Origin of the sequence: Curtobacterium sp. VKM Ac-2861, assembly GCF_013204965.1 — a bacterium.
Classification (GTDB): domain Bacteria; phylum Actinomycetota; class Actinomycetes; order Actinomycetales; family Microbacteriaceae; genus Curtobacterium.
In genome coordinates, this window is the sequence record NZ_JABMLA010000002.1 from 565,113 (window position 1) to 622,783 (window position 57,671).

The following is a 57,671-nucleotide window of genomic DNA, read 5'->3' on the forward strand; positions in this document are numbered from 1 at the left end:
AACGAGACACGCGATGGGCTCCGTGACCTGATCGAGTCGTTCGCCGGTGACAGCGCCGAGAAGTTGCGTGGAATGGGATTCCCGGAGGGGTGGGAAGCCGAACGAGTGTGGCAGCCCGACTACGCGAGAGACCGCGTCCTCCTCGAGCGGGCAGAAGCTCTGCGAGGGATCGACTTGCTGTACCCAGTCGATGCGGCAGCTCGGCTCTGGCACAAGGAGTCTCAATCGAAGCAGCGGAGCCGGCTCGGCTACTACCGGAAGCAGGGTGCCGTACTCGCAGTGCCGGGCGCGCAGGCGCACCGGTACCCCGCATTCCAGTTCAACGACGAGACTGGTGACCTCTTCCCCGTCGTCATCAACGCCAACCGCCGCCTGTTGCAGGGTGGCGACGGGACAGAGCAGCAGCGGTGGGATGCCCTGCAGTGGTGGAACGTGCAGCAGGCTGTGCTCGGCTCCGACTCCCCACGCCGTGCGCTGGAAGCCGGGTCGTTGACGAACGCGCTGCTCGACTCGTTGCTGCCCCCGCTGCCGGAGACTGACCTCCTCGGCTGACAGATCAGCCCCTGACGGGCGTCGCGAGCACGAGCGGGTCGACCTCGGAGCCGAGCAACCGCCCGGCCGCCCGCAGTCCGGACAGCAGCGCGCCGTGCACGGTCGCCGGGTCGTCGCCCCACGTGGCCTCGCCGGCCAGCTGCACCCGGCCGGACGGCGCCCCGAGCAGGTCGTGGTCGTCCGGTGATGCCCCGACGTGCAGGTACGAGTACGAGCCGCGTGCGAACGGGTCGTCGGCCCACCGGGTGATCCGGAACGCCTCGGGTTCGGGGACCGACGGGCCGAACATCCGCCGCAGGCCGCCGATGCCCTCTTCCACGATCATCGCGTCCGGCAGGGTCTCGAGGCGCCGGGCCCCGGTCCCACCGACCAGGGCGGCCAGCACGGGCACTCCGGTCACGCGGGACATGTCGTACCAGGAGTGCCAGTCGACACCGGCCGACCCCTGCTGGCGGATCACCCACGACTCGCCCCAGAACCGCTCCGGGAACCGCAGGAACACCTTGTCGTAGACGCCCATCCCGAGCCGGCGCATCGCACCGGTGACCGTCTCGGCGAGCGGCGGGTCGAACGTCACGTCGCCGGCCTGCAGCACCCCGAGCGGGACGGTCACGACGACGTCGTTCGCCGTCACCGACGAACCGTCCGCGAGTCCGACCACGACACCCGTCGCGGACTGCGTCACCGACCGCACGACCGCGGACAGCCGGACGTCGAGCCCCTCGGCCAGGGCGGTTGCGTACTGCGCGTAGCCGCCGGGGAACACCACCTCGTCGCCGGGGACGTGTTCCTCTTCGAGGCCGCGGGCGTCGAGGACGGTCACGGGTGCGCCGCAGAGGTCCTCGGAGCGGTGCGCCATGTACTCGCGGACCCGCGCGGCCCGGTCGCCCTGCCACTGCAGGGACCGCAGCACGGTGTCGACGGCGGCCGCGTACGTCGAGGGCGGTGGAGCGTGTGCGACGACGGTGTCCAGGGCGGCGTCGACGGTGTGCAGGTCCGCGACGAACGCCGAGGCCGAGGCCTCGGACAGCGGTGCGCCGGAGGGGCCGTGCCACGCGATCGGCCGGCCGTCGAACTGGAAGCTCCCGACGGTGAACTCGACGGTCTCGATGCCGAAGCGGGGAGCCAGGGCCCAGAGCGGGTTGCCGTCGACACCGTGGATCCACGAGGCGCCGAGGTCGACGGGCACGCCGAGCGCGGTGTCGGTCCAGGTGCGGCCGCCGATCCGGTCGCGGGCCTCGAGCACGACCACCCGCTGGCCGTCGAGTGCGAGCGCCCGGGCAGCGGCGAGCCCGGCGACCCCGGCCCCCACCACGGCGACGTCGGCATCGAGTGCAGCCATCAGTGGCCTCCGGTCAGGGGTGCCATCAGCCGCGCCGCCAGGCTCGGCCGTCCGGTCAGGGCTTCTTCGCGGTCGGCCAGGTCGGTCGCCACGAGTCCGGCGTTCGCCCCGAGGAACCGGAGCGGCTCGGGCTCCCAGTCGGGCGAGCGGTGGTTCACCCACGGCAGCGCGGTGAGCGGCGACGCGACCCCGCGCACGAGGTCGGCGAGCGTCCGCCCGGCCAGGTTCGTCGTGGAGAGTCCGTCACCGACGTAGCCGCTGGCGGTGCCGACGTGCCCGTCCCAGGTGACGGACGCGCACCAGTCGCGCGGCACCCCGAGCGGGCCGCCCCACGTGTGGGTGATCGGGGCGTCGGTGACGGCTGGGAACAACTCCACCAGGGACTTCCGCAGGTGCTCGAAGACGCGTGGCACCCGGTCGTAGCCGGGGGTGATCGCGGACCCCCAGTGGTAGCGGGCTCCGCGTCCGCCGAACGCCAGTCGGTCGTCCGCCGTGCGCTGCCCGTACACGAGCAGGTGCCGGTAGTCGGAGAACGTCTGCCCGTGCTCCAGGCCGATGCGGTCCCACACCGCCGCGGGCAGCGGAGCGGTCGCGATCATGAGCGAGTAGAGCGGCAGGATCCGCCGCTTCGTCTGTTCGAGCTGTGCGCCGTACCCCTCGACCGCGATGACGACCGCGCCGGCCGTGACGGTCCCACGCGACGTGACCACACGCCCGTGGTCCCACGACGAGGCGGGCGTGTGCTCCGCGATCCGGACGCCCCGGGCCTCCAGGGCGGCCGCCAGGCCACGCACCAGTGCGGCGGGCTGCACGCGCGCACAGTCCGGGGTCCACGCGACCCCCGCCGATCCGGCGGCGTCGCCGGGCCGGGCCGCGCGCCAGGTCATGGCGTCGCCCCACTCGGCCGACGAGGCGACCTCGTCGTGCGCCGCGCGTTCCTGCACGGCGGACCGTGCGTAGAGGACGGTGCCGCCCTTCACGTAGTCGCAGTCGACCCCGGCTTCGGCCGCTGCGCGGCCGACCTCGTCAACGGTGTCGCGCATCGCTGCGCGCAGTGCGAGGGCGGCGTCGCGGCCGTGCTCGCGCGCGACGGACTCAGCGGATCGCGGGAACAGCGCCGAGCACCAGCCCCCGTTGCGACCGGAGGCGCCGAACCCGGCGATCTCGCGTTCCAGGACGACGATCTGGAGGCCCGGGTCGGCCTGGTGCAGGTACCAGGCGGTCCAGAGACCCGTCAGTCCACCGCCGACGATCGCGACGTCCGCGGTCGTGTCGCCGTCGAGCGGCGGCCGGGGCGCCAGGTCGTCGCGTCCGGTGGACGCGAGCTGGTCGAGCCAGAACGAGACGCCCCGGTAGCCGCTCACGATCAGATCTTCGACGAGGCCTCGGACAGGACGCTCCGCAGGATCGAGGTGATCTCGCGGAACTCCGGCTGCCCGATGGTCAGCGGCGGGGCGAGCTGCACGACCGGGTCGCCACGGTCGTCGGCCCGGCAGTACAGGCCGGCGTCGAACAGCGCCTTCGACAGGAACCCGCGCAGCAGCCGCTCGGACTCGTCGTCGTCGAAGGTCGTCTTGGTGGCCTTGTCCTTGACGAGCTCGATGCCGTAGAAGTAGCCGTCACCGCGGACGTCCCCGACGATCGGCAGGTCCTTCAGGGTGTCGAGCTCGGCCTTGAACAGCGGGGCGTTCTGCCGCACGTTCGCGAGCAGGCCCTCTTCCTCGAAGATGTCGAGGTTCTCCATCGCGACGGCGGCCGACACCGGGTGCCCGCCGAACGTGTACCCGTGGTAGAAGGTCGTGTCGCCCTTGGAGAACGGCTCGAAGAGCTTGTCGCTGATGATGGTCGCGCCGATGGGGGAGTAGCCCGAGGTCATCGCCTTCGCGCACGTGATCATGTCCGGCACGAAGTCGTAGGTGTCGCAGGCGAACATGGTGCCGATCCGGCCGAAGGCGCAGATCACCTCGTCGGAGACGAGCAGGACGTCGTACTCGTCGCAGATCTCGCGCACCCGCTGGAAGTACCCGGGCGGCGGGGTGAAGCAGCCGCCGGAGTTCTGCACCGGTTCGAGGAACACCGCCGCGACGGTGTCGGGGCCCTCGAACTCGATCATCTCGCGGATGCGCTCGGCCGCCCAGAAGCCGAACTGCTCCTCGGTGCCGCCCGGGAAGCCCATCTCCTCGGCGCGGTAGTAGTTCGTGTTCGGCACCCGGAAGCCACCGGGCGTCAGGGGCTCGAACATCTGCTTCATCGCCGGGATGCCGGTGATCGCCAGGGCACCCTGCGGGGTGCCGTGGTAGGCCACCGCGCGCGAGATGACCTTGTGCTTCATGGGCTTGCCCTGGAGCTTCCAGTAGTACTTCGCGAGCTTGAAGGCGGTCTCCACCGCTTCGCCGCCACCGGTCGAGTAGAAGACCTTGTTGAGGTCACCGGGTGCGTGCTCGGCCAGGCGGTCGGCGAGCTCGATGGCCGCCGGGTGCGCGTAGGACCAGATCGGGAAGAAGCTCAGCGTCTCCGCCTGCTTCGCGGCCATCTCGGCCAGGCGCTTCCGACCGTGGCCGGCGGCGACGACGAACAGGCCGGAGAGCCCGTCGATGTAGCCCTTGCCGTGGCTGTCGTAGACGTGGTGGCCCTCGCCGCGCACCATGATCGGCACGTCGGCACCGGCCTGGTTCGCACCGTGCCGGGCGAAGTGCATCCACAGGTGGTCCCGGGACTTCCGCTGCAGGTCGGCGTCGTCGACCGGGGCGAACGGGTCGTAGGACCCGAGGCGGGTGGACCGGCCGGTGGCCTGGCCGCTGGTCGTTTCGGAGATGGTCATCGCGTTCCCCAGTCGTAGAGCTGTTTGCGGAGTTGCAGGTAGACGAAGGTCTCGGTGCCGGCGACGCCCGGGATGGCCCGGATCGTGCCGTTGAGCAGTTCGATCAGGTCGTCGTCGTCCTCGCAGACGACCTCGACCATCAGGTCGAAGCTGCCGGCGGTCATGACGAGGTAGTCGACCGCCGGCAGCTGTTCGAGGGCATCGGCGACGGTTCGGGTGTCGCCGCTGACCCGGATGCCGATCATCGCCTGCCGGTGGAAGCCGAGCTGCATCGGGTCGGTGACCGCGACGATCTGCATGACGCCGGTCTCGGTGAGCTTCTGGACTCGTTGCCGGACCGCCGCCTCGCTGAGACCGACGGCCTTGCCGATCTCGCCGTACGGACGGCGGCCGTCCGCCTGGAGTTGTTCGATGATCCGCTTCGAGGTGTCGTCGATCGGTCCCGGACGTCGTGGTGCTGCCGCCATGCCGGACAGCATGGCAGCGAGGCCCGGGTCGCGCAAGGGATTCCGTTGTGAACACCGTGTTTCGCGACGATTTCCGTTGTTACGGTTCTCCACAACCTCCGAATCCGTCTTCCGCGCCGCCGGAATCCGTGTCAGGATCACCGCCATGCTGGACACGACGGAAACGGTGACCACGACGCACGAGGTGCGCAACTTCGTCGGTGGGTCGTTCGTCGAGTCGGGCGCGGACACCCGGTTCGACCTGGTCGACCCCACCACCGAGCAGGTCTACGGCACGTCCCCCGTGTCCACGGCTGCCGACGTCGACGCCGCGTTCACGAGCGCGAGCACCGCCTTCGCGACCTGGCGCCGCACGACCCCCGGCGAACGACAGCTCGCGCTGTTCCGGATCGCGGACGCCATGGAGCAGCGGGCATCGGAGTTCGCCGACCTCGAGTCCCTCGACACCGGCAAGCCACGGGCCACCCTGGTCGAGGACGAGATCCTGCTGTCCGTCGACCAGATCCGCTTCTTCGCCGGAGCCGCCCGCAACCTCGAGGGCCGCAGCGCCGGCGAGTACATGGCCGACCACACCTCGTTCGTCCGGCGCGAGCCCATCGGCGTCGTCGCCCAGGTCACCCCGTGGAACTACCCGCTCAACATGGCGGTGTGGAAGTTCGCCCCGGCGCTCGCCGCGGGGAACACCACCGTGCTCAAGCCGAGCGACACCACCCCGCTCTCCACCCTGCTGCTCGCCGAGGTCGCCGCCGAGTTCCTGCCGCCCGGCGTGCTCAACGTCGTCGTCGGCGACCGCACCACCGGCGCCGCGATGATCGACCACCCCACCCCGCAGCTCGTGTCCATCACCGGGTCCGTCCGCGCCGGCATAGAGGTCGCCCGCGCCGCCGCTGGCGACCTGAAGCGCACCCACCTCGAGCTCGGCGGCAAGGCCCCGGTGATCGTGTTCGACGACGCCGACATCCCGTCCGCCGTCGCCGGCATCGTCGCCGCGGGGTTCTTCAACGCCGGGCAGGACTGCACCGCCGCCACCCGGGTGCTCGTGCAGGACGGCATCCACGACGAGTTCGTGGCGGCGCTCGCCGAGGAAGCACGTGCGACCGCGACCACCGGCGCCGACACGGCCACCCCGTACTTCGGCCCGGTGAACAACGCGAACCAGCTCGCCCAGGTCCGGTCCTTCGTCGACACCCTCCCCGACCACGCCACGATCGAGCTCGGCGGCGGGCGGCAGGGCGACGTCGGCTACTTCCACCAGGCCACGATCGTGTCCGGCCTCCGCCAGACCGACCGCATCGTGCAGCAGGAGGTCTTCGGCCCCGTGCAGACCGTGCAGCGCTTCACGACCGAGGACGACGCACTGCGCGCCGCGAACGACGTCGAGTACGGGCTCGCGAGCTCGGTGTGGACGACCGACCACTCGCGGGCGATGCGCTTCGCCCGTGACCTGGACTTCGGGTGCGTGTGGATCAACACCCACATCCCGATCGTCGCCGAGATGCCGCACGGCGGCTTCAAGCACTCCGGCTACGGCAAGGACCTGTCCCAGTACGGGTTCGACGACTACACCCGCATCAAGCACGTCATGTCCTACATCGGCTGACCCCGATCCTTCCGAAGCAGCAGGAGGCACCATGGCAATGACCGGCACGTTCGCCGAATCCGGAGCTGATCTCCGACTCGAGCAGATCACCAAGTCGTTCCCCGGCCACACCGCGGTCGACGCGCTGGACCTGACGGTGCCGGCCGGCTCGTTCTTCGCCCTGCTCGGCCCCTCGGGCTGCGGCAAGACCACGACGTTGCGGCTCGTCGCCGGGCTCGAGGAGCCCACGAGCGGCACCATCACGATCGGCGGCGAGGACGTCACCGACACGAAGCCCTACCAGCGGCCCGTCAACACGGTGTTCCAGAACTACGCGCTGTTCCCGCACATGAGCGTGCTCGACAACGTCGCGTTCGGCCTGAAGCGGCGACGGATCCCGGACCCGATGACGAAGGCGCGCGAGGCCCTGCACCTGGTCGAGCTCGACGCCTCGGCCGACAAGCGCCCCGCTTCCCTGTCCGGCGGCATGCAGCAACGCGTCGCCCTGGCCCGCGCGATCGTCAACCGGCCGGCCCTGCTCCTGCTCGACGAGCCCCTCGGCGCGCTGGACCTGAAGCTCCGGCACCAGATGCAGCTCGAACTCAAGACGATCCAGGCCGAGGTCGGGCTCACCTTCCTGCACGTCACCCACGACCAGGAAGAAGCGATGACGATGGCCGACACGGTCGCCGTCATGAACGGCGGCCGGATCGAGCAGATGGGCAGCCCCCAGGACCTGTACGAGCTGCCCCGCACCGCGTTCGTCGCGAACTTCCTCGGCCAGTCGAACCTGCTCGAGGGCGAGGTCCGCGGCACCGACGGCCCGCTGCTCGTGGTCGCGACCCCGGCGGGCACCATCGCCGTCCCGGCCGACCGCGCCGTCCGGACCTCGGGCAGCGTCGTCGTGGGGGTCCGCCCCGAGAAGCTCAAGATCCGCACCTCGGAGCCCACCCCCGAAACCGGCCGCAACATCCTCGGCCCCGGCCGGGTGGTCGACGTCTCGTTCTCCGGCGTCAGCACGCAGTACCTGGTGGACGTCCCCGGAGCCGGACGCGTCTCCGTCTTCGCGCAGAACTCGAAGGGCGGACCGCGGATCGCCACCGGCACCGAGGTCTGGCTCACGTGGGGCGTCGACCACGGTTTCGGCCTGGAGGCGCACCCCGCGTCCGACGCGGCCGTCACCACCCACGCCGCCACGGGCCTCCATTCCGCACCCGCCACGGCAGGATCGCTCGCGTGACCGGCGGGGGATCCGGCCCGGACCTGCTGCGCGGACTGACGTCCGCACGCGTCAGCCGACGCGGCCTGCTCGCCGGCGGAGGAGCCGCCGCGCTCGCGGCGCTGCTCACCGGGTGCAGCATCAAGGGCTCAGCCGCCTCCGGCGCCGAGAACGCCGTCGACTGGACCGCGTTCTGGAAGGACGCCAAGGCGACGAAGCAGCTGAACTTCGCGAACTGGCCGCTCTACATCGACTCCGACCACGGCAAGTCCGAGTCGCTCGCGCTGTTCCAGAAGGCCACCGGCATCAGCGTCGACTACCAGGCAGTGATCCAGGACAACGCGACGTTCTACGCGACCGTCTCGCCGATCCTGCGGGCGCAGGGTGCCACCGGCTACGACCTGGTCGTGATGACCAACGGGTTCGAGCTGACCCAGATGATCAAGAACGGCTTCGTGTGCGAGCTCGACCACTCGCGGCTGCCGAACTTCGCGGCGAACGCGGGTGACTCGGTGAAGGACCCGACGTACGACCCCGGCAACAAGCACTCCGTCGTCTGGCAGACCGGCTTCACCGGGATCGCCTACAACCCGAAGTACATCGACCGCGAGATCACGTCGTTCCAGGACCTGCTCGACCCGGCGTTCGCGGGCCGCGTCGGGCTGATGAGCGACAACACCGAGCTCGGTTCCCTCGGACTGCTCGCGAACGGCATCGCCCCGGAGACGTCGACCCCGGCGGACTGGCGGAAAGCGCAGGCGTGGTTGCGGAAACTGCGCCCGAGCGTGACCGGCTTCTACGACCAGAGCTACATCAACAAGCTCGAGAACGGCGACACCTGGATCACCCAGGCCTGGTCCGGCGACGTCTTCCAGGCGCAGCAGTCCGGGTTCGAGGACCTGAAGTTCGTCACGCCGGAGGAGGGCCAGATGATGTGGCACGACAACCTCATGATCCCCCGGCAGGCAGCGAACCCGGTGGCCGCCCTCGAGTGGATGGACTTCTACTACACGCCGAAGATCGCGGGCATCGTCGAGGACTGGGTCAACTACGTCTGCCCGGTCCCCAGCGCCGAGGCCTACGTCCGTGACGAGCTCGACGACGCGACGGTGGCGGACAGCCCGCTGGTGTTCCCGGACTCCGACGTGCTGGACCGGTCGCACGAGTTCCGGGTGTTCGAGAACTACGACGAGTACTCGGAGTGGAACGGCATCTTCAACGCGGTGGTGCAGTCGTGACCGCCGTCGGGGTCGCCGGCCCGGGGGCCGCACCGACACCGGGTGCTGGTCCGGCGCCGGTCCGTCGGGGACGCCGTCGCAGCACGCCCTTCCTGCTCGCGCTGGTCGGGACCGCGTACCTCTGCGTGTTCTTCGTCATCCCGCTCGTGTCGGGGCTCATCGTCTCGCTCATGTCGGGCAACCCGGACGACGGGTACACCTTCACGTGGAACTGGGGGATCTACGGCTCCCTGTTCATCGACCCGCAGGTGCCCTACCTGACGTTCCTGCTCCGGTCCCTCTGGTACGGCGCCGCCGCCACGGTCGTGACCATCATCGTCGGCTACCCGGTGGCGTACTTCATCGCGTTCCGGGTCTCGCCGCGGTGGAAGAACCCACTGCTCATGCTCGTGTTCGTGAGCTTCCTGGTGTCGTTCATCATCCGCACCGACATGTGGGCGTTCGTGCTCGCGTCGCAGGGTCCGGTCGTCACCTTCCTGCAGGCGATCGGCCTGGCCGGCAAGGACTTCCACATCCTCGGCACCGGCGGTGCGGTGATCTTCGGCGACGCCTACAACGACCTGGCGTTCATGGTGCTGCCGATCTACGCCGCACTCGAACGCATCGACCCGCGACTCGGCGAGGCCGCCAACGACCTGTACGCCGGCAAGTTCCGGGCGTTCTGGCACACCACGCTGCCACTGTCCCGCTCGGGCATCTTCGCCGGCGTCCTGCTCGTGTTCATCGACAGCGTCGGCGACCCGGTGAACTCGGCGCTGCTCGGCGGCACGAACACCTACACGATCGGCCAGGCGATCCAGGACGCCTACTCCGGCAACCAGCAGTACAACGTCGCCGCGGCACTGTCGACCGTGCTCATGGTCGTGCTCGGCATCATCCTGTTCATCTACGCCCGCGTCTCCGGCACCGACGACCTCGAGGACCTCGTATGACCGCCGTCGCACCGTCTCGTCCGTCCACCGCGACCACCTCGTCGCCCGTCGTCCACCGCCACGGCGTGAACCGTCGCGGGCCCTGGCTCGCGATCGTCTACTGGGTCACCATCGCGATCACGCTCGTCCCGATCGTCTACATGATCGTGTACTCGTTCAACGACGCCCCGACGAACCGGCTGTCGTTCGCGTGGAACGGTTTCACGACGTACTGGTACGCGAACCTGGTCAACGTGTCCGGGCTCGGAGCCGCGTTCGTCACCTCGGTCGTCGTCGCGTTCCTGGCCGCGATCATCTCGGTCGCGATCGGGCTGCCGCTGGCCCTGGCACTCGAGCGGTACCGGTTCCCCGGCCGCGGCGCCGTGAACGCCGTCGTGTTCGCGGACATCGCGGCGCCCTCGATCGTGGTCGGCTCGGCGTCGCTGTCGTTCTTCTTGTCGGTGGGCCTCGGCACCGGGTTCCTGACCGTGCTCATCACCCACGTGGCGTTCGACGTCGCGTACGTCGTGGTGGTGCTCCGCGCTCGGATCTCCGGCACGTCGCGGGTGCTCGAAGAGGCCGCGAGCGACCTCGGTGCGACGCCGTTCCAAGCCTTCCGGCTCGTGACGCTGCCGTTGCTCGCGCCGGGCATGCTCGCGGCCGGGCTGCTCGCGCTCGCGATGTCGATCGACGACTACGTCATCACCTCGTTCGTCGCCGGGCCCGCGGTCACGTTCCCCTTGTTCGTCTACGGCGCCGCGAAGGCCGGGATGCCGCCGCAGGTGCTGTGCTTCGGGACGCTCGTGTTCGCGGTGGGGCTGCTCGTGGCGCTGCTGAACGGTGCGCTGAACCGGCGCCTGGCCCGCACGCGCGGGTAGGCGCCGGCCCGCACGGCCCGCACGGCCCGCACGGTGCGCGGTGCGTCGGCTGGTGCGAGGTTCCGTACTCCGTGCGAGCCCGCGCGCCTCGCACCGAGCACGGAACCTCGCACGGGGTGACGACGTGCGCACGGTGCGGACGGGAGGCGCCTGGCGGGCTGGCGTGGTGCCTCCCGTCCGGCGGGTGGTGTGCGTCCACAGCACGGTGCGGCTTCCGCGGACTGGTGCGGGGTTGACCGCTTGGTGCGCGCTTGTAACCGGGCACGGTGCGTGGAACCTCGCACGGAGTGAAGAGGTGCGGACGGGAGGCGCGAGGCGGGCTGGCGCCGTGCCTCCCGTCCGGCGGGTGGTGTGCGTCCACAGCACGGTGCGGCTTTCGCGGGCTGGTGCGAGGTTGACCACTTGGTGCGTGCTTGTAGCGGCGCACGGAGTGTGCAACCTCGCACGAGGCGACGAGGTGCGCACGGTGCGGACGCGTCAGAACGCCCCGCACCGGTCGGAACCGATGCGGGGCGTCCTTGTCTCAGTCCTTCCGGACCAGGTCGACCAGGAGTCTGGTGAGGTTCACGAGCAAGCCGCGACCCCCAGCCAGAACACCTGACGCCTGGGCTTGGGATCGGTGTCGTTGGACATCGAGACCACCTCCGGTGTCAGCGCCGGCGGACACGAGGAGCGGTAGACCGGGACGGGCGTGCGGTCGGGCCGGAGCTCGATTACACTGGACCCGAGCGATCAGACTCGGGAACGGCTCTTGCCCGTCCCGGCTTTCCACTCGGAGAGCAACTCGAAGCCCATCACCGTTGCAGCGGTGGTGGGCTTCGACTTTGCCCGGGCCAACACCCGGCGGTGTGCGACCCGCTCCCACCCTATGTGGTATTTCAGTCGCGGGAAGTGGCTCAGACCGCCGTGTCCACGAGCTGCGGGCCGAGCGCTCGACGCCGTGCCTGCAGCACTGGCGAGACCGTCGCGACGACCATGATGACGAGCCCGATCGCGACCACGAACGGCAGTGGCCGGAGCGGGTCCGTCCAGGTCGTCAGTGCGGCGGGCCCACTCGCCAACGCCAACGGAAGCGCGATGAGGACAGCCGTGATCACGACAGCGACGGCTTCGAGGACCGCCGCGACGAGCGCCGTCCGGAACGTGCCGCCGGTGACGACGAGCAGGGCCACGTCGCGTCGTCGGCTGAGCGTGGTCATCACGACGGTGGCAGCGCCGGTGAAGAGGACGATGAGCACCGGCCCGCCGAAGATCGCGAGGCCGCCGAGGTAGTACGCGGGGGAGTCCCACACGCCTGCCAAGCCGGTGAGCGACCCGAGCAGCATCGCCACGGCGAGCAGGGCGATCGCGGAGTGACTGCGCGTGAGGTGGTACCGCAGTGACTCGCGCGCGAGGAACCACGCGGCGGGTGACCCTGGCAGTGCCGCGGTCCACCCGGAGACCAGCATTCGGCAGAGCCACGGTGCCACGGCGATCACGCAGACCATGACCGGCACGAGGAAGACCATCGAGATCCCGCGCTCGCCCATGAGGTTGAGGGCGTACAGCGCGACGGCGACCCCGCCGGACACCCACACGATCACCTTGCGGCCGACGCTCGGTCGCGGTGGTTCGAGCTCGGGCTCACGGACGGCGAACAGCGCCGGAGTGCTCGAGGCGGCCCGCGCGGCACCGATCGCACTCAGCAGCACGGTGAGCTCGAAGGCTGCGAAGGCGATGAGCCCCTCGGGCACGCCGAGTCGGGGTTCCAGGGCCGGGCTGCCCGTGCTCCGCATCGGGGCGGAGAGGAAGGCCATCAGGGACTGCAGCGTGAGGGGCATCACGGCGAGGGCCACGGCGAACGCGGCGAGCGAGACCGTCGAGGCCTGCGCGAAGACCACGCGTCGGATCAGCGTCGGGCCGATGCCACCGAACTGCCAGAGCGCGTGGTTCCGGCGCTGGATCCGGATCGAGAACGTCACGAGGACGTTGAGCGCCCCGATGACGACGATGGCGTTCATCGCGCCGAACACCAGCGCGTGGTTGCGGAGGGCGTCGGCGTCCGCCCGGTCGGCGATCCCCGCAGCGGTCGAGACGTCGCCCGCGCAGACGAGCGCGACGACGGCTGCGAGGACCATGACGACGAACGTCCAGGTCCAGAGTCGCCAGGCCCGGAGGACCTCGGCCAGGACGAGTCGCGTGATCACCGGGACACCGCCGCGAGGACGTCGGTCACGGACGGCGCCACGAGCTCGCGGTGCAGTCGACCATCGCGCAGCACGAGCACTCGGTCGCCGAGCGCCGCGGCCTCGAGGTCGTGCGTGACCATCACCACGGAGCGTCGCCCGGAGGCAGCTGCCCGCAGGAGTTCCAGCACGCGGGCCCCGGACTCGGTGTCGAGCGCGCCGGTCGGTTCGTCGGCGAACACCACGTCGGGTGCCGTGACGATGGTGCGGGCGATCGCGACGCGCTGCTGCTGTCCACCGGAGAGCTGTCCGGGACGGTGCCGCGCGACCGCCGTCAGTCCCACCGCGTCGAGGGCGTTCCGGACGACGGCGCGATCGACGGATCCGGTCGACAGCCGGAGAGGCAGCGCCACGTTCTCGAACGCCGTCAGCGCCGGGATGAGGTTGTACGACTGGAACACGAACCCGAGGTGGTCTCGGCGGAACGCCGCGAGGGCATCGCCGCGAAGGGTGGCGAGGTCGGTGCCGTCGATGCGCACGGTGCCGGCGGTCGGGGCGTCCAGTCCGGACAGGCACTGGAGGAGCGTCGACTTGCCGGAGCCGCTGGGCCCGACGATCGTGACGAGTTCGCCGCGGCCGATGGTCAAGGTGACGTCGTCGAGGACGGTCACGTCACGGCCTGCGGAACTGGGGAACCGACGCGTCAGCGCCGTGGACTCGATGAGTGCAGTCATCGATCCAATATATGACATATGTTACGAGCATGCGTCGGGCGGTGTGCCGCGGCGCGCACCACAGCCACCGCGCGTAGGTTCCAGCCATGAGTGCAGAGCTGACGCTCGGCGCCGAGGAAGAGCTGCACCTCATCGACCTCGAGTCCGGCCGACTTTCCGCGAAGGCCCCGCGCCTTCTGCCCAAGCTGCCCGCCGACCGCTTCGGCGCGGAACTGCAGCGCACGACCATCGAGACGAACACCCCCGTGGTGCGCACCCTCGACGACCTGCGGCGGGTGATCGTCGACCTGCGCCGTGAGCTCAGCGCCGCGATCGCACCGGCCGGGGTGACCATCGCCTCGGTGGGTACGGCGCCGCGGTCCGAGTACGCCGACTTCGAGCTGACCAGCGGCGGGCGCTACGGCCGCATGCAGGAGCAGTACCGGATGCTCGTCGACGAGCAGCTCATCTGCGGCCTCCAGGTGCACGTCGGTGTGAGCGACCGCGACCTGGCGGTGCAGATCGCGCAGCGGGTCGCCCCGGTCCTGCCGGTGCTGCTGGCCCTGAGCGCGTCGAGTCCGTTCTGGAACGGGCAGGACACCGGGTACTCGTCGTTCCGCAGCATCATCTGGCAGCGGTGGCCGTCGGCCGGCAGCTTCGGGCGGGTGTCGAACGCGGCGGAGTACGACAAGGTGCTCGACGACCTGATCGCGTCGGGGGTGATCGCCGACAAGAAGATGGCGTACTTCGACGTGCGGCCGTCGTCGCACGCTCCGACGCTCGAACTCCGGGTCTGCGACGCCACCCCGATCGTCGACGACGCGGTGCTCATCGCCGGCCTGTTCCGGGCCGCGGTGCGGAAGGCCGAGGTCGCCGTCGAGTCCGGCGCCGAGTGGCATCCCCGCAGCGAGCCCCTGCACCGTGCAGCGATGTGGCAGGCGGCGCGCACGGGGCTGAGCGGCGAACTGCTCGGCCTCGGGCAGCACCCGGACCGCCTGCCCGCCGAGGTCGCCGTCCGGCAACTGGTGTCCCGCCTGCGCCCGGAACTCGAGGAGCTCGGCGACTGGGGCACCGTCACGGACCTGCTCGAGGACACCCTGGCCCGCGGCAACTCCACCGATCGACAGCGCACCGCGTACGCCGAGCGCGGGGAGCTCGACGACGTCGTCGCCCTGGTGGTCGAGGACACCGCCGGCACGCCGTCCGGACGTGATGAGGACCCGGCGGTCGCGGTCCCCGGGTACCGCGTGCGCGCCGGCGACGAAGCGGTCGGCCCCGGTGCCCGCCCCCGTCCGGCGTTCCGCGACCTGGCGACGTACTTCACCGCCTGGGACGCCGACACCACGAACGAGCACTGTGCCGCGCGCGACGCCTGGACGCGCGAGCACGAGGTCGGCTTCGTCGTGGACGGCGGCGTGCAGGCGTTCGGGTGCGACCTGGTGCCGCGGACGATCAGCGCGTACGAGTGGTCGCAGCTGGAGCGTGGCCTCGGGCAGCGCGCACGGGCGATCGAGCTGTTCCTGCGCGACGTGTACGGCGAGCGGCGGATCGTGGCCGACGGGGTCATGGACGAGCACCAGTTCGTCGGGGCGAACGGCTGGGACCCCGACGCTGCGCGCCTGCCCGGTCACGCGGTGCGGGCACCCGTGCTCGGCTTCGACCTGGTGCGGAACGAGTTCGGCGGTTGGCGGGTGCTCGAGGACAACGTGCGTTCGCCCTCCGGGGTCGCGTACGGCATCGCGCTCCGCGAGCTCATGGACGACGTCGTGCCGGACGCTCCACGTCCGGCGCTGTTGCGCGACCCGCACGGCGTGACCGACTGCCTGCGCGAGACCCTGCGCACGAACGCGACCGCGGTGACCGGCAACCCGGACCCGGTGCTCGCACTCGTCAGCGACGGCCCCGCCGCCGGCGCGTGGTTCGAGCACCGCAGGCTGGCCGACGGAGCCGGGCTGCGCCTCCTGGCCGGGTCCGACCTGGACGTCCGTGACGGACGTGTGGTCGACGCGACGACCGGCGACGTGCTCGACGGGCTGTACCTGCGGATCGACCGCGACGTGCGGGCCCTGACCGCGGACCACGCGCCGGAGCTGGGCGCCCGCATCCTCGACGTGGCCGAGGCCGGACACGTCCACCTGTCGAACGCCCCGGGCAACGCCCTGGTCGACGACAAGGCGATGTACGTCAACGTGCCGGACCTGATCTGGTACTACCTGGACGAGAAGCCGCTGCTCGAGTCGGTGCCGACGTACCGCACGAGCATCGAGGGCGAACGCCTGTCGGTGCTCGACCGGGTCGGCGAACTCGTGACGAAGCCGGTCGACGGCGAAGGCGGACGCGGGGTCCTGATCGGGCCGAGCGCGAGTGCCCCGGAGGTCGCCGAACGACGGCGCGAGATCGCTGCCGACCCAGCAGGTTGGGTCGGACAGGAAGTGGTGCAGCTGTCGTCGCACCCGACAATCGGACCGGCGGGCCTCGACCCACGGCACGTCGACCTGCGCGCGTTCGTCTACCTGACCGGGACCGGAGAGGACGACGCGCACCTGGCCGACGTCGCGCTGACCCGGGTGGCGCCCGAGGGCAGCATGGTCGTGAACTCGTCGCGCGGCGGCGGCGCCAAGGACACCTGGATCGTGGGATCCGCCGCGAAGGCGGCGGCCGAGGGAGAGCGCTGATGTGTGGACTCGCGGGCGAGATCCGGTTCGACGGCACGGCCCCGGACGTCGGAGCAGTGGCGCGGATGACCGGGTGCATGGTGCACCGCGGCCCCGACGGTGACGGGCTCTGGGCGCGCGGTCCGGTCGCGCTCGGACACCGACGGCTGTCGATCGTCGACCTGTCCACCGCCGGTGCGCAGCCGATGGTGCTGCCCCGGGCCGGACTGACGATCGCCTACAACGGCATGGTCTACAACTACGAGCAGCTTCGTGACGAGCTGCGCGGCAAGGGGCACGAGTTCTTCTCGACGTCGGACACCGAGGTCATCGCCGTCGCCTACGCCGAGTGGGGCACGGCCTTCGTCGAGCACCTGATCGGCATGTTCGCCATCGCGATCTGGGAGCACGCCAGCGGCCGACTCGTGCTCGCGCGGGACCGGCTCGGCATCAAGCCGTTGTACGTGGCACAGGTACCCGGCGGGCTCCGCTTCGCGTCGTCCCTGCCTGCGGTGCTGGCCGGCGGCGGCATCGACACGTCCATCGACCCCGTCGCCTTCGCGTCCTACATGAGCTTCCACTCGATCGTGCCGGCACCCCGCACGATCCTGTCCGGCGTCGGCAAGCTCCCGCCCGCCACCGTCCGGGTGATCGAGCGCGACGGCACGTCCCGCGACACCGTCTACTGGGAGCCCAGGTTCGAGCGCGACCCCGCCAGGGCCGACTGGACCGACCAGGACTGGGAGCAGGCGTTCATCGGGTCGCTCCGCACCGCGGTCGAGCGCCGCATGGTCGCCGACGTCCCCGTCGGCGTGTTGCTGTCCGGCGGCATCGACTCGTCCCTGGTCGTCGGACTGCTCGCCGAGGCCGGGCAGCAGGACCTCGCCACGTTCAGCATCGGCTTCGAGGCCGCGGGCGGTGAATCCGGCGACGAGTTCGAGTACTCGGACCAGGTCGCGAAGCACTTCGGCACCGACCACCACCGCATCCACATCCCCTCGACGCGGCTGCTCGACGGTATCGACGGTGCGGTCGCCGCCATGAGCGAGCCGATGGTCAGCCACGACTGCGTCGCGTTCTACCTGCTGTCGCAGGAGGTCTCGCAGCACGTCAAGGTCGTGCAGTCCGGCCAGGGTGCCGACGAGGTGCTCGCCGGTTACGACTGGTACCCGCCGCTCGCCGACGTCCCCCGCGACCAGGCGGCCGAGGCCTACCGCTCCGTGTTCATGGACCGCCGGTGGCCGGCGCTGCAGGGGCTGCTCGGGGAGCGCTGGAAGAGCGACGACGACACCCCGTCGGCGTTCGTGGACGCTGCGTTCGCGGTTCCGGGCGCGGAGACGAGCGTCGACGCTGCGCTCCGCAGCGACACGATGACGATGCTCGTCGACGACCCCGTGAAGCGCGTCGACAACATGACGATGGCGTGGGGCCTCGAGGCGCGCGTGCCGTTCCTGGACCACGAGTTCGTCGAGCTGGCCGGCGCGATCCCGCCCGCGCTCAAGCTGTCGGACGGCGGCAAGGGCGTCATGAAGCGAGCGTCGCGCGGCATCGTCCCCGACAGCGTCATCGACCGCAGCAAGGGGTCGTTCCCGGTACCCGCGATCCGGCAGCTCGAGGGCCCGTACCTGGAGCGGGTGCGCGCGGCACTGCACGCGCCGGAGGCACGTGAGCGCGGCCTGTTCGACCCGGGTACGGTCGAGCGGATGCTCCAGGAGCCGAACAGCACGCGGACCGAGATCGGCGCGAACGCGCTCTGGCAGCTCGGCCTGATCGAGATGTGGCTGCAGCAGCAGGGGGTGCGGTGAACGTGGGTTCCCTCCGGACTGGAGGCGCGGCGAGCGTCGCGTCGTCGGCCGACGTCCGTCCCTCGGTCACGACCAGGGCTGCGGCCGACCTGGGTGAGCGGCTCGCCGCCGCCTGGGGGTCATGGGGCCCCACCATGACCCGGAACGCCCTGCGCGTGGCGTTCGTGAGCGACCGGCACGGCACCCCCGAGGTGTTCGTGCAGGACGTCGTCGTCGACGGCGAACTGCCCGAACCGGTCCGGATCGCGCTGTCCGACGACCCGGTCATCCGGGTGTCGTGGTCGTCCGACGGGGAGTGGCTCGCCGTGGCCATCGCGACCGACGGCGGCGTGAAGCAGCAGGTCTGGGTGGTGCGGCCGGACGGCACCGACGCCGCGCAGATCGCCGGTTCGCGCTACCAGCACGCCGAACTCGGCCCGTGGAGCCGCAGTGGTCACCGGGTCGTCATCACGCTGCCCTCGACCGAGGCCGAGCAGCCGGCCCGTTCGTACCTGGTCGACCCGGTGTCCGGCGACCGCGACGACCTGGCCGTCGGCGAACTCATCCACATCCTCGACCTGTCGGTGGAGGAACGCCTCGTCGTGCTCAGTGACGGGCAGCGCGGCCAGGAGTTCGTCGTCGTGGTCGACCGCCTGACCGACGAGAGCCACGCCCTGTTCGCCGACGACCCCGACGGGTCCGCTGACATCGCGTTCCTGCGGCCCTCGCCCGCGAGCGAGACCAGCCCGCTCGTCGCCTACGTCGCCACCGAGGCCGGCCTGCCCCGCCGCGGACTCGTCGCCCAGCCCGTCGGACCGCACGGGTGGCGCGGCACACCCCGCCGGATCGCCGAACGGCCCGACGCCGAGCTCGAGTACCTCGACGCCGACGACGCCGGCCGCACGCTGCTGCTCGTCTGGAACGTCGACGGGCGCAGCGAACTCGACCTCATCAACACCCACGACGCCTCGCGCACCCCGGTGCCGGACCTGCCCGGGTACGTGGTCACCGACCCGGTGCTCAGCCGCGACGGCCGGAGCGTGCTGCTCGCCGTCGAGGGGCCCACCCGACCGCGGGAACTCTGGCGGCTCGACACGAACGCACTCACCTGGAACCGGGTCACCGACGTTCCCGCACTGCCGGACGTGCAGCTGGTCGAGCCGACGCTCGAGCGGTTCGCCGCGCGTGACGGACTGGAGCTGACCGGCTGGCTGTACCGGGCGGTGGAGCCGGCCGCGTCGTCGGCCGTCGGCGCTCGTGCTGCTGCTGCCGTGCCTCCCGGCCCGCGCGCAGCGCTCGTCCACCTGCACGGCGGACCGGAGTCGCAGGAACGACCCACGTTCTCGCCCCAGCACCAGGCGCTCGCCGCAGCGGGCGTGACCGTCCTCGCCCCGAACATCCGCGGATCGTCCGGGTACGGACACGAGTTCGTGCACGCCGACGACCTGGCCCTGCGCTGGAACGCACTCGCCGACGTCGTCGACTGCGCACGGTTCCTGGTGTCGAACGGGTACGCCGACCGCTCCCGGGTCGCCGTCGAGGGCCGCTCCTACGGCGGGTACGCGACCCTCGCATCCCTGGCGTTCACGCCCGACGTGTTCGCGGCAGGTGTCGCCGTGTGCGGGATGAGCGACTTCGCCACGTTCTACCGGGACACCGAACCGTGGATCGCCTCTGCCGCTGCGACGAAGTACGGGCACCCCGTCGACGACGAAGCGCTGCTCGCGGCCCTGTCGCCGATGCGTGCCGTCGACGACGTCACGGCGCCGTTGCTCGTCGTGCACGGTGAGCTCGACACGAACGTCCCCATCGGCGAGGCGCACCAGGTGGTGGCGGCGCTGCGGGAGCGGGCGCACGACGTCGAGTACCTCGAGCTCGCGGGTGAAGGGCACGAGTACCGACGGGCGTCGTCGCGGGCGCTGCTGGTGCGCCGGATGGTGGAGTTCGTGGCGTCGCGGCTGGGGTGAGGCGGGGCGCTCGGTCTGGTGCGAGGTTCCGTACTCCGTGCGGTGCACGTGCGCTCGCACCGAGCACGGAACCTCGCACGGGGCCGTGAGCCCTCTCGCACCGTGCGAGCCGCACCACGGTGTCACCGGGTGCAACGATGCGCCGGCGGCGCTCGCCGCGGGCAGAGAATGGTGGGATGACGACGACTGCGCCGACCTCGACCGCGCTGCCCCGACCGGGAGAGGTCCTCGTGACCTCGGCAGCGGACGTCGAGCAGGTCGTCCAACGCGCCACGAACCACTACGCCTCCGGGGTCGTCGCGGACACCGCCGGATGGGCGGACGGCGACCGTCGGCGGATCGAGGACCTCGGGTTCCGTGCTGGTGATGCCCGCGGCGAAGCGCTCCGGACCCTCGACCTGACGATCGCCGACGACGGCACCCCGACGCGGATGCTCGACGCGCCCGCCATGGCCGCGCTGAACAGCCACCACGCACGGTTCGCCGAGCGGCGTGGCGAGATCGTCCGGTACCAGACCGACGTGTCGGTGTGGACAGGGATCCCCGCGCAACCCACTGCGCAGGACTGGGAGGACGTCCGGGCACTGCTCGGATCGGGCGGGATGCTCGGCGTCGGTGCGGCTGCCGTCCTGCCGTCGGGGTGGGAGCTCGTCGAGGGTGCCGGCGGCGTGCAGCTCACCGGCGAGGCGATCGAGGGGGCGCCCGACGACGAAGCCGTCGTGCTGACACCCGACGACGTGCCGGAGATGACCGCCCTGGTGGAGCGGACGAAGCCGGGGCCGTTCCTGCCGCGCACCATCGAGCTCGGCACGTACCTGGGCATCCGGCGGGACGGGCGGCTCGTCGCCATGGCGGGGGAGCGCCTGCACCCGCCGGGGTGGACCGAGATCAGCGCGGTGTGCACGGACGAGGGGTACCGGGGGCAGGGGTTCGGGCGGCGGTTGGTGCTCGCCGTCGCACACGGGATCCGGGAGCGTGGGGAGACGCCCCTGATGCACGCTGCCGCCGGGAACACCGGGGCGATCGGGCTGTACCAGCACCTCGGGTTCCGGTTGCGGGACCGCGGGGCACCGCGGTTCGTGCGGGTGCCGTGAGCTGCGTTCCGGTCTGACGGGTCAGAACGCGGCGAGGGCGCGGCGGAGCATGTCGTGGCCCTGTGCCTCGAAGCCCTCGTCACCGACCGCGTAGGCCCAGGTTGCCGTCCCCACTGCTTCGCGGAGTTGCAGCCAGCGCCAGGCTCCCGGCTCGCGCGGGTCGTCGCCGTACCCGTCGAAGAACGCCGCTTCGAGGGTCGGATCGTGCTGCCAGTGCAGCACCGCGAGCCGGGTGAGGTCGAACGATGCCGGGCGCCAGCCGAAGCGGCCGAAGTCGATGACGCGGAGCCGTCCGTGGCGGTCGTCTTCGTCGTCGACGATCCAGTTGCGCGGGTGGAAGTCGCCGTGGGTCGGGACCAGGGGCTCGTCCGGGTGGTCGGCGGGGAGCATCTCGAGTGCCGCGCGGGTCCGGGCGACGACGTCGGGCGAGATCCGGTGCGGGGCATCGAGCGCGCGGAGGGCCTTCGCCTGCTCGTGCAGCAGGAAGGTCGGGTCGTGCCGGGTGCCGTGGTCGTGCAGACGCCGGAGGACTGCACCGGCCTGCCGGTGGACCTCGGCGGCGTGCTCGTCCGCAGTACCGAGCGCGAGGTGACCGGGGACGCGTTCGAGGACGAGGACGCGGTGCTGTTCGTCCGCGGCCACGAGGGCACCGGTGTCCCCGGCAGTGCGCAGGGCGTCGGTCACGGTCCGGTGGGCCTCGAGTTCCCGGGGGAAGTGGGTGTTGTCCGGGCCCGACGCCTTCACGGTGTAGCCGAGGTCGCCGTTGACGACGTGCAGGACCCTCGTGTCGAGGAGCCCCCACGAGTCGTCCGCCACGAGGACGGCATCGGGGAGCGTGCGGAGCACGAACGCGATCTGGTGGCCGTCGAGTCCGGTGTCGCCCCACTGCATGGCGGCACGCTACCCGGTCCGCTCTGCGCACCGCGGCCGTTCTGGGGGCTTGTCGGCCCTCCCGCGCCCCCGGACACTGATGCAGCCGTCCGCCACCGTGGTTCGGGTGCGGTGTGATCAAGGAGGGCGCAGTGCGCACGTCATCGAAGACCGCCGCCGCGGTCGCACTCGGGTTCGTCCTGACGGCGGTCATCGCCGCACCGGGGCTCGCCGAGGCGGCGAGCTGCCGAGGCGACAGCATCTCGGTCCACGATCTCGATTCCGGGTGCCGCGTCGACTCCGGCGTGGTGGCGCTCGAGGACGGCCGGACCTTCGCAGTGCCCGCAGCCGGTGTCACGCTCACTGCCGCGCCCGTCGCCGAAGGGGACACCGACCCCGGTGACGTCGTGATCGCGAACCGTGGTACCGCCGGCATCGCCGTGCAGGTCGACGAGGTGTGGGCCGGATCGCCCACCGCCGTCCGGCAGGAACGCGCAGCCCAGCAACGGCGAACCCTCGGGCCGACGATCCGCGGGACTGCCTCGCACGGCGGCGCCACGACGTCCGCGAGCTGCGGGAGCAGGGCGTACGTGCTGACCGGCGCGCACTGGGAGTCGCCGATCCGGTGGCGGTACAACCCGACCGGGGCGAAGGTGTCGAAGGTCGCAGCGATCCAGCGCGGTGCCGAGGCCTGGACCGGCACGATCTCGGCGTGCGGTCAGACGGTCCAGTCGACGGCGGCGCAGGAGTACCTCGGCACCGCGACGCAGAAGCCCGCGGTCACCGCCGATGGTGGCTGCGGGACCTCGAACCGGACGAGCGTCGTCGGGTGGGGCAAGCTGCCGTCGAAGACCCTCGCGCTCACGTGTATCTGGTCCTTCACGGATGGGGTCGCCTTCGAGACCGACCAGCGCTACTCCACAAGCCACCGGTGGGGATCGACCAGCACCTGCTCGGGCAACCGGTTCGACCTGCGCGGCATCGCGACGCACGAGTGGGGGCACTCGTACGGGCTCGGGCACACGGCGCAGAAGTCGGGGCTCGTGATGAAGCCGTCGTCCACGGTGTGCGACACAGCGCAGCGGACGCTCGGGCTGGGGGATGTGCGGGGGATCGCGGCGCTGTACTGAGCGGTGCTGGTCCACCCCGCTTGTATCGGTGCGACGCTCGTCGTTTCGACCCCCACATGTGGGGGTGCGGTGGTGAGTGATGCTCCGTAACGTGCTGTGAAGTTGCACAGTGCAGCCATGGGAGCTGTGCGCTGGTGCGACGTGCTGAGGGGTTCTTTTCGCGTGTTCGCTGCGTCGTTGTCTGGTCGTGTTCGTGGAGTTCTGCTGGCGGTGGTGACATTGGTCGCGCTGCTGGGTTCGTTGCTGGTGGTGGTGTCGCAGCCGGCACCGGCGCAGGCGGCGGTGACGGGGTCGGGCGGTCAGTACGTGCCGACGCCGTCCAACGCACGTGTGCTGGGTGGCGCGACCGAGAAGGGCGTGTTCCGCACCGTCAAGGTCGCCGGCGTCGCCGGACTCCCGTCGTCGGGGATCGGCGCGGTGACGATGATGGTCACGATCGCTGACCCGTCGGGGTCTGGGCAGTTGCAGGCGCGCGCGGACGATTCGGACGCGGCGACGCTGATGATGATCTACAACTCTGGTGTCGGCGGGAACACGTCGAACACGGGCCTGCTCGCGGTCGCCGATGACGGCACGATCGAGGTGATGACCCAGACGGCGCAGTCGAAGGTGATCATCGACATCACCGGCTACTACACCTCGACGAAGAACGGCGTCTCGGCGGGTGGGTTCGTGGCGATGTCGCCGGCGCGCGTGCTGGATTCCCGGGACGGTACTGGTGCCGCAGCTGGGCAGATTCCTGCTGGGTCGCAGCGCACCATCCAGGCGACCGGCTCGAACGGCATTCCGGCTGGCGCTGCGGCGGTTGCGGTGAACATCGTCGTGATCAACCGGGAGGCCAAGGCGGGCTACGTCCGTCCCACGCCGACGGATGGGGTCCGCAGCACGGGCGTACTGAACTACAACTCCACCGCGGGTCTGACGACGGCGATGAACGCGCAGGTCGCGTTGAGCTCCGCTGGGAAGTTCAGCCTCAGCACCGCCGAGGGCGGCGGGAAGATCGACCTCGTCGTCGACATCCAGGGCTACTTCCTCCAGTCGAACCCGGGTGGCGGTTTCACACCCCAGGCCGGCCGGCTCGTTGACACCCGCACAACGGCCAGCATCGCCGCGGGTGCGTCGTTCGCGGTGCAGGTTGGCGGCCGCGCTGGCGCCCCGACGGTCGAGGGTGGACTGTCGGCTGCTGCGGTGACGTTCACCGCAGTGAACAACAGCGGTGCGGACTCGTACGCGAAGATGTGGGCTGACGGGGCAGCGGAGCCGGACTCCTCAGCGATCAGCAGCGACACGACGTCGATCGTGTCGAACACCGTGGTCACACCGGTGGGCGCGAACGGGAACATCCGGATCAAGAACATGGGCACGGCGGCGATGAACTACGTGGTCGACCTGCAGGGCACCTACAACTCGCTTCCCGGCGGCCCGTCTGACACGAACCGCACCGGTCAGCGGACGTCGGCGACGACGCTGCCGTTCCCGATCACAGACCAGACCAACGCGTCCGTCGACGTCGGGACCGGCAACCTGCTGGTCACCACGACGGCGATGAGCCTGCCGGGCGTGACGCAGAACACCACGATCGGCGCCGCGTACAACTCGCGCAGCACCACCGTCGGTGACGCGAACACGATGGATGCGAACCGGTGGCAGTTCGCCCTCGCCGGCGCCGGCGATCTCACCGCGAACGCACAGGGCGTCATCTACACCGACGCTGTCGGTACGGCGTGGCAGTTCCGTCCGTCGGGGGCGCAGGGCGCGTTCATCAGCCCGGCCGGTTTGCAGCAAACCCTCACCCGCGTGACGCCGTCGGGGCAGGACACGCAGTACCAGCTGAAGGGCTGGACGACGAACCAGACGACGGTGTTCAACCTTGCGGGGCAGCCCACCAAGGTGACGGACCGCAACGGCAACATCATCGACTTCACCTTCGCGACGTCCGACCGGTACAAGCTGACCAGCCTCGTCTCGACCGCTGGTGTGACGGGGGCGCGGACGGCGAACTCGTCGTACGCGAGCGGTGTGCAGACGTTCTCGCAGACCTCCGGCTCGAGCTCGCGTTCGGTGTCGTGGACCAAGAACAGCACCGGCGACATCACCACGTACACGGACGCGCTCGGCAAGAAGACCACGTTCGGTTACACCAGCGGTGACCTCACCACGATCACCGCGCCCGAGGGCGGCGTTACGGCGTTCACGTACGACTCCTCCGACCGGATCACCAAGGTCGAGCAGCGCAACACCACCGCGGGCTCCCCGGGCACCGCTGTGACGCGGTTCTCGTTCAAGGACGACACCACGACACTGGTCGCAGACCCGCGGTCCGACCAGTCGGTTGCGGTGGCGGATGCCAAGCGCACCACGTACACGCTCGACGGCAACGACCTGGTGACGAAGGCCGTTGATCCGGCGGATCGGGAGCGGGGCCGTGAGTACAACCCGGCGAACAACGGTGTCACGACGGCGACGACCGGTACCGGTGACACCACGTCCAAGTCGACGAACGACTACGGCAAGAACGAGAGCCAGTCGCTGACGAAGAGCACGAGCAGCTCCGGATCGTCGTCGTCTGCGACCTATGACGCGCCGGGGGCTGCGAACAAGTATCTGCCGTCCTCAACCACTGACTCCGCGGGTGACAGCACGTCGTATGAGTACAGCGGTGTCGGCAACCCGACCTCCACCAGCACCGGAGGTACCGCGGACGCGGCGAAGGCGGAGCTCGACTACAACTCCGACGGCACCGTCAAGACCGCGACCGCACCCGGCAACGGCGGGAACCCGACGAAGTACGAGTACGAGAACAAGCAGCTCAAGAAGGTCACCGCCCCGAACAACCCCTCGAGCAATACCGACATCGTCGGCGCGAAGGAGTACACGTACGACGGATTCGGGCGGATGCGGACCGAGACCGACGGGCGAGGCAACACGACGACCTACGGGTACGACAACGACGACCGGACCACCTCGATCGCCTTCAGTGACGGCACCGCGACGGTGACCAGGTCGTAAGACGGCAACGGCAACCTCCTCACCGAGACTTCCGCCACCGGCACCATCACCAACACGTACGACCAGCGGAACCGCCTCACCTCCACGGTGAACACCGCCGGTGGCGGAACGGTCTCCTACGGTTACGACCTCGCCGGGAACACCGTCACGGTGACCGATGCGCAGGGGCAGGTGACGCACGAGTACGACCCGTCGAACGTGCTCACTGCGACGACGTACCCGACCAATACGGGCACGGCGAAGCAGGTGTACCTGACCGACGACCACGGCCGCCGCACCGACACGTGGCTCGGCGCGCCCAGCAACGCGACTCCCGGTGCGGAGCCGGCGTCGTGGACGGGGCATCAGCAGGTCGAGTACGACGCCTCCGGCAAGATCACCCACATCAAGGCGTGGACCGGGAAGGACGCCGCGCTCGAGGTGAACACGAAGTACTGCTACCAGTTCGAGGCGCCCTCTGACGGCACCTGCGACGACAGCGACAAGTCCAAGGACCGCAGCAAGCTGCAGTGGACCCGCGACGGCTCTGGTCAGGCGACGAAGTACGGGTACACCTCCGGTCGACTGACGAAGATCACCCAGTCCGGTGGGGACACTCCCACCAACTGGGCGTTCACCTACGACAAGGCCGGCAATCGCACCCGCGCCACCGCAACCAACGCCACCATCGAAGCGACGGTCAGCGATCAGCAGCTGAGCTACAACGCGCTTGGCCAGATCACCACCACCGGGTACGCGTACGACAAGACCGGCAACATGACCGCATCGCCGGGTGCGACGTACACGTACAACGGTGCGCAGCAGATGACGTCTTCCACGAAGGATGGCAAGACGACCACGTACGAGTACGCGGGCGCGGACATGAACAAGCTGCTCTACCAGGCAACCGACGGGGGAGCGGAGTATGGCTACACCTATGGCACATCCGACTCGAATGGTGTCCCCGTGATCGCCAGCCGTGAGCTCGTTGGTACGGGCACGGCCGCGGTGATCAGCGACCCCACCACTGGTCAGCTGCTGGATCTGCGGACTACGGACGGCACGACGAGCATGTACGTCCTCGACGGGATCGGGAACCCGGTTGCATCCCTCAAGGACACGGGCGCTGTTGCCTACAAGGTGACGTACGACGCGTACGGCAAGGAGCAGGTCAACGCCGACGGTGGCAGCAGTGCGCAGTGGCAGCAGAACCCGTACGGGTACAAGGCCGGCATCCGCGCCAGCAACACTGACACCGGACTCACGAAATTCGGCTACCGCTGGCAGTCCGCCGCCACCGGCAGCTGGATCGAACGCGACACACTCGACGCGCCTCTCAGTCCTAGTAACGCGAACCGATATGCCTACGCGGGTGCTGACCCAATCAACAAGTCTGACCCCCGTGGGCGAGACGTTTTCGACTCAGCCACTGACGCTTTCGGGAAAGCCGGTTTGGTTGGCAACCTCGCCAATATTGGCTACTACGCTGCTACAGGGAATAGTAAGGCGGCAGCGACAGAGACTGTCGGCTTGATCACCGGCACTCTTGCCGGAGCCGCCTGCGAACTCGGCATAGCAGCCGCTACTGGCGGTGTCGGGGTTATTGCAACAGCTGGCTGCTACGCGGTCGGTACTGCCGTGTCAAACGTAACGACTGGGAAGGTGTTTTAAGTGTTCAGAATGAAGGGCAACCTGCTACTTCCCACCATCATCGGCATATTTGCCATAGCTCTCGGTGTCGTCGCGCTACTTTCGCCTAATCGCGCCGACGCGGGCATTGGAATCTGGGGTGCAATCGCGGGCTTGTTCGGCATTTACGTGATCTGTGGGGTCATCGTTTCGGGGTGGGGAAGACGCAGATAACGGGGAAGGCTGAAATCCGCAATCCTCACACATGTCCCGGCTAGTTGAATGAGTGATCAGCGTGAGTATCAGCTCGTTCGATGTTGAAAAGATCGATCACCGGCCACTCGTCCGCTGGGTAGCTGGAGTGATAGGTGCATTCACTGGAATCCTCGCCATCATTGGATGGCCGCTCCCCATTGTTTCGGGGCGATACGTACAGAACGACGCATGGGAACGCACCTTGTCGTTGATTAACGCATGGTTGAACCATGCCGGTTGGAGAATGTCCGGGTCCTCGTGGTTTTGGAGCGGCATTTCAATTGCTGCGATCACTGGCGTGATCTTGACAATAAATCAACGTGATCTTGCCTGGCCCAAAAAATGGCTCGTGATCCTGATCCCGGGCGGACTTGTTGGTACTCTGGGCCCTCTATTCCAGATGCTCTTGGGTGTTCGGTGGTCGAATTACGCATCCGAGGACAATAGTCCCGTGGCTCTCGTGTATTTGATCAGCATGGTCGTCGTCATCGGTCTTCTCCTTCTGCGTGGTTGGGTGATGCGCATCCGGGATCAACCCGATGACGCCAATGCTACAAAGCGCTGATGAAAAGCTGATTCACCGCTCATTTCTCGGCCGAAACGCAGGGCCCCATCATGAGCGGATTGAGCACGCACTTCGTCGGCGCTGCTACACGGACGCCGCTTACCGGCACCTGACCGTACTGGGGTCAGCGACCCGCTTTGTTGAACTGCGGGACATGTGCCCAAAGGCACACAGCTGATGGGCCATACCTGGCAGTACGTCAACGTCCGGGGCGGCCCGACCGACGCTTTAAGAACAATCCCGCTCTTCCCGTCGTGCAATATGGCCAGCTCGATATCAGCACAGCGCAAGGCCTGTTCTGAAGCGCGCAATCCTCACGTGCCACCGCCCTCGACGAAGCTGGCTCACTCCTCGAAAAGGCACCACGCCGCCGCGATCACCGGCGGCATCGCAACTAGTTACGCGCCTGGGGAGGGGCGGTCGAGCAAGCCCATCGGCGGCAGAGCGCAAGGTGAAGGCGACGTCAATTAGGCGACACCTCGTGACGGCGCGGCCTGGCTCGGGGCCTCCGCACCGAGCCCGAGTCGTGGATTCTCTAGGATCGACCCATGTCCACGACCATGCCCGGCTTCGGGACGGAGCGCATCACGCAGCTCGGCCTGCGTGACCGCGTCTACGACCGGGTGCTCGAGGTCCTGATGGGCCACGACGTCGAACCCGGCGTGCGACTGTCGATCGACGGGCTCGCCCGAACCCTCGGCGTCTCCCCGACCCCGGTGCGCGAAGCCCTCGTGCAGCTCGAACGCACCGGCCTCGTCACCCGCGAAGCGAACAAGGGCTACCGGGTCTCCCCGCCCCTGGCCGGCGATCAGCTCGAGGCCCTCTTCGACGCCCGGCTCATCGTGGAGAGCGGCGCCGTCGAGCTCGCTGCGCGCGGTGACGTCGACGCCCTGCGGGAGCGGCTCAGCACGGCGCTCGACGAGCAGGCTGCGGTGGCCGCCGAGGTCGCGTCCGTCGGTGCTGTGCACGCCCCGGAAGAGCTGATGGCCCGCTTCTTCCGCAGCGACTGGCAGTTCCACCAGCTGATCTTCGACGCGACGCGCAACCCGTTCCTCGAGGAGATGTCCGAGATCATCACGACCCGCGTGCACCGGATGCGGCAGATCGTCGAGGGCGGCGGGGACGACACCGACCGCGCCGTCCACGAGCACCGAGCGGTGGTCGATGCCCTCGCGGTCGGGCCGGCCGAAGCGGTCGCGGCGATGCGGCACCACATCGACGCCGTCCGGCTCCGGTCGCGCGAGGACGCTTCGCACGCGAGCTGATCCCGCAGGGGTTGCGCTCTGTCGAGGTGCGAGTATCTTTCCTATAGGAAAGAGGTTCACCGCCGAACCCCGACATGCGAAGGAGCATTCCGTGAGCACACCGCAGGACTGGGTCGACCAGGATTGGGACCCCACCACCTGGACGTCGGACACCTGGCCGATCGCCGCCTGTCTGCACGGCTTCGCCCAGGTCACGCGCGACGGCACTGCGTTCCACGATGCCCCGGCCGAGGTCTGGGACGACGTGTTCGCACAGATCGCAGCCGCAGGGTTCTCGCTCGCTGAACTCGCCGACAGCCACATCCGCCCCGCGGACCTCGAGCGCTCCCGCCGCGACGAGCTGTTCGCCGTCGCGAAGTCCCACGGCATCGGGATCCCCTCGGTGCACCTGCAGCGCAAGAGCGTCATCCAGCCCGGGCACGAGGAGGACAACCTCGCCTACGCCCACCGCACCATCGACGCGGCGGCCGAGTGGGGCATGCAGGTGTTCTCGACGGGCCTGCACCAGCCGTTCACCGAGGCCCAGAAGCGCGCGCTGTGGTTCTGGACCGCGCAGGGCCCGAAGGACCCGGACGACCCCGAGGTCTGGAACGCGGCGGTCAAGCGCCTGCGGGAGCTCGGTGAGCACGCCGCGAGCGTCGGGCTGCCGATGGCCCTTGAGCTGTACGAGGACACGTACCTCGGCACCGCCGACAGCGCCGTGCGACTGGTCGAGGACATCGGGCTCGACAACGTCGGCCTGAACGCGGACGTCGCGAACCTCATCCGCCTGCACCGGCCGATCGAGGACTGGCGGGAGCTCTTCGCGAAGACCATGCCGCACACGAACTACCTGCACGTGAAGAACTACACGCGTGACGAGGCCGGCGACGGCAGCTGGGCGACGAGCGCTCCGAGCACCATGGAGACGGGCCTCATCAACTACCGCCAGGTCCTGCGCGATGCCGTCGCCGACGGGTTCCGCGGGATCGTCATGACCGAGCAGTACGGCGGGGACAGCCTCGGCGTCTGCGCCACGAACCAGCAGTACATCCGATCCGTCCTCGCGACGACGAAGCTCGACGCGACGGCGACGGCGACGGCGACCCCGACTGCAGCAACCAGCACCGAAGGAGCAACCCGATGAGCACCCTCGACATCGCCGTCGTCGGATCCGGCTACATGGGCGGCGGGATCGCCCAGGTCCTCGCCCTCGCCGGCCACACCGTCCGGATCGCCGACGTCTCGGCCGAGATCGCCGCGTCCAACCGCGCCCGGCTCATCGCAGAGACCGAGCAGTTCGTCGCGGACGGCCTGTTCCCCGCGGACGCCGTGGCGCGCGTCGACGCCCACCTCAGCGCAGCCGCCTCCATCGAGGAAGCGGTCGCCGAGGCCGACTTCATCGAGGAGGCCGTCCCCGAGAAGATCGAGATCAAGCACGCGACCCTCCGCCGCATCAGCGAAGCCGCCCGCCCCGACGCGATCATCGGCTCGAACACCTCGACGATCCTGATCGAGTCGCTGGCCGAGGCGGTCGTCGGCCCGGAACGGTTCCTCGGCGTGCACTTCTCGAACCCGGCGCCGTTCATCCCCGGCGTCGAGCTCATCCCGCACCCGACCACGGACGAGCACGCGATCGCGGTCGGCGAGACCGTCGTCGCCGCGACCGGCAAGCAGTCGGCGCGGGTGAAGGACTCGACCGGGTTCGTGCTGAACCGCCTGCAGTACGCGCTGTTCGAGGAGGCCACGAAGATCGCCGACGAGGGCATCGCCACCCCCGACGACATCGACACCATCGTGCGGACCACGTTCGGATTCCGCCTGCCGTTCTTCGGCCCGTTCGCGATCGCCGACATGGCCGGTCTCGACGTCTACGCGTTCTGCTTCGAGTCGCTGCAGACCCGCTGGCCCGAGCGCTTCGCCACCCCGCCGTCGCTGCAGCAGCACGTCGACGCGGGCGAGCTCGGCACGAAGTCCGGCGCCGGGTACCTCGAGGTGCCGGCCGACCGGACGCCGGAACTCGTCGCCTACCGCAACAAGGCCTACGTCGCGATGCAGAAGCTGCTCGACGACCTCGGCCCGGCGCCGATCCACTGAGGGGGACGAGCATGAACACGAACACGAACACGCAGAACCAGCCCCGCACCGCCGTCCTGACCGGAGCGGCATCACCGCGGGGCATCGGTCGTGCCACCGCCCACCACCTGGCCGAGGCCGGCTGGGACATCGGCATCATCGACCTCGACCAGACGGCCAGCGAACATGTCGCCACCGAGATCCGCGAGCGGCACGGCGTCCGTGCGGTCGGCGTCGGCGCGAACGTCGCCGACGAGACCGCGGTCCGGGCAGCGTTCGACACGATCGAGGCCGAACTCGATCCCGTCGTCGCCCTCGTCAACCTGGCCGGCGTCTCGTCCGCGCACGCCTACCTCGACCTGCCCGAGGGGGAGTGGCACCGCGTGCTGTCGATCAACCTCGACGGCGTGCACTTCGCCAGCCTGCGGGCAGCGGAGTCGATGGTGCAGCACGGCTACGGCCGCATCGTGAACCTGTCGTCGGTCTCGGCCCAGCGCGGTGGCGGCACCTTCAGCAAGACCCCGTACACGGTGGCGAAGGCCGGCGTGATCGGCCTGACCCGTGGCCTGGCCCGCGAGCTCGGCCCGCGCGGCGTCACCGTCAACGCGATCGCTCCCGGCCCGATCGACACCGACATCATGGGCGGCACCCTGACCGAGGAGCGCAAGACCGAGATGGCAGCGGACGGCGTGCTGCCGCGCATCGGCACACCGCGGGACGTCGCCGCGGCGATCGCGTACCTGATCAGCGAGGACGCCGGGTTCGTCACCGGCCAGACGCTGAACGTCGACGGCGGCCTGTACATGCACTAGAGCCGACCGGCCACGGATCGCGCGCCGTCCGCGCGACGCGATCCGTGCCTCCCGTCCGACAGGCCGAACGGCCAGACGGCCAGACGGCCGAACGGCCAAACGGCCACCAGGCCCGACCGCCGGACGCCCCGAAACCGCAACGTGCTCGCAAAGGAGCGAACCCGTGTCACTTCCCCCTGCCCCCGCGCTCGGGTCGACGAACGACCCCGGCCTCAAGTCCGCCATCGGCAAGGCGACGAAGCACCTCATGCCGATGCTCGTCATCCTGTACTTCGTCGCGTTCCTCGACCGCACCAACGTCGGGTTCGCCGAAGAGGCCCTGAGCGTCGACCGCGGCATCTCCGACGCGGCCTTCGCGCTCGGCGCCGGCATCTTCTTCATCGGCTACGCGATCTTCGAGATCCCGTCGAACCTGCTGCTCAAGCGCTTCGGTGCCCGGTTCTGGCTCGCCCGCATCGCGGTCACGTGGGGCATCGTCGCCGCGCTGTTCGCCTTCACGACGAACGACACGATGTTCATCGTCCTCCGCTTCATCCTCGGTGTGACCGAGGCGGGGCTGTTCCCGGGCGTGATCATGTACCTGTCGGAGTGGTTCCCGAACAAGGTGCGCGTGCGGATGTTCGCGATCTTCTACCTGGCGCAGCCGTTCTCGCAGATGATCGGCGCCCCGTTGTCCGGCGGACTGCTGAGCTTCGGCGACCAGGCGACCCCGTTCCACGGCTGGCAGGTCATGTTCTTCGGCGAGGGGATCCTCGCGGTGCTCGCCGGCATCGCGGCCCTGGTGTTCCTGACGAACAGTCCGCAGCAGGCGAAGTGGCTCGAACCGGGCGAGAAGCAGTCGCTCACCGCGGCGATGGCGCGCGAGGACACCGCCCGCAGCGCGGACGGCCCGACCGGCATCTGGAAGGCCATGGCGAGCGGCCGGGTCTGGTACTTCACGATCATCTACTTCTGCCTGCAGGTCGCCGTGTACGGCACGACGTTCTACCTGCCGCAGCAGGTCTCCTCGCTGCTCGGGCAGGACGTCGGGTGGCAGGTCGGGCTCGTGACCGCGATCCCGTGGCTCGTCGGACTCGTCGCCTGCTACCTGGTCGGCTCGAAGGCGGACTCCGTCGGTCGCCGCCGTCGCTGGGGCACCATGTTCTACATCACGACCGGACTGTCGATCCTCGGGTCGGCGTGGGCCGGTGCGAACGGGCAACCGATCCTGGGCATCGTGTTCATCACGCTGGCGGTCGCGAGCTTCCTGGCCGTCGGCCCGATCACCTGGGCGTACCCGACGGCGTTCCTCACCGGGGCAGCCGCCGCGGCGGGCATCGGCCTGATCAACTCGCTCGGCAACCTGGGCGGGTTCGTCGCCCCGATCATGCGCACGGCGATCAACGAGGTGGTGCCGACCGACAGCGGTGCGTTCGGGATCGTCTCGCTCGGGGTCCTGGCGTTCGTCGCGGCCGTGATGATCTTCTGCACGAAGTTCTTCCGGGGGTCGAAGGCGGATGATCTCCTCGACACCTCGCATGTCCGCACCACGACGTCGAAGGAGACGAACGCGTGACCAGACTGTTCAACGACCCGGCGGACTTCGCCGACGAGGCGACCGACGGCTTCGTCGCCGCGAACGAGCGATGGGTGCGGAAGGTGCACGGCGGCGTCGCCCGCGCCACCACCAGCCCCGACGGCACGGTCGCCGTCGTGATCGGTGGCGGCTCGGGCCACTACCCCGCGTTCGGCGGGCTGGTCGGGCCGGGCCTGGCAGCCGGTGCCGCGATGGGCAACCTGTTCGCCAGTCCCAGCGCCCAGCAGGTCGCCGGTGTCGCGCGGGCGTCCGAGCACGGCGGCGGGGTGCTGCTGAGCTACGGCAACTACGCCGGTGACGTCCTGAACTTCGACGCCGCGGCCCGCACGCTCGAGGCCGACGGCATCCCGGTCCGGACGGTCCGGGTCACCGACGACGTGGTGAGTGCGCCCGCGGACCGCGCACAGGAACGGCGTGGCATCGCGGGCGACCTCTGCGTCTTCAAGGTCGCCGGCGCCGCCGCCGAGCAGGGCCGCAGCCTCGACGAGGTCACGGCCGTCGCCGAGCGCGCCAACGACCGCACGCGGTCGTTCGGCGTCGCGTTCTCCGGCTGCTCCCTGCCCGGTGCCGACGAACCCCTGTTCACGGTGCCCGAGGGGCGGATGGCCATCGGCATGGGCATCCACGGCGAGCGTGGGATCGACGAGACGGACGTGCCCACCGCGGACGGCCTGGCCGAGCTGCTGGTGTCCCGTCTGCTCGACGAACTGCCCGACGGGGTGACGCTCGACGGAGAGAACGGCGCGCGCGTGGTGCCGATCCTCAACGGCCTGGGCAGCGTCAAGTACGAGGAGCTCTTCGTCGTCTACCGCTCGGTGCAGCAGCGGCTGGCCGACGCGGGGGTCGTCATCGTTGAGCCCGAGGTCGGCGAGCTCGTCACGAGCTTCGACATGGCCGGTGTCTCCCTCACCCTGTTCTGGCTCGACGACGAACTCGAGGAACTCTGGGCAGCGCCCGCCGACACCCCCGCGTACCGCAAGGGCGGCGCCGTCCCGCAGGAACGCGTCGACCCCTCCACCGTCGAAGCGGATGCCGAAGGAGTCGCCATCGGCGCGGCGAGCGACGGCTCGCGCGCGGTCGGCGAGCAGGCTGCGGCCGGCTTCGCCGCCGTCCGCGCGCTCCTCGACGAGCACGCCGACGAGCTCGGACGCATCGACGCCGTCGCGGGTGACGGCGACCACGGCATCGGCATGCAGCGCGGCGCGCACGCCGCAGACGCCGCAGCCACGGGAGCCGTAACCGCCGGCGCAGGTGTCGGTTCCGTCCTGCGGATCGCCGCAGACGCCTGGTCCGACAAGGCCGGCGGCACGTCCGGTGCGATCTGGGGAGCCGCCCTGGAGGCACTGGGTCGCGTCCTCGGGGACGACGAGCGTCCGTCGGCCGCCACGGTCCAGAGCGCGGTGCACGCCGCCGCCGAGGCCGTCCTCGCGTTCGGTGCGACCGTCGGCGACAAGACCATGGTCGACGCGCTCGTGCCGTTCGACGAGGTGCTCCGCGCCCGGATCGACGCGGGAGCGTCGCTCGCGGACGCCTGGGCCGACGCCGTCAGCGCCGCCCGCGAGGCCGCCGACGCCACCGCGTCGCTCGTGCCGAAGATGGGCCGCGCACGCACCCACGCCGAGCAGGCCGTCGGCACACCGGATCCCGGAGCGGTGTCGTTCGCGCTCATCGTGGAGACCCTCGCACCGTGATCACCATCGGGGTGTCGCTGAAGACGTACTTCTCGCACGCCCGGACCCTGGAGTGGTCGGGGGTCGTCGCGGAGATCGCGCGGCGGCACCCAGCGACCCGATCGGGGGCGGCCACGCTGTTCGTGGCGCCGACGTTCCCGGCGCTCGTGCCCGTGCGTGACGTGCTGGCCGGGTCGGGGGTGCTCCTCACCGCGCAGGACCTGTCGTGGGCCGACGAAGGAGCGTTCACCGGCGAGGTCTCCGGCGCCGAACTGCGGGAGATCGGGGTCGACCTGGTCGAGATCGGGCACGCCGAACGACGTTCCCTGTTCCACGAGGACGACGCGACCGTCACCGCGAAGGTGCACGCGGCCTTCCGCAACCACCTGCGTCCGCTCCTCTGTGTCGGGGAGACGACCCGGGCCTCCCATCCGGGTGCAGCGGAAGCGGTGGCGGAGGTGACCGCGCAGCTCGACCGTGGTGTCTCGACGGCCATCGCGGACGGTCTGGCCGGGGCGATGACCGTCGCCTACGAGCCGGTGTGGGCGATCGGTGCGCCCGCGCCGGCGCCGGACGACCACATCGTGGCGGTGCTCGCGGGGATCGAGCAGCACCTCGCCACGCGACCCGAGCTGCGCGGGAGCAAGGTCCTGTACGGGGGCAGCGCCGGGCCCGGCCTGCTCACCCGTGGGCAGGGGCGGATCGGCGGGTTGTTCCTCGGTCGGTTCGCGCACGACCCGGCTGCGGTCGAGGCGATCCTCGACGAGGTCGCAGCAGCCTAGGACCCGTCGCGGGTACCCGCCAGCCCGTGGTCGTGCGCGTAGACCACGAGCTGCACGCGGTCACGGAGCGAGAGCTTGCCGAGGATGCTCGAGATCTGCGTCTTCACGGTCGACTCGGTGACGTACTCCTTCGTCGCGATCTCGGCGTTCGAGAGCCCGCGGGACGCCCAGCCGAACACCACCCGCTCCCGCTCGGTCAGCGCCTGGAACTCGGGCGGCTGCGGAGCCGGTGCCCTCGCGACGTCGGTGCCGAACAGCTGCGCGAGGTCGTTCGGGGCGATGACGGAGCTGCCCTCGTGCACTGCCCGGACCGCCGCGAACAGGAACGTCGGGGTGGCGTCCTTGAGCAGGAACCCGCTCGCACCGAGCCGGATCGCGGTCGCGGCGGCGGGGTCGAGGCCGAACGTGGTGAGCACGACGACCCGGGGGAGCGGGCCCTCGACGGCGCCGGAGAACAGCTGCCGGACGGTCTCGACGCCGTCCATGCCCGCCATCCGCATGTCGAGCAGCATCACGTCGGGTCGGAGTTCCTGGATGCGGGCGAGGGCCTCGGCACCGTCCGCGGCCTCGCCCACCACCTGCATGTCGTCCTGCGCGTCGAGCACCACGCGCAGACCGGCGCGGAACAGCGCCTGGTCGTCGGTGAGCAAGATCTTGATGGGTTCGGTCATCGGACGGGTCCCCCTTGGACGTCGAACGGGATCCGGGCGCGTGCGGCGAACACGTCGTCCAGCGCGGCGGCGTCGAACGACCCGCCGAGTGCGGTGAGGCGGGTGTGCATGCCGTCGATCCCCCGGCCGGAGCCCCCGGTGGTGCCGTCACCGACGACGTTCTCGACCTCGAGCACGACGTCGGCGCTCCGCCAGGTCTCGCGGACCACGACAGGCAGCCCCGGAGCGCCGTGCCGGAGCGCGTTGGTGAGCATCTCCTGCAGCACGCGCCGTGCTGCCGTGCCGGTGTCCGGTCGGAGCGGGACGGGGACACCGCGCACCGTGCGGTCGACGTCGACTCCGGCGTCGCGGATGCCCTGCACGATCTCCTCGAGCGAGCCAGGATCGGTCGTCTCCCCGGAGCCGTCGATGTGCCCGAGGACCTGCCGGACCTCGAGCAGCGAGCTGCGGGCGGTGCTGGCGATGGTGGCACTGACTTCGCGGATGCGGGCCTCGTCGGCCAGGAACGGCACCGAGTCGGCCTGCGCGATGATCACCGCGAGCGAGTGGCCGACGACGTCGTGCACGTCACGGGCGATGTCCGCGCGGATGCGCTCCGACTCCGCGACGTCGATGGCACGGGTGGCGGTCGCCTCGGCTTCGCTGGCGACGGCCTCGGCGCGCGACGCGGCAGCCTCGGCATCGGCTCGACGGACGGATTCGCGGTCGCGCGACCGGAAGGCCCGGACGGCGACCCCGCCCGCCCACACCCCGAGGAGGGCGGCGACCGGTGCGGCCATCGCGAGGAACGCCTGGTCGCGGGGGCCGTTGAGCAGCACCAGGTACCGGAAGCCGGTGACGGCGAGGTAGAACGTCGCGCCGACACCCGCGACGAGCGCGAGCACCCCGGAGAGGATGACCTCGGTCCGGGTCCCGACGACCGCCGCGGTGCCGATGACGACGAAGATGGCGAGGTCGACGAGTGACGGGCGCTCGCCGCCGCCGACCTGGATGATCCCGAGGACGACCACCATGAGCATCGCCGCCGACGGGGAGACCCGACGGAGGGCGATCGCGCCGGCGGCGGCGAGCACGGCGAAGAAGCTCGCGTGCTCGAGCTCGACCTCGAGCGGCAGCAGGAAGACCAACGCCGCCAGGACCGCCCACGCCACGTCGACGACGATCGAACGGGTGGCGAGCGGCCGGATGAACGTGCGCCGGTCCGTCACGGCTCGATCATCGCATGCCGCCCACGCCGGGCAGCGCGGACCGACGTCACGCGCCCGGGGTCATGGCGGCGAGGGCGATGACGGTGGTGGCGACGATCGCGGCGCAGAGCAGCAGCGTGGCGATCGTGTGTTTCGTCGAGGACTCCATGTCACCAGACTCGCGGTCCGGAGTCGCCGGGGCATCGTGCGCAGGGGCGAAGCGCTTCGTCCCTGCGGGTGAAGCGAGGGGCGAGCACCCGGTACTCGGGCTCAGACGACGACGGATCCCCGCTGGCGGTGCGCGATCGAGACGGACTCGCCGGACACCGCGTTGAGCGGCGACGACAGGAACGCGATGAGGTTCGCGATCTGCTGCGGGGTCGAGTCGCCGGGGCCCCCTGGACGGACCTCGGCGGACGGGGTGTCCGTCACGGTCCCGGGGTTGACGACGTTCACCGTGACCCCGGTGCCCGCCACGTCGTCGGCCAGGTTCTTCGCGATGACGCTCACCGCCGTGTTCCGGAGCGACGCCGTGATGTTGCCGGAGAAGTAGGCGTTCTGCCCGCTCACGACGACCACGCGGCCGAACCCGGCCTCGCGCTGGGCGGGGAGCACGGCATTCGCGACGCGGAGGAACCCGAGCGCCTTGCCGTCGATCGCGTCGAGGACCTGCTCCGGGTCGGACTTCCGGGCCGGGTCGAGGGTGCTCGCGCTCGGGGCAGCGGTCACGACGAGCACGTCGATGCGCCCGTGCCGCTCGAGGACAGTGGCGATGCCCGCGTCCACGGAGTCCTGCGAGGCGGTGTCGATCGACACGCTGTCGTCGGAGTCGTCGGCGCTGCGGGACGCGACGACGACGGTCGCCCCCTCGACCCGGAGGCGGTCGGCGACGGCGGCACCGATGTACCCCTTGCCTCCGACGACGAGTGCGACACGGTTCTTGAGTTCGAGGTCCACGCGCCCACGCTATGCCGATCACCGGGCCGAGGTCATGGGGCGCAGTGCGCGTGTTCTCGAATTCGAGACGACTCACCGCAACTGTCTCATCCTTGATACGATCAGGGGGTGCACATCGACCAGGTCATCCCCGAACTCCGCGGCACCGCTGGCTTCGGTGCGACCCGGATCGCTGCCCGTTCCGGAGTGAGCCGGCCGACGGTCTACCGCATGCTCGGTGGCGCGTCGCCGCGGGTCGACGACCTCCGCGAGCTCGCCATCGCGGCGGGCTTCGACCTCGACGTCACCCTCTCCGTCCTCAGCGATCCCCTCGCAGCGGTGGCGGCGCGGTCACGGCTCGGCGATGACCGCCTGGCCGACTGGGCCGACCCCGCGTCCGAGTGGGTCGCACGTCTCGAGCGGTTCGTCGGGACTGCGGAGCACGCGGACGCTGCTGCCGTGATCGCGGAGGCCGGAGTTGCGGCCGGTCCGCTCAACCGGGACGGAATCGTCCTGCTCACCGCCGACACGTGGGACATCGATCGCCTCGTGTCCGCCGGGCGCGCGTCGAACGCGCCGTGGGCGCTGTCCGGCTGGGCGGCGCTCGACGCACTCGGCATCGGTGACGGCATCGTCGCGCCGACGATCGTCTGGACCGAGGATCCCCGCGCGTTCGCCCAGCTCCTCGGTGACACGTTCCGCCGCGGACGAGGTGAGGCCGTGGACGTCGCCGTCGTGCCCGCGCACCCGTCCGTGTTCATCGGCGCGACCGAGATCGAGGCGGTCCACCTCGTCGACCCACTCCAGGGCCTCATCGACGCCGCCGGCCTCGGGGAGTCCGCCCGGAGCGCAGTGGCGCAGTACGCGGGGGGCGGCCGATGAGTCCGCAGCAGCCGTGGGACCTCGGCCCTGGCTCGTACGTCAAGCGGCCGGCGCGGCCGACGCCCGTCCCACCCGAGGAGCGCGCCGGATCGGTCCGGACGGCACCGGACGAGGCCCTCGCCGCGACCGGGGTGTCGTGGGACGCAGCCCGGATCGACCTCGGTCGCATCGGACGGTCGTCGTCCTCGCGTGCGCGCCACCGCTTCAGCGCCGTGCTCCCCGATCTCGTGTGGAACGCCGCAGCGCTCGAGGGGAACACCTTCACCCTGCCCGAGGTCCGGACGCTCCTGGACGGTGTCACCGTCGGCGGGCACCCCATCGAGGACGAGCGCCAGGTGTTCGCGCTCGTCGACGGCTACACGCATCTCGATGCGCTCGTCGCGTCACAGGGATTCGTGCTGTCGAAGGTCGTCTCGGACGACCTGCACGGCCGCGTCGCGGTGCACGAGGCCATCGAGTCCGGGGCCTTCCGCGGGGAGGGCGACGTCGGTGGCGGTGGAGCCGTCCGGTTGGCGTCAGGCGGCGTGGTCGACGGTGTGCCGCAGGACGAGCTCGAAGAGCGGTTCGCATCGATCTGTGCGTTCGTCGGAGCGCTGGAGGACCCCCGGGAACGTGCGCTGGCCTACTTCGCAGCGGCGACGCGATCGCAGTTCTACTTCGACGGCAACAAGCGCACGGCTCGCCTGATGATGACGGGTCTGCTCATGTCGGAGGGGTACGACGCGGTGAGCATCCCCTTCGTGCGCCAGTTCGAGTTCAACCAGGCGTTGGACGTCCTCTTCACGCGGGACGATGCGACTCCGCTGATGGCGTTCGTCGCCGACTGCGCTGCGTCCTGAGCGAGGTCCTTCCTCACCCGAGCAGCGGCTCGAGCCGCGTCACCGCCCGGCGCAGGTGCACCAGTGCGTCCCCCGGCGACGACACCCGGGCCGCCGGCGCCGACAGGGTCAGCCCCGCCACGAGTTCTCCGCGCTCGCCGCGGACCGGGAGCGCCAGGCACCCGAACCCCGCCGTGAACGCGCCGACCTGGTGCACCGGGCCGAGGCCCCCTTCGGCGTGCAACCGCCCCATCGCACTCGACCCGGGCGTCGCCCGCAGCGCGGCTTCGTCGAGCAGCGGGAAGTCCGGGTCGACGTCGATGTCGCGCACACCGGCGGCGTCGTAGCGCGCCAGGTGCACGCCCGCCCGGACGGCGGAGCGGACGTCGGCGAGCACCGACCGCACGGCCCGGGGCAGCGGTGCGAGTGCCGGTGCCGGCGACACCCCGGCCAGGTCGGCGACCTTGTGGCCGAGGGCGAAGCCGCGCAGGTCCGGCAACCGGACGAGGTACTCGTCCTCGACGAGCAGCGTGATGAGCCGGTACGTGGTGGCCCGCGGCATCCCGAGGGCCTCCGAGATCTGCTGGGCGGTGACGCCCGGTCCCGCGTGCGCGGCGGCCTCCAGCACCGCGAGGGCGTTCTGGATCGCCTTCGGCTGCCGCGCGCGGAGTCCGGGTTCGCTCACCGCACCTCCGCCTGGTGGCCGGTTCCGGCGAACGGACGGGAGGCCCCCAGCAGGTCCGCCTCGACCGGCACGTCGTACACGGCGTGGCTCCGACCCCGCCGCCAGGGTCGCCGACGCGTGGCCACCAGGAACGCGACCACCACCGCGGCGACCGTCCCGACGGCGAGGGCGACGGCCGGCCAACGGGACGACGCGGCCTCGACCACGAGGTAGGTGAGCAGGACGGCGGTCAGCAGGACCCCGGTCGTGACGGCGACCACCGCCACCCCCGCCGTCAGCTCGCCGATGCGCCGCAGGAACACCGGGGCCGCGAAGCACGTCAGGGCGTACGCGGCGATGTACCCGAGGGCGGCGACGACGAGCTCGGTCTCCATCAGCGTCCACGTCGGGATCCCGCTCGCCAGGCCCAGGACCGGCAGCACCGTGAGCACGCCGCACGCGACCGCGCCGGCCACGAACGGGGTCCGGAAGCGCGGCGACGCCCGACCGAGCACCCGGGGCAGGACCCCCTCGCGGCCCATCGCGAACAGGACCCGCACGAGCGCCGTGGTCGAGGCGATCGCGCACGCCGCGAACGACGCCGCGATCCCGAGGTCGAGTGCCCACCCGATCCACTGCATGCCGAAGGCGTTCGCCAGCTCGTTCACGGGCGAGGCGCTCGACGCGAGGTCGGCGCCCACGGCGGCGAACCCCATCTGCTGAGCCGCAGCGCTGACCACGTAGAGGACGCCGGCGACCAGGACGGTCCACGAGATCGCGCGGGGGATCGCCTGGAACGGGCGCCGGGCCTCCACACCGAGCACCGACGCGCTCTCGAACCCGACGAACGCGGTCACGGCGAGGGCGGTACCGACCGCGAACGACGCCGGCTGCGTCGGCCCGAGGGCGACGGCGGAGGCGTCGGCCGGGTGCAGGCGCGCGACCAGCGCGACGATCAGGACCACGATGACCGCCACTGACAACGACTCGACGAGCAACGTCAGCCGGGTCGACAACCGGACCCCGAGCGCGATCACCGCGAAGACGGCCGCGCCCATCACCAGCACCACGACGATCGTGACCAGGGCGTCGTCGCCGGCGGCCGGCACGAAGCGGGACAGCAGGTAGTCGAGGTAGTAGCCGCTGCCGGTGAGCGAGAACATCGCGATGAAGCCGTACCCGAGCAGCAGGGCGGCGCCCGCGACGACCCCGGCGACCGGGCCGAGCCCGAGCGAGACGTAGGTGTAGAGCGACCCGGTGCCGGCGACGCGTCGGACGAACTGGTTCACCGTCCGCCCGACCAGGAACGACAGCGCCATCGCGGCCAGCAACGACCACGTGGCACCCTGGCCGGCGACCGTCGCGACGAGGACCGGGATCGTGGTCGCGGCAGCGGACGGTGCCACGGCGGACACCGACTGCGCGAGCACGTCGACCGGGCCGATGCTCCGCCGCGACAACCCGTCGACGGGGGAGCGCGTGCCGACGCCGGGCACCCGTGGCGGGTCGGCGATGGCTCGGTCGAGCGCGGTCATGCGGCAACCGTAGGGCTGCGCCGTTGCGCCCGTGTCTCGGTGGTGTTTCGGCCGCGTCTCACGCAAATGAGACGCCTCCGACGAGCACGTCCCATTCGACGGCGACAGGGCTTCACGCCGGTGGAACGGCACCGCAACGGCGGCACGGGACCGTGGTCACACCAAGCACCACCACCTGCGATCCCCACCCACTCCGTTCCACCCACCTCGTTCCACCCACCCGGAAGGCCACGATGTCCAGCATCACGAAGGACCCCGCGTCACTCGGAGCCGCACCCGCGCCGCAGCGGACCATGCGCGGCTCGCTCGGCGTCACCGCGATCGTGTTCATGGTCGTCGCGGCCGCCGCCCCGCTCACCGTCGTCGGCGGAGCCGCCCCGCTCGGCATGCTGCTCGGCAACGGCGTCGGGTTCCCGTCGCTGTACGCCGCGTCGGCCGTCGTGCTGCTGCTCTTCTCGGTGGGCCTGGCGGCGATGACCCGGCACGTGCCGCGGCCCGGCGCGTTCTTCACGTTCGTCGGGCACGGGCTCGGTCGTCCGGCCGGCGCGGGAGCCGCCACGCTGGCGCTCCTGACGTACACGACCATCCAGGTCAGCGTGCACGGGTACATCGGGTACCTGCTCGGGGTCACCGTCACGGGCCTCGGCGGGCCGGACATCCCCTGGTACGTCTGGTCGCTCGTCGTCGTGGCCCTGGTCGGGATGCTCGGCTACCGGCACATCGACCTGTCGAGCAAGGTGCTCGGCGTGATGCTCGTCGGCGAGGTCGGCATCGTGCTCGTCCTGGTCGCAGCGATCGTGTTCCGCGGCGGGGCCGACGGCCTGTCCCTCGCACCGTTCGAGCCGACGCAGATCATGTCCGGGTCGCCCGGCGTCGGGCTGATGTTCGCCATCGCCGCGTTCATCGGGTTCGAGGCCACCGCGATCTTCCGCGACGAGGCGAAGGACCCGGAGCGGACCATCCCGCGTGCGACCTACACGGCCGTGATCGGCATCGGCGTCTTCTACACACTCGCGTCGTGGGGGCTCGTGATGGCGTGGGGCCCGGACGGCATCCTCGCCGAGGTCGCGAAGGACCCCGGATCGCTCATCCTCACCACCGCCGCGCAGTACATCGGCAGCGCCGGGGAAGCCGTGCTCAACGTGCTGCTGCTGACGAGCATGTTCGCCTGCGTCCTGTCGTTCCACAACGTCATCACCCGGTACCAGCACTCGATGGCGAACGCGTCGCTGCTGCCCGGCCGGCTCGGCGACGTGCACCGGAAGCACGCGTCGCCGCACACCTCGAGCCTGGTGCAGACCGTCACCGCCGCCGTGCTGATGGTGCTGTTCGCGGTGCTCGGCCTGGACCCGGTGCTGCAGGTGTTCAGCTGGTTCGCCGGCGTCGCCACCCTGGGCGTCGCGATCCTGATGGCCGCGACGAGCCTCGCCGTCATCGTGTACTTCCGCCGCAACCCCGGTGACCGGCGGGTCTGGAACACCATCGTGGCCCCCGTCCTCGGGTTCCTCGGGCTCGTCGCCGCTGCCGTCCTGATCTGGGTGAACTTCCCGACGCTCGTCGGCGACGTCGACGCCTCGGGCGCGAGCGTCTTCGGCGTCGTGAGCATCGTGCTCACCGGCCTGGTCGTGGTCGTCCCCGTCATCGGCGTGGTGCAGGCGGTGGTGCTGCGACGCCGCAGTCGGAGCCGCTACGAGCTGATGCTCGACCGTCTCGCCACCGAGAGCTGACCCGCCGGGCGCACCACGCGCCTCCCGGCCGAACCGACCTGACCCCACGCACGACGCAACGCGCAAGGAGCACCACGCACATGACGATCACCGACCCGACCACCGTGACCACCGACGCAACCACCACCGCGCACCCGCTCGGCAGCCTGACGCCCGACGAGTTCACCGCCGTCCGCGACCTCGTCACGGCGCAGCCGGACTGGACCGACACCACCCGCTTCGCCTACGTCGGCCTCGAGGAGCCGCACAAGCAGGAGGTCCTGGCGTGGCAGGCCGGCGACGGCCCCCTGCCGGACCGCACGGCCCGGGTGATGCTGCTCGACATGGCGACCGGTCGCTCCACCGACCGCGTCGTGTCGATCACCACCGGCGCGGTGTTGCGGACCGACGTGCTGGACGGGTCCCGTGGCCAGCTGCCCGTCCTGATCGAGGAGTTCGACGCCGTCGGCGAGATCGCGAACGCGGACGAGCGCTGGGTCGCCGCCCTGGCGAAGCGCGGACTGTCCGCCGACGAGGTCAAGTGCGTGCCGCTGTCCGCCGGGTACTACGACTACCCGGAAGAGGTCGGTCGGCGCATCCTGCGCGTGCTCGCGTTCAAGCAGGACCACCCGGCCGACCACGTGTGGGCGCACCCCGTCGACGGCCTGTCGGCGTACGTCGACGCGGCGAACCGGGCCGTCACGCGGATCGTGGACGTGGCGGACATGCCCGTGCCGACCACTTCGGGGAACTTCGACGACCCGGCGATGCAGGGCGAACCGCTCGACCTCAAGCCGATCGTCATCACCCAGCCCGAGGGGCCGTCGTTCCGCGTCGACGGCGAGTTCGTCGAGTGGGCGAACTGGCGGTTCCAGGTCGGCTTCGACGCCCGCGAGGGACTCGTGCTCCGCCAGCTCTCGTGGCAGGACGGCGAGCGGCTGCGCCCGATCGTGTACCGGGCGTCGATCGACGAGATGCTCGTGCCGTACGGCGACCCGTCTCCGGTGCGGTTCTGGCAGAACTACTTCGACACCGGCGAGTACCTGTTCGGTCGCTTCACGAACTCGCTCGAACTCGGCTGCGACTGCGTCGGCGAGATCCAGTACTTCGACGCCGTCCTGGCCGACGAGCTCGGCAACCCGCAGACCATCCGCAACGGCATCTGCATGCACGAGGAGGACTTCGGCACGCTCTGGAAGCACGGCGACATCTACACCGGGTCGCAGGAGGTCCGTCGGTCCCGCCGCCTGGTGATCTCGTTCTTCACCACCGTCGGCAACTACGACTACGGCTTCTACTGGTACCTCTACCTGGACGGCACGATCGAGTGCGAGGCGAAGCTCACCGGCGTGCTCTTCACGTCCTCGTACCCGGGGCTCTCGGAGTCCGGCGACGACTACCCCTACGCCTCCGAGGTCGCCCCCGGCCTCGGTGCCCCGTACCACCAGCACCTGTTCTCGGCGCGACTCGACATGATGGTCGACGGACTGTCGAACGCCGTGGACGAGGTCGACGCGGTCCGGGTGCCGGTCGGACCGGGCAACGAGCACGGCAACGCGTTCACGAAGTCGGTGACCCGCATCGCATCGGAGTCGACGTCCGGGCGTCTCGCCGATGCCTCGAAGGCCCGCACGTGGTTCGTCTCGAACACCGAGGAGCGCAACCACCTCGACCGCCCCACCGGCTACGTGCTGTACCCGCAGGACGCCCCGGTGCTGCTCGCCGACGACTCATCCTCGGTCGCGGCCCGTGCCGAGTTCGCCCGCAAGCACCTGTACGTCACGCAGTACGACCCGGCGGAGCGCTTCGCGGCCGGTGACTTCGTGCACCAGAACCCCGGCGGCGACGGGGTGGCCCGGTACGTCGAGGGGGACCGGTCGCTCGACGGCGAGGACATCGTGCTCTGGCACACCTTCGGCCCGACGCACTTCCCGCGGCCCGAGGACTGGCCCGTCATGCCGGTCGACTACGCCAAGTTCACGCTGAAGCCGTACGGGTTCTTCCCGCGGAACCCGGCGCTGAACGTGCCGGCGGCCATCGGGGCGTCCGCCGGGTCGCACTGCTCGCACCACGTCTCCGGCGCCGTCGGGGCCGCACACGACGCAGCCGAGCACCAGCACGACCACGGGCACGGACACTGACGTGACCGACCTGCTCGGGCTCGCCGCGATCGTGCCGGCGTCCGCCGGGGCCTGCTGCACGGTCGGGGCATGGCGCCCCGGCCGTGCGGTCGACGTGGTGGCGGCAGTGGTGATGGTGGCCGCGATGGTGGACGGGGCCTTCGGGCCGCGCGTGCTGCCCGGGGTGCTCTGGTTCGTGGTGCTCGCGCTGCTGGCCGTCGTGGTCGCCGCGGTGCACCGGGTACAGAGTGCGTCCGGCGCGTCTGGTGCGTCCGGTTCGGTCGGGAGGCCCGGGTCGGCTCCGGCGGTCCGGGTCGCGTCGGCGCACGCCCGGTTCGGGCGACTGCACGCGGCGCTCGGTCTGCTGGTGATGGGCGCGCTGGGCGTCGGCATGGCGCACGACCCCGGCATGTCCGGCATGGCGGGTGTCGGCGTGCACGGACACGGCGGCGCAGTCGCAATGACGTGGCAGGTCGTCCTCGGCGGCCTGACCGTCGGCTACCTGCTGCTCACCGCCCACATGGTGCGGGACGGCATCCGGCGTCGGACCCGCGCGCTCCCCGTCGTCGAGACGCTCGCCATGGGGATCGCGGTGGCGGTGATGGCCGCAGCGATGGTCTGAACCGGTTCGGCGCGCGAAACGTACAGTTTGCGAATCGTTCGTTGCGGAAAACGTTCACGTCGTGAAAGAGTTCGAGCGTCCGCAGGGGACGAACGGCCGCAGAAGGGCGGGATCAGACATGCACAGCACGTACTCCGGGATGCCTCGGGCGGCACGGATCGGCGGCAGCCACACCCGCATCGGTCTGACCGACCCGGCCGTCATCGACGCCTACGTCGAGCGCCGCATCGAGGACCCGTCGCTCCTCGCCGGTCGCGCCGAGCCGGCGTACGCCGACTTCTTCACCGTCCCCGCCGCGTAGCAAGGAGCGCATGATCACATGCCGTTGACCGTCGTCCGTCGAGAGCACGTCCACCTCTACGCCCACGAGCCCCGATCCGAGGCCGCGAAGACCGCCGTCGACGCCCTGCTGCGCCTCCAGCACGCCGAAGAGCAGCAGATCGAGTCCGCACGCATCGAGAGCGGTCTGAGCAAGAACGAGTCCCTGGCGATCCGGTACATGCTCCAGGCCCACCGCGACGGCCGCACCATGGGCCCCAAGGACCTCGCCGTCATGCTCACCGTGTCGAACGCCTCGGTCACGAAGCTCGTGGACGCGCTCGTCGACAAGGAACTCCTCGTCCGCACCGCGCACCCCACCGACCGTCGTGCGCAGGTCCTCGAACCCACCGACCTCGCCGCCGAGAAGATCGATGCCTCGTACGCCCGCTTCCACGAGGCCGTGGTCGGGGTCCTCGACCACCTGTCCGACGCCGACAACGCCGTCCTCGCGGAGTCGCTGACCAGGATCGTCGACGCGCTCGCCGACGGTGAGCCGGCACCGGTCGACGAGTACACCGTCGACGACCAGGACTGACGAGCCCGGGCTGAAGCGAGCCGGGCCGACGCGACCGGACCGACGCGACCGAGGCGGTCGACGCGACCACCCGTCGACGGGAGGCGCGGTACCGGATCGCTGCGGGCCTCCAGACGGTGGCGGAAAAACCTTCCAGCGGTAAGTTGGGTGCATGACGCACCCCGCCGACGACGACGCGGCCCCGCCGCGACGCGGCGGGTACCGCAAGGGAGCCGAGCGCCGGACCCAGATCCTCGACGAGATGATCCGCATGGTCGCGGAACAGGGCGTCGACGCATCGTCGTTGCGGTCCGTGGCCGAGGCCCTCGGGATCACCCACGCGGCGCTCCGCCACTACTTCCCCAGCCGTGACGAACTGCTGCTCGCCGTCTACCGCGAGCACGAGGTGCGCGAGCAGGGGGCGCCCGACCGGTTGAAGTCGGCGATCGGGGACATGCGCGACAGTGCCTCGCGCAACCGTGCGGTGCCGGGCCTGGTGCAGCTCTACACGACGCTCGCGGCCGACGCCGTGCAGGAGGGGCACCCGGCGACCCGTGACTTCATGCGGGAGCGGTTCACCCGGCTCCGGGCCGACCTGGCCGCGTTGATCGCGGCGGACCAGGCGGCGGGGCGGATCCGCGGCGACCTGGACCCGGTCGACCTCGCTTCGCTGAGCATCGCGGCGTCCGACGGGCTGCAGGTGCAGTGGTTGCTCGACCCCGAGGCCGTCGACGGCGAGAAGGTGCTGCGGTTGCTCGAGCAGATCGTGCCGGCGCCGCCGGAGTGAGCGCGGCGCGTGCGTGCGCGCGGCGCGAGCGTGGAGCGTGGCGCGTGGCGCGTGCGTTTCGTGAGCAGAAATGGTCGGGTTCCCGTTCGGGACCCGACCATTCCTGCTCACCAGGTGCGGCGCGGTGCGCGACGCACGACGTGACTACGCGTTCGCGGCCTCGGCGAGGACCGCGGCGGCGGGGTCGAAGTCCTCGGGGAGCGGCTGGATCGGGTCGATCGACGAGGTGATCTCGACGGACTGACCCGACTCGGCGGCATCGCGGATGCCGAGCATGACGTCCAGCGCGTGCGACGCGACGGCACCGGAGGCGCGCTCCGGGCGGCCCTCGGCGATCGCGCGGGCCAGCTCGACGACACCCGTGCCACGGCCCCAGGTGGAGCCCTTGTGCGTCAGCGTGGTCGGCTCGTCCTTGCCGAGCGTCCACAGCGTGCTGTCGCCGTCGAAGACGTTCGGGTCCGGCAGCACGATGGTGCCCTCGGAGCCGTTGATCTCGACGAAGCCGTTGCGGGGCAGTGCGTGCTGGAACGACAGGGTCGTCTGGGCCGACTGGCCGCCCTCGAACGAGATGAGCGCTGCGTGGTGCGTGGGCACCTCGACGGCGAACTCGGTGCCGGCGCGGGGGCCGGAACCGATCACGCGCGTCTCGCGGGACTTCGACGACACGGCCTGCACGCGCGAGGCGGCGCCGAAGGCGTGCAGGAGCGTCGTGACGTAGTACGGGCCGATGTCGAACAGCGGACCGGCGCCCTGGGCGTACAGGAACTCGGGGTCCGGGTGCCACTGGTCCGGTCCGGGCACGTGGAACATCGTCGTCGCGGTGAGCGGCGTGCCGATGTCGCCACGGGCGATGGCGCGGATGGCGGTCTGGATGCCTGCACCGAGGACGGTGTCGGGGGCGCAGGCGTAGCGGACACCGGCGGCGGCAGCGGCTGCGAGCAGCTCCTGCGCGTCCGAGGCGTTCGTCGCGACCGGCTTCTCGCTCCAGGTGTGCTTGCCGGCAGCGATGATCTGCTGCCCGACCTTGGCGTGCTCGGCGGGGATCGTGATGTTCACCACGATCTGGATGTCGTCGCGGGCGAGGAGCTCCTCGACCGTGCCGGACGCGGGCACGCCGTACTTCTCGGCCTGGGACGCGGCGCGCTCGAGGATGAGGTCGGCGACCATCAGGACCTCGACGTCGGCGAACTGGGTCAGGTTCGTCAGGTACTGGTCCGAGATGTTCCCCGCACCGATGATGCCGACTCCGATGCGGCTCACTTGTCGTTGTCCTTCAGCCATGCGAGGGACTCGGTGATGCCCTGGAAGACGTCGCCCGAGTAGGCGTCGAACTCGACGACGCGGATGGCCTGCGGCGCCGCGGCGAGGATGCCCGCCACGTTCACGTCGCCCTGGCCCGCGGGGGTCTGGTTCTCGAACGCACGCTGCAGCGCCTCGGGCACGACGAGCGCGCTCTCCGACGAGGGCAGTGCGGTGAGGATGTCACCGTCGACCTTGCCGTCCTTGACGTGGATGGCGACGACGCGGTCGCCGAGTGCCTTCAGGACGGCGGGGGCGTCGGCGCCACCGACGGTGGCCCAGAAGGTGTCGAGCTCGAGCACCGTCTCCGGGCTGATCTGCTCGACGAAGTGGTCGTAGACCGTGCGGCCGTCGACCTTGTTCGTGAACTCCCACTGGTGGTTGTGGTAGCCGAACTGCAGGCCGCGCGAGGCTGCCTCGGCGGTCAGGACGTTGACGCGCTCGGCGATCTTCGCGACGTCGTCGGCGGTCTGCCAGCGGTCGGTCGGGATGAACGGGTCGATGACCGTCTGGATGCCGAGGCGCTCGGCGGCGTCCCAGATCGGCGCGGTGTCCTCGGCGTCGATCACGGCGACGTGGCCGGACGGCGCCTTGAGGCCGGTCGCGGCGAAGGCACGCTCGAGATCCGTGGCACGCTCGACGAACGCGTAGGGCTCGACGTTCTCGTACCCGATCTCGGCGACACGGGCGATGGCCTTGTCGAGGTCTTCGGCGATGGCGTCTCGCAGCGAGTACAGCTGCACAGAAGTGGTGGGCATTGCAGAGGCTCCTTCGGTCCTGTCTGGGTGTCGCGACTCCCAGGTGTCGAAGCACCGGGTGTCGCAGTCCGTCGAGGAGCGATGCTCCACGGCGAGATCGATGACGACGCTACCCCAAAAACCACCCGGTGTGTAGTTTTTGCGTCCCCCCGTGTCGCACGTCATTACATGAACGACACCTGTCGATGTATGCTCAGCCAGTCAAAACCGTGCACAAGACGGTTTTGGCCACCAGCATCGACTCGAGGAGGCGTCATGAGCACACCCGAACCCGGCAGCCCGGCACTGTTGCACCCCGAAGAGGGCATCACCCAGCCGATCAGCACCGTGAAGGTGGGCATCGGCTACCAGATCGCCCTGTTCCTCGGGCAGTTCGGCCTCTTCGTCGCACTCATGGCACCGGTCTACGTCAGCATGCAGCTCAAGGCGCAGGCCCTGGTCGGCGACGACGCGGCGAACGTCATCGGCTCGGTGCTGCCGATCGGCGCGTTCGGTGCGCTCATCATGAACCCCCTCGCCGGCGCGCTGTCCGACCGCACCCGCACCCGTTGGGGTCGTCGCCGGCCCTGGCTGCTCAGCGGTGTCGTCGTCTTCGCGATCGCCCTCGCCTGGATCGCCTACTCGCCCGACGTCCTGAACCTGACGCTGGCCTGGCTCCTCGCCCAGCTCGCCGCCAACGCGACGCTGGCCACCCTGCTCGCGAGCTTCGCCGACAACGTCCCCCAGCTGCAGCGCGGCCGTTCGTCGAGCATCATCGCCCTCGCGCAGAACATCGCCGTGCTCGCCGGCACCTACCTGTCGGTGTTCTTCGTCGCGAACCTGCCCGTGCTGTTCATCGCACCCGGCATCCTGGCGATCATCCTCGTCGCGGTGTACGCCGTGGTCGCCCGTGACGACCTGCCGACGTACAAGCTGAAGAAGTTCACGTTCCTGAACCTCATCGCCTCGTTCTGGACGAACCCGATCAAGAACCCGGACTTCGCGTTCGCCTGGTGGTCGCGCTTCCTGATCATCTTCGCCACCTTCATGTTCACGACCTACCGCCTGCTCTACATGGAGAAGCACCTCGGCATCGAGGACGCGAAGGAGGCCACCGCGGCCGTCGCCTTCGGTGTGCTGCTCTACACGATCGCGCTCCTGGTCAGCGCGGCGCTGTCCGGCTGGGCGTCCGACAAGATCGGCCGTCGCAAGGTCTTCGTCGGCGGTTCGACGGCGATGTTCGCCGTCGGCCTGGTCGTGCTCGCGCACGCCGACACCGTGAACGGCTTCTACGTGGCCGAGGTCATCATGGGCTTCGCCTACGGCATCTACTCGGCCATCGACACCGCGCTCGTCGTCGACGTGCTGCCGAACGCCGACCGGCCCGGCAAGGACCTCGGCGTCATCAACATCGCCAACGCGTTGCCGCAGTCGCTCGCCCCGGCCGTCGCACTCTTCTTCCTGAAGATCGGGTCGGGCGACGCCGCCGACAACTACACGCTCATGTGCTGGGCCGCCGGTGCGATCGCCATCATCGGTGCCCTTGTGGTGATCCCCATCAAGCGGGTTCGATAGCCGGATGCACACCTCCGGGGTCGACGTGGACCGCAGCCAGCTCGCCGGGTGGCGGAACGCGATCATCGTCGCGTTCGCCATCGGCGGGATCAGCCTGGCCGGCTGGGGTCCCCGGCTCCCGGAGCTCCGCGTCGAACTCGGTGTCGACATCGGCACCATCGGTCTCATGCTCGGCGGTGTCACGATCGGCTCGATCGGCGGGCTGCTCAGTGCCGCCCCGCTGCTCCGGCGCCTGGGCGGCCGACGTGCCCTGACGGCGGTCGCCGTCCTGGTCCCCGCCGCACTGGCGCTCATCGGCGTCGCCGCTGCGCTGCACTCCGTGCCGCTCGCGAGCGTCGGGTTCGTCGTCGCCGGTGCCGGGATCGGCGCGCTCGACGTCATGGCGAACGTCGAGGGCACGGCGATCGAGGCGCTCGCCGGTCGCACGCTGCTCCCGTTGATGCACGCCGCCTGGTCGGGAGGCGCGGCTCTCGGTGCCGGGATCGCCGCCCTCTGCGCGTGGCTGGGCATCACCCCCTCGGCCCAGTTGATCGGTGAGGCCGTCGTCATCCTGGTGGTCGGCGTGATCGCCATGCGTGCGATCCCGGACGGCACGCGCGCCGAGGAACACGACACGACGCTCACCCCGCGGCAGCGCCTGCGGCAGTGGGCGCGCGGCTGGGCGGACGTCCGCCTGCTGCTGATCGGCGTCGTGATGCTCGGCGTCGAACTCGGCGAGGGGTCGGCGAACAACTGGCTCGCCCTGGCGACCACCGACGGACACGGCCAGACAGCGACGGTCGGCGCACTCTTCTTCACCGTGTTCGCCGTCTCCGAGGCCGCGACGCGCGTCTTCGCCGGCCCCGTGGTCGACCGGCTCGGACGGGTCCGGACGGTCCGCTGGACGACCGCGCTCGGCATCCTCGGCGCCGTCCTGTTCATCGTCGGCACGACCTGGTGGCTCACGCTCATCGGCGTGGTCCTCTGGGCGGTCGGCGTCTCGATGGGGTTCCCGCTCGGCATGTCGGCAGCGGCGCAGAGCGGCCCGAACCCGGCCGCCCGGGTCAGCGTCGTCGCGTCGATCGGGTACTTCGCGAACTTCGCCGGCCCGCCCGTCATCGGCGCGATCGCCGAGCAGGTCGGCGCGCTCAGCGCGCTCTGGTTGATCGCCGTGCTCTTCGTGGCCGCCTTCGCCGCATCCGGGTCGCTGCGTCCGGTCGCCGAACCGACCCACGAGCGGGTCAGCGACCCTCGGTAGCGTGGAGCCCATGCTCGACGCGACGCCTGCCCCGTTCGACACCCCGGCCGGCCGGATCGTCGGGACGGTGGACGGCGACGTCGTCCGCGCGCTCGGGATCCCCTACGCGCGGGCCGACCGGTTCGCGCCGCCGGAGCCGATGCCGCCCTTCGCGAGCGAACTGCACGCGTCGACGCCGTCCCCCGTGGCGCCGCAGCCGCACGCGCAGTTCGTCGACCAGCTGCTCGGCGAGGTCGAGGACATCACCGTCGACGAGCACTGCCAGCGCCTGTCGATCACGCTGCCCGCCGACGTGACGCCCGACGAGCGCCTGCCCGTGATGGTCTGGATCCACGGCGGCTCGTACGTCATCGGCGGCGGCGACCTGCCGATCTACGACGCCCGCGACCTCGTGACCGAGCAGCGCGTGATCGTGGTGTCGGTGACCTTCCGGCTCGGGGTCCTCGGGTTCCTGGGCGACGGGGCGTCGATCCCGGCGAACCTCGGACTGCTCGACCTGCTCGAGTCGCTCCGCTGGGTGCAGGCGAACATCGCCGCGTTCGGTGGCGACCCCGACCTCGTCACGGTGTTCGGGCAGTCGGCCGGCGGCGACGCAGCAGCCCACCTGATGATCAGCGACGGCGCGGCCGGGCTGTTCCGCCGGGCGATCATCCAGAGCGCACCGCTCGGGCTGTCGCGCGGTCGGTCCCGGATGAACCGCGCGATGATCCGGGCCGTCGGTGCCGTGCACGCCGACACCCCGCTCGACGACCTGCTCGAACGGCAGGCCCTCGGCACCCGGGCGGCCGCGCCGTACGGACTCGCGGGCGGGATGCCGTTCGGCACCCAGTACGGGTTCGCCCCGTTGCCCGCCGAACGCGACCTCGACGACGCCTGGAGCCGAGTCGCTCCCGACGTCGACGTCCTGATCGGTTCCACGACGGACGAGACCGGCATGTACGTGCCGTTGGTCCGCGGTCTGTCGCGGGTCGCTCGGTCGCGGATCCTGCGCCCGGCGCTCCGCTGGTGGGTGGTCCGTCCGCTCTCCGACGTCATCTACGGCCGTGACGTCCGACGCTTCACCGCGCGGCACCGTCGAGCCGGCGGGCGGGCGACGTCCTACCGGCTCCTCCGTGGCGTGACGACCGCGCCGACCGGCGCCGTCCACATGAGCGACCTGCCGCTGTTGCTCGGCGGCCGCGAGGCCTGGGCCGGCACCCGCTTCGTCCCCGAGCGCGACTGGCCCGAGGTCGAGCGGCGCGGCCGGGCCTTCCGTGCGATCTGGGCCGAGTTCGCCCGGACCGGCGCCGTCACCGCCCCGGACGACGAGACGCTGACCTTCGACCGGCCCTGACCTTCGACCGGCTCTGACGTTCGACCGGCACTGGCCGTCTTCGCGCCCCCTGAACTGGCGGTCGCGTGGTCGCCCCCGGGACCGGACAATCGTCTGCATGCCCACGCCCGACGCCGATCTCCGTGCACGCATCGTGTCCGGTGCGATCGAGGCGTACCGCGCGACGGACTTCCACCGGGTCGGACCGGACGAGGTCGCCGAGCACGCCGAGGTGCCGGTCGCCGAGGTCAGCCGAGCGTTCCCGATGTGGGAACTCCTCGTCGTCGCCGTCATCGACCGGTGGAACAACGGCAGCCGACTCGCCCTGTGGCCCGTCGCCGAACGGGACGGTGCCGTCGCGTACCTGCGTGCCCGGCTCGAGGCCGGCATCACGGACCCGGCCCTCGTCCGGCTCCGGATCGCCGTGCTCAGCGCCGCGTCGAACCCCGGCCACCCCGCAGCCGGGTGGTTCCGCACCCAGTACACCCGGGCGTTCGAGGACCTCACCCTCGCGTTGGTCCGTGACGTCGTCGCTGCCCGCGAGCCACGGGGCGCCTCGCCCCGGCACGCCGCCGAGCAGCTCATGGCACTGTTCGAGGGGCTGCAGCTGCAGGCGATGGTCCGCGACGACGCCGAGCCGCTGAGCGGCTTCGACCGCGCCGTCGCCCGGATGCGGGTCGGCTGGGCAGCAGCGCGCGTCGACGCCTGAGGACTCCGGGCGGGAGCACGGACGGGAGGCACGGCGCGGCTTGCGTGCGTCGGCTCGCCCACCTGGCATGGTCGGCCCATGGAGTACACCGACTACGACACCCGGCTCGCCGCGTACGGCGTGATCACGGACGGTGACCGGGTGCTCCTGGCGAAGCTGCGCTTCCCCGAAGCCGGCACGTGGACGTTGCCGGGCGGTGGCGTCGAGTTCGACGAGACCGTCGAGCAGGCCGTCGTGCGCGAGGTCCGCGAGGAGACCGGGTACGAGTCCGAGGTCGGCGCGCTGCTCGGCGTCCGGCACCACGTCGTCCCCGCGGAGCGCCGGATCCACGCCAACGGTCGCCCGATGAAGGCCGTGCAGGTCGTGTTCCGCGCGACGGTCGTCGGCGGCACGCTGCGCGACGAGATCGACGGGTCGACCGACGAGTCGCGCTGGCTGCCCATCGCCGAGCTCCCGCACCACCGGCACGGGCTGCTCGTACCCGTCGCACTGGCGTGGGCGGGTGCGCTCACCCGCTGACCCCTCATCCGGCGGCCAGCGTCGCGAACTGTGCCAGGACGTCAGTGGGTACCGGCGTGGCTGACTCGGTCATCGCTCGCCCAGCAGGAAGGAGATGCTGTCGAGCCAGTCCTGAGCCAGGTACTCGTCGGTGAAGAGATCGCGCCACTGCTCGGTCGGCGCGAACTCTCGTTCATCGAGGTCCCACTGCGCCCGGACCCGCGCGCGTTCGATGAGGAGTTCCTCGCGGGTCCAGTGTCGTCCCACTACAGCGGTCATGGCCGTCCTCTCGTCGTTGTGGGACGACGGTAGGGCGGTCAGTGGAGCCGGCGCGAGCTTTCTGAACACAACATGTTCACTCGGCGACGACGCTCAGGACGTTGCCCGACGGGTCGGTGAACCAGGCGATGAGCGGCCCGCCCTTGCGGTTCACGCCCTTCTCGTCGGTCATCCCCTCGTACTGCAGGAACGTGATGCCCTTCGCGGTGAGCTCGTCCACCGCGGCGTCGACGTCCGGCACGGGGAAGTTCAGCACCGTGAAGGCCGCGGGTTCGTGCGCA

Annotated in this window: 50 protein-coding genes (2 of these 50 cut by a window edge); 34 read left to right on the forward strand and 16 right to left on the reverse strand. The window is 70.5% G+C overall.

Annotated features, from left to right (window positions below; translation table 11 throughout):
* Positions 1 to 552: the end of an Abi family protein gene (locus tag HQQ88_RS07610; protein WP_173169076.1), read on the forward strand. It extends 915 nt beyond the left edge of the window; 552 of the gene's 1,467 nt are visible here — the last part of the coding sequence; its start codon lies beyond the left edge, outside the window; its stop codon occupies positions 550 to 552.
* Between the two features lie 4 nt (positions 553 to 556).
* Here HQQ88_RS07610 and HQQ88_RS07615 read toward each other — a convergent pair whose 3' ends face one another.
* The 4 genes from HQQ88_RS07615 to HQQ88_RS07630 are packed head-to-tail and all read right to left on the reverse strand — an operon-like array spanning position 557 to position 5,182.
* Positions 557 to 1,894: an NAD(P)/FAD-dependent oxidoreductase gene (locus tag HQQ88_RS07615; protein ID WP_173169077.1), complete on the reverse strand. Its 1,338-nt coding sequence runs from the start codon at positions 1,892 to 1,894 to the stop codon at positions 557 to 559.
* Positions 1,894 to 3,258, reverse strand: a complete 1,365-nt coding sequence (locus tag HQQ88_RS07620) for an FAD-binding oxidoreductase (protein ID WP_173169078.1) — start codon at positions 3,256 to 3,258, stop codon at positions 1,894 to 1,896. Before HQQ88_RS07620 ends, HQQ88_RS07615 begins: the two co-directional genes overlap by 1 nt.
* A gap of 2 nt (positions 3,259 to 3,260) precedes the next feature.
* Complete coding sequence (locus tag HQQ88_RS07625; RefSeq protein WP_173169079.1) at positions 3,261 to 4,715, reverse strand: aspartate aminotransferase family protein; 1,455 nt, start codon at positions 4,713 to 4,715, stop codon at positions 3,261 to 3,263.
* Complete coding sequence (locus tag HQQ88_RS07630) at positions 4,712 to 5,182, reverse strand: Lrp/AsnC family transcriptional regulator (RefSeq protein WP_027466949.1); 471 nt, start codon at positions 5,180 to 5,182, stop codon at positions 4,712 to 4,714. The genes HQQ88_RS07625 and HQQ88_RS07630 overlap by 4 nt, the downstream gene beginning before the upstream one ends.
* Before the next feature lie 145 nt (positions 5,183 to 5,327).
* Between HQQ88_RS07630 and HQQ88_RS07635 the strand changes: the two genes are divergently transcribed.
* The 5 genes from HQQ88_RS07635 to HQQ88_RS07655 are packed head-to-tail and all read left to right on the forward strand — an operon-like array spanning position 5,328 to position 11,007.
* Positions 5,328 to 6,782 carry a gamma-aminobutyraldehyde dehydrogenase gene (locus tag HQQ88_RS07635; RefSeq protein ID WP_173169080.1) on the forward strand — a complete coding sequence of 485 codons (1,455 nt, stop codon included), beginning with the start codon at positions 5,328 to 5,330 and terminating at the stop codon, positions 6,780 to 6,782.
* A 31-nt stretch (positions 6,783 to 6,813) separates the two neighbouring features.
* Positions 6,814 to 8,001, forward strand: a complete 1,188-nt coding sequence (locus tag HQQ88_RS07640) for an ABC transporter ATP-binding protein (protein ID WP_173169081.1) — start codon at positions 6,814 to 6,816, stop codon at positions 7,999 to 8,001.
* Positions 7,998 to 9,218, forward strand: coding sequence for a spermidine/putrescine ABC transporter substrate-binding protein (locus HQQ88_RS07645; protein ID WP_216834276.1), 1,221 nt, complete (start codon positions 7,998 to 8,000; stop codon positions 9,216 to 9,218). Before HQQ88_RS07640 ends, HQQ88_RS07645 begins: the two co-directional genes overlap by 4 nt.
* Positions 9,215 to 10,150, forward strand: a complete 936-nt coding sequence (locus HQQ88_RS07650) for an ABC transporter permease (protein ID WP_123339295.1) — start codon at positions 9,215 to 9,217, stop codon at positions 10,148 to 10,150. The genes HQQ88_RS07645 and HQQ88_RS07650 overlap by 4 nt, the downstream gene beginning before the upstream one ends.
* Entirely contained in the window at positions 10,147 to 11,007 is an 861-nt protein-coding gene (locus tag HQQ88_RS07655) for an ABC transporter permease (protein ID WP_123292901.1), read from the forward strand. The genes HQQ88_RS07650 and HQQ88_RS07655 overlap by 4 nt, the downstream gene beginning before the upstream one ends.
* An 896-nt stretch (positions 11,008 to 11,903) precedes the next feature.
* Here the strand turns inward: HQQ88_RS07655 and HQQ88_RS07660 are convergent.
* Positions 11,904 to 13,193 (reverse strand): hypothetical protein, encoded by a 1,290-nt coding sequence (locus tag HQQ88_RS07660; protein WP_173169082.1) that lies wholly within the window; start codon positions 13,191 to 13,193, stop codon positions 11,904 to 11,906.
* Positions 13,190 to 13,906: an ABC transporter ATP-binding protein gene (locus HQQ88_RS07665; RefSeq protein WP_173169083.1), complete on the reverse strand. Its 717-nt coding sequence runs from the start codon at positions 13,904 to 13,906 to the stop codon at positions 13,190 to 13,192. The genes HQQ88_RS07660 and HQQ88_RS07665 overlap by 4 nt, the downstream gene beginning before the upstream one ends.
* A gap of 86 nt (positions 13,907 to 13,992) precedes the next feature.
* On the opposite strand from HQQ88_RS07665, the gene HQQ88_RS07670 reads away from it, so the two are divergent.
* The 4 genes from HQQ88_RS07670 (at position 13,993) to HQQ88_RS07685 (ending at position 21,384) form a co-directional block, all read left to right on the forward strand.
* Positions 13,993 to 16,560 (forward strand): carboxylate--amine ligase/circularly permuted type 2 ATP-grasp protein, encoded by a 2,568-nt coding sequence (locus tag HQQ88_RS07670; RefSeq protein WP_173169084.1) that lies wholly within the window; start codon positions 13,993 to 13,995, stop codon positions 16,558 to 16,560.
* The gene (locus HQQ88_RS07675) at positions 16,560 to 18,344 is read left to right on the forward strand and encodes an N-acetylglutaminylglutamine amidotransferase (protein ID WP_173169085.1); all 1,785 of its coding nucleotides are present in this window, start codon (positions 16,560 to 16,562) and stop codon (positions 18,342 to 18,344) included. The genes HQQ88_RS07670 and HQQ88_RS07675 overlap by 1 nt, the downstream gene beginning before the upstream one ends.
* Positions 18,341 to 20,290, forward strand: a complete 1,950-nt coding sequence (locus HQQ88_RS07680; protein ID WP_173169086.1) for a prolyl oligopeptidase family serine peptidase — start codon at positions 18,341 to 18,343, stop codon at positions 20,288 to 20,290. The genes HQQ88_RS07675 and HQQ88_RS07680 overlap by 4 nt, the downstream gene beginning before the upstream one ends.
* Positions 20,291 to 20,466: 176 nt before the next feature.
* Positions 20,467 to 21,384 (forward strand): GNAT family N-acetyltransferase, encoded by a 918-nt coding sequence (locus tag HQQ88_RS07685; RefSeq protein ID WP_216834278.1) that lies wholly within the window; start codon positions 20,467 to 20,469, stop codon positions 21,382 to 21,384.
* Between the two features lie 21 nt (positions 21,385 to 21,405).
* Here HQQ88_RS07685 and HQQ88_RS07690 read toward each other — a convergent pair whose 3' ends face one another.
* Positions 21,406 to 22,275, reverse strand: a complete 870-nt coding sequence (locus tag HQQ88_RS07690) for an aminoglycoside phosphotransferase family protein (RefSeq protein WP_173169087.1) — start codon at positions 22,273 to 22,275, stop codon at positions 21,406 to 21,408.
* A 131-nt stretch (positions 22,276 to 22,406) separates the two neighbouring features.
* Between HQQ88_RS07690 and HQQ88_RS20115 the strand changes: the two genes are divergently transcribed.
* The 11 genes from HQQ88_RS20115 (at position 22,407) to HQQ88_RS07745 (ending at position 36,981) form a co-directional block, all read left to right on the forward strand.
* Positions 22,407 to 23,384 carry a matrixin family metalloprotease gene (locus tag HQQ88_RS20115; protein WP_173169088.1) on the forward strand — a complete coding sequence of 326 codons (978 nt, stop codon included), beginning with the start codon at positions 22,407 to 22,409 and terminating at the stop codon, positions 23,382 to 23,384.
* A 213-nt stretch (positions 23,385 to 23,597) separates the two neighbouring features.
* Positions 23,598 to 26,393: an RHS repeat domain-containing protein gene (locus HQQ88_RS07700; RefSeq protein WP_173169089.1), complete on the forward strand. Its 2,796-nt coding sequence runs from the start codon at positions 23,598 to 23,600 to the stop codon at positions 26,391 to 26,393.
* Positions 26,394 to 26,438: 45 nt separating this feature from the next.
* A complete protein-coding gene (locus HQQ88_RS20120; RefSeq protein WP_367916995.1) occupies positions 26,439 to 28,043 on the forward strand; it encodes an RHS repeat-associated core domain-containing protein in 1,605 nt (534 codons plus the stop codon).
* A 253-nt stretch (positions 28,044 to 28,296) separates the two neighbouring features.
* Entirely contained in the window at positions 28,297 to 28,821 is a 525-nt protein-coding gene (locus HQQ88_RS07710) for a hypothetical protein (RefSeq protein ID WP_146249658.1), read from the forward strand.
* Between the two features lie 548 nt (positions 28,822 to 29,369).
* Positions 29,370 to 30,086 carry a GntR family transcriptional regulator gene (locus HQQ88_RS07715; protein WP_173169091.1) on the forward strand — a complete coding sequence of 239 codons (717 nt, stop codon included), beginning with the start codon at positions 29,370 to 29,372 and terminating at the stop codon, positions 30,084 to 30,086.
* 91 nt (positions 30,087 to 30,177) lie between these two features.
* Positions 30,178 to 31,212, forward strand: coding sequence for a sugar phosphate isomerase/epimerase (locus HQQ88_RS07720; protein WP_173169092.1), 1,035 nt, complete (start codon positions 30,178 to 30,180; stop codon positions 31,210 to 31,212).
* Entirely contained in the window at positions 31,209 to 32,162 is a 954-nt protein-coding gene (locus HQQ88_RS07725) for a 3-hydroxyacyl-CoA dehydrogenase family protein (RefSeq protein WP_173169093.1), read from the forward strand. The genes HQQ88_RS07720 and HQQ88_RS07725 overlap by 4 nt, the downstream gene beginning before the upstream one ends.
* 11 nt (positions 32,163 to 32,173) lie before the next feature.
* Complete coding sequence (locus tag HQQ88_RS07730; protein ID WP_173169094.1) at positions 32,174 to 32,953, forward strand: SDR family NAD(P)-dependent oxidoreductase; 780 nt, start codon at positions 32,174 to 32,176, stop codon at positions 32,951 to 32,953.
* A 163-nt stretch (positions 32,954 to 33,116) separates the two neighbouring features.
* Positions 33,117 to 34,508: an MFS transporter gene (locus tag HQQ88_RS07735; RefSeq protein WP_123339283.1), complete on the forward strand. Its 1,392-nt coding sequence runs from the start codon at positions 33,117 to 33,119 to the stop codon at positions 34,506 to 34,508.
* The gene (locus HQQ88_RS07740) at positions 34,505 to 36,220 is read left to right on the forward strand and encodes a dihydroxyacetone kinase family protein (RefSeq protein WP_173169095.1); all 1,716 of its coding nucleotides are present in this window, start codon (positions 34,505 to 34,507) and stop codon (positions 36,218 to 36,220) included. The genes HQQ88_RS07735 and HQQ88_RS07740 overlap by 4 nt, the downstream gene beginning before the upstream one ends.
* Positions 36,217 to 36,981: a triose-phosphate isomerase family protein gene (locus HQQ88_RS07745; protein ID WP_173169096.1), complete on the forward strand. Its 765-nt coding sequence runs from the start codon at positions 36,217 to 36,219 to the stop codon at positions 36,979 to 36,981. The genes HQQ88_RS07740 and HQQ88_RS07745 overlap by 4 nt, the downstream gene beginning before the upstream one ends.
* Here HQQ88_RS07745 and HQQ88_RS07750 read toward each other — a convergent pair.
* From HQQ88_RS07750 to HQQ88_RS07760, 3 genes are all read right to left on the reverse strand, one after another.
* Positions 36,978 to 37,652 carry a response regulator transcription factor gene (locus HQQ88_RS07750; RefSeq protein WP_173169097.1) on the reverse strand — a complete coding sequence of 225 codons (675 nt, stop codon included), beginning with the start codon at positions 37,650 to 37,652 and terminating at the stop codon, positions 36,978 to 36,980. The two genes, HQQ88_RS07745 and HQQ88_RS07750, sit on opposite strands and share 4 nt — an antisense overlap.
* Positions 37,649 to 38,860 (reverse strand): sensor histidine kinase, encoded by a 1,212-nt coding sequence (locus HQQ88_RS20125; protein WP_131878012.1) that lies wholly within the window; start codon positions 38,858 to 38,860, stop codon positions 37,649 to 37,651. The genes HQQ88_RS07750 and HQQ88_RS20125 overlap by 4 nt, the downstream gene beginning before the upstream one ends.
* 249 nt (positions 38,861 to 39,109) lie before the next feature.
* Positions 39,110 to 39,796, reverse strand: a complete 687-nt coding sequence (locus HQQ88_RS07760; protein WP_173169098.1) for an SDR family oxidoreductase — start codon at positions 39,794 to 39,796, stop codon at positions 39,110 to 39,112.
* 108 nt (positions 39,797 to 39,904) lie between these two features.
* On the opposite strand from HQQ88_RS07760, the gene HQQ88_RS07765 reads away from it, so the two are divergent.
* Together HQQ88_RS07765 and HQQ88_RS07770 are read left to right on the forward strand one after the other, a co-directional pair.
* Positions 39,905 to 40,657, forward strand: coding sequence for a helix-turn-helix transcriptional regulator (locus tag HQQ88_RS07765; protein ID WP_173169099.1), 753 nt, complete (start codon positions 39,905 to 39,907; stop codon positions 40,655 to 40,657).
* Positions 40,654 to 41,496, forward strand: coding sequence for a hypothetical protein (locus tag HQQ88_RS07770; protein WP_216834281.1), 843 nt, complete (start codon positions 40,654 to 40,656; stop codon positions 41,494 to 41,496). Before HQQ88_RS07765 ends, HQQ88_RS07770 begins: the two co-directional genes overlap by 4 nt.
* 13 nt (positions 41,497 to 41,509) lie before the next feature.
* On the opposite strand, the gene HQQ88_RS07775 is transcribed toward HQQ88_RS07770, so the two are convergent.
* Complete coding sequence (locus HQQ88_RS07775) at positions 41,510 to 42,160, reverse strand: helix-turn-helix domain-containing protein (protein ID WP_235035995.1); 651 nt, start codon at positions 42,158 to 42,160, stop codon at positions 41,510 to 41,512.
* Positions 42,157 to 43,674, reverse strand: coding sequence for an APC family permease (locus tag HQQ88_RS07780; RefSeq protein WP_173169100.1), 1,518 nt, complete (start codon positions 43,672 to 43,674; stop codon positions 42,157 to 42,159). The genes HQQ88_RS07775 and HQQ88_RS07780 overlap by 4 nt, the downstream gene beginning before the upstream one ends.
* A 233-nt stretch (positions 43,675 to 43,907) precedes the next feature.
* On the opposite strand from HQQ88_RS07780, the gene HQQ88_RS07785 reads away from it, so the two are divergent.
* The 6 genes from HQQ88_RS07785 to HQQ88_RS07810 all read left to right on the forward strand — a co-directional run bounded on the left by HQQ88_RS07785 (position 43,908) and on the right by HQQ88_RS07810 (position 49,744).
* A complete protein-coding gene (locus tag HQQ88_RS07785) occupies positions 43,908 to 45,401 on the forward strand; it encodes an APC family permease (protein ID WP_123292882.1) in 1,494 nt (497 codons plus the stop codon).
* Positions 45,402 to 45,481: 80 nt separating this feature from the next.
* Entirely contained in the window at positions 45,482 to 47,521 is a 2,040-nt protein-coding gene (locus HQQ88_RS07790; RefSeq protein ID WP_173169101.1) for a primary-amine oxidase, read from the forward strand.
* A 1-nt stretch (position 47,522) separates the two neighbouring features.
* On the forward strand, positions 47,523 to 48,122 hold the full coding sequence (locus HQQ88_RS07795; protein ID WP_173169102.1) for a hypothetical protein: 600 nt from the start codon (positions 47,523 to 47,525) through the stop codon (positions 48,120 to 48,122).
* A 118-nt stretch (positions 48,123 to 48,240) separates the two neighbouring features.
* Complete coding sequence (locus HQQ88_RS07800) at positions 48,241 to 48,423, forward strand: hypothetical protein (protein WP_123292879.1); 183 nt, start codon at positions 48,241 to 48,243, stop codon at positions 48,421 to 48,423.
* An 18-nt stretch (positions 48,424 to 48,441) separates the two neighbouring features.
* Positions 48,442 to 48,978: a MarR family winged helix-turn-helix transcriptional regulator gene (locus HQQ88_RS07805; protein WP_123292878.1), complete on the forward strand. Its 537-nt coding sequence runs from the start codon at positions 48,442 to 48,444 to the stop codon at positions 48,976 to 48,978.
* 151 nt (positions 48,979 to 49,129) lie between these two features.
* Positions 49,130 to 49,744: a TetR/AcrR family transcriptional regulator gene (locus HQQ88_RS07810; protein WP_131844991.1), complete on the forward strand. Its 615-nt coding sequence runs from the start codon at positions 49,130 to 49,132 to the stop codon at positions 49,742 to 49,744.
* A 144-nt stretch (positions 49,745 to 49,888) separates the two neighbouring features.
* On the opposite strand, the gene HQQ88_RS07815 is transcribed toward HQQ88_RS07810, so the two are convergent.
* Entirely contained in the window at positions 49,889 to 51,004 is a 1,116-nt protein-coding gene (locus HQQ88_RS07815) for a Gfo/Idh/MocA family protein (RefSeq protein WP_111083744.1), read from the reverse strand.
* Positions 51,001 to 51,801: a sugar phosphate isomerase/epimerase gene (locus HQQ88_RS07820; RefSeq protein WP_173169103.1), complete on the reverse strand. Its 801-nt coding sequence runs from the start codon at positions 51,799 to 51,801 to the stop codon at positions 51,001 to 51,003. The genes HQQ88_RS07815 and HQQ88_RS07820 overlap by 4 nt, the downstream gene beginning before the upstream one ends.
* A 255-nt stretch (positions 51,802 to 52,056) precedes the next feature.
* Between HQQ88_RS07820 and HQQ88_RS07825 the strand changes: the two genes are divergently transcribed.
* The 5 genes from HQQ88_RS07825 to HQQ88_RS07845 all read left to right on the forward strand — a co-directional run bounded on the left by HQQ88_RS07825 (position 52,057) and on the right by HQQ88_RS07845 (position 57,132).
* Entirely contained in the window at positions 52,057 to 53,355 is a 1,299-nt protein-coding gene (locus tag HQQ88_RS07825) for an MFS transporter (protein WP_123294465.1), read from the forward strand.
* 4 nt (positions 53,356 to 53,359) lie between these two features.
* Positions 53,360 to 54,592 (forward strand): MFS transporter, encoded by a 1,233-nt coding sequence (locus HQQ88_RS07830; protein WP_173169104.1) that lies wholly within the window; start codon positions 53,360 to 53,362, stop codon positions 54,590 to 54,592.
* A gap of 10 nt (positions 54,593 to 54,602) precedes the next feature.
* On the forward strand, positions 54,603 to 55,925 hold the full coding sequence (locus HQQ88_RS07835) for a carboxylesterase family protein (protein WP_173169105.1): 1,323 nt from the start codon (positions 54,603 to 54,605) through the stop codon (positions 55,923 to 55,925).
* A gap of 97 nt (positions 55,926 to 56,022) precedes the next feature.
* Complete coding sequence (locus tag HQQ88_RS07840) at positions 56,023 to 56,613, forward strand: TetR/AcrR family transcriptional regulator (RefSeq protein ID WP_123294467.1); 591 nt, start codon at positions 56,023 to 56,025, stop codon at positions 56,611 to 56,613.
* Between the two features lie 78 nt (positions 56,614 to 56,691).
* Entirely contained in the window at positions 56,692 to 57,132 is a 441-nt protein-coding gene (locus HQQ88_RS07845; protein WP_123294468.1) for an NUDIX hydrolase, read from the forward strand.
* A gap of 69 nt (positions 57,133 to 57,201) precedes the next feature.
* Here HQQ88_RS07845 and HQQ88_RS07850 read toward each other — a convergent pair whose 3' ends face one another.
* Both HQQ88_RS07850 and HQQ88_RS07855 read right to left on the reverse strand, forming a co-directional pair.
* Positions 57,202 to 57,390 carry a hypothetical protein gene (locus tag HQQ88_RS07850; RefSeq protein ID WP_123937181.1) on the reverse strand — a complete coding sequence of 63 codons (189 nt, stop codon included), beginning with the start codon at positions 57,388 to 57,390 and terminating at the stop codon, positions 57,202 to 57,204.
* A 76-nt stretch (positions 57,391 to 57,466) separates the two neighbouring features.
* On the reverse strand, positions 57,467 to 57,671 hold the 3' portion of the coding sequence (locus tag HQQ88_RS07855; protein ID WP_131920703.1) for a VOC family protein. It continues 164 nt past the right edge of the window; the window shows 205 of its 369 coding nt (coding positions 165-369); the start codon falls outside the window, past its right edge; the stop codon is at positions 57,467 to 57,469.

Bases quoted from the DNA above. Each gene is read 5' to 3' on its own strand.
- HQQ88_RS07655 (WP_123292901.1), top strand. From the start codon at position 10,147: ATGACCGCCGTCGCACCGTCTCGTCCGTCCACCGCGACCACCTCGTCG.
- HQQ88_RS07625 (WP_173169079.1), bottom strand. From the start codon at position 4,715: ATGACCATCTCCGAAACGACCAGCGGCCAGGCCACCGGCCGGTCCACC.
- HQQ88_RS07635 (WP_173169080.1), top strand. From the start codon at position 5,328: ATGCTGGACACGACGGAAACGGTGACCACGACGCACGAGGTGCGCAAC.
- HQQ88_RS07615 (WP_173169077.1), bottom strand. From the start codon at position 1,894: ATGGCTGCACTCGATGCCGACGTCGCCGTGGTGGGGGCCGGGGTCGCC.
- HQQ88_RS07825 (WP_123294465.1), top strand. From the start codon at position 52,057: ATGAGCACACCCGAACCCGGCAGCCCGGCACTGTTGCACCCCGAAGAG.
- HQQ88_RS07665 (WP_173169083.1), bottom strand. From the start codon at position 13,906: ATGACTGCACTCATCGAGTCCACGGCGCTGACGCGTCGGTTCCCCAGT.
- HQQ88_RS07850 (WP_123937181.1), bottom strand. From the start codon at position 57,390: ATGACCGCTGTAGTGGGACGACACTGGACCCGCGAGGAACTCCTCATC.
- HQQ88_RS07830 (WP_173169104.1), top strand. From the start codon at position 53,360: ATGCACACCTCCGGGGTCGACGTGGACCGCAGCCAGCTCGCCGGGTGG.
- HQQ88_RS07840 (WP_123294467.1), top strand. From the start codon at position 56,023: ATGCCCACGCCCGACGCCGATCTCCGTGCACGCATCGTGTCCGGTGCG.
- HQQ88_RS07730 (WP_173169094.1), top strand. From the start codon at position 32,174: ATGAACACGAACACGAACACGCAGAACCAGCCCCGCACCGCCGTCCTG.
- HQQ88_RS07770 (WP_216834281.1), top strand. From the start codon at position 40,654: ATGAGTCCGCAGCAGCCGTGGGACCTCGGCCCTGGCTCGTACGTCAAG.
- HQQ88_RS07785 (WP_123292882.1), top strand. From the start codon at position 43,908: ATGTCCAGCATCACGAAGGACCCCGCGTCACTCGGAGCCGCACCCGCG.
- HQQ88_RS07810 (WP_131844991.1), top strand. From the start codon at position 49,130: ATGACGCACCCCGCCGACGACGACGCGGCCCCGCCGCGACGCGGCGGG.
- HQQ88_RS07800 (WP_123292879.1), top strand. From the start codon at position 48,241: ATGCACAGCACGTACTCCGGGATGCCTCGGGCGGCACGGATCGGCGGC.
- HQQ88_RS07790 (WP_173169101.1), top strand. From the start codon at position 45,482: ATGACGATCACCGACCCGACCACCGTGACCACCGACGCAACCACCACC.
- HQQ88_RS07805 (WP_123292878.1), top strand. From the start codon at position 48,442: ATGCCGTTGACCGTCGTCCGTCGAGAGCACGTCCACCTCTACGCCCAC.
- HQQ88_RS07715 (WP_173169091.1), top strand. From the start codon at position 29,370: ATGTCCACGACCATGCCCGGCTTCGGGACGGAGCGCATCACGCAGCTC.
- HQQ88_RS07685 (WP_216834278.1), top strand. From the start codon at position 20,467: ATGACGACGACTGCGCCGACCTCGACCGCGCTGCCCCGACCGGGAGAG.
- HQQ88_RS07780 (WP_173169100.1), bottom strand. From the start codon at position 43,674: ATGACCGCGCTCGACCGAGCCATCGCCGACCCGCCACGGGTGCCCGGC.
- HQQ88_RS07725 (WP_173169093.1), top strand. From the start codon at position 31,209: ATGAGCACCCTCGACATCGCCGTCGTCGGATCCGGCTACATGGGCGGC.
- HQQ88_RS07690 (WP_173169087.1), bottom strand. From the start codon at position 22,275: ATGCAGTGGGGCGACACCGGACTCGACGGCCACCAGATCGCGTTCGTG.
- HQQ88_RS07835 (WP_173169105.1), top strand. From the start codon at position 54,603: ATGCTCGACGCGACGCCTGCCCCGTTCGACACCCCGGCCGGCCGGATC.
- HQQ88_RS07670 (WP_173169084.1), top strand. From the start codon at position 13,993: ATGAGTGCAGAGCTGACGCTCGGCGCCGAGGAAGAGCTGCACCTCATC.
- HQQ88_RS07820 (WP_173169103.1), bottom strand. From the start codon at position 51,801: ATGCCCACCACTTCTGTGCAGCTGTACTCGCTGCGAGACGCCATCGCC.
- HQQ88_RS07845 (WP_123294468.1), top strand. From the start codon at position 56,692: ATGGAGTACACCGACTACGACACCCGGCTCGCCGCGTACGGCGTGATC.
- HQQ88_RS07640 (WP_173169081.1), top strand. From the start codon at position 6,814: ATGGCAATGACCGGCACGTTCGCCGAATCCGGAGCTGATCTCCGACTC.
- HQQ88_RS07675 (WP_173169085.1), top strand. From the start codon at position 16,560: ATGTGTGGACTCGCGGGCGAGATCCGGTTCGACGGCACGGCCCCGGAC.
- HQQ88_RS07750 (WP_173169097.1), bottom strand. From the start codon at position 37,652: ATGACCGAACCCATCAAGATCTTGCTCACCGACGACCAGGCGCTGTTC.
- HQQ88_RS07630 (WP_027466949.1), bottom strand. From the start codon at position 5,182: ATGGCGGCAGCACCACGACGTCCGGGACCGATCGACGACACCTCGAAG.